At 65.6% G+C, this 57,671-nt stretch carries 49 protein-coding genes (1 of these 49 running past the window's edge); 20 read left to right on the top strand and 29 right to left on the bottom strand.

What is annotated here, in order from left to right; all coding sequences use genetic code 11:
* The 3 genes in view from EG885_RS00245 to EG885_RS00235 are tightly spaced (each overlapping or abutting the next) and all read left to right on the top strand, a layout consistent with a single transcriptional unit that may run on beyond the window.
* Nucleotides 1-233, top strand: the 3' portion of a protein-coding gene (locus EG885_RS00245; RefSeq protein WP_131572459.1) for an ABC transporter ATP-binding protein. It extends 751 nt beyond the left edge of the window; only the last 233 of its 984 coding nucleotides appear in the window; its start codon lies off the left edge, out of view; it ends in the stop codon at nucleotides 231-233.
* Nucleotides 226-1,398: an amidase gene (locus tag EG885_RS00240; protein WP_131572458.1), complete on the top strand. Its 1,173-nt coding sequence runs from the start codon at nucleotides 226-228 to the stop codon at nucleotides 1,396-1,398. Before EG885_RS00245 ends, EG885_RS00240 begins: the two co-directional genes overlap by 8 nt.
* Nucleotides 1,395-1,862, top strand: coding sequence for a RidA family protein (locus tag EG885_RS00235; protein WP_131572457.1), 468 nt, complete (start codon nucleotides 1,395-1,397; stop codon nucleotides 1,860-1,862). Before EG885_RS00240 ends, EG885_RS00235 begins: the two co-directional genes overlap by 4 nt.
* Nucleotides 1,863-1,901: 39 nt before the next feature.
* Here EG885_RS00235 and EG885_RS00230 read toward each other — a convergent pair whose 3' ends face one another.
* The 7 genes from EG885_RS00230 to EG885_RS00200 are packed head-to-tail and all read right to left on the bottom strand — an operon-like array spanning nucleotide 1,902 to nucleotide 7,556.
* The gene (locus tag EG885_RS00230; RefSeq protein WP_131572456.1) at nucleotides 1,902-3,146 is read right to left on the bottom strand and encodes an MSMEG_0569 family flavin-dependent oxidoreductase; all 1,245 of its coding nucleotides are present in this window, start codon (nucleotides 3,144-3,146) and stop codon (nucleotides 1,902-1,904) included.
* A 12-nt stretch (nucleotides 3,147-3,158) separates the two neighbouring features.
* Nucleotides 3,159-3,437 (bottom strand): MSMEG_0570 family nitrogen starvation response protein, encoded by a 279-nt coding sequence (locus EG885_RS00225; protein ID WP_131572455.1) that lies wholly within the window; start codon nucleotides 3,435-3,437, stop codon nucleotides 3,159-3,161.
* Complete coding sequence (locus tag EG885_RS00220) at nucleotides 3,430-4,401, bottom strand: sll0787 family AIR synthase-like protein (protein ID WP_131572454.1); 972 nt, start codon at nucleotides 4,399-4,401, stop codon at nucleotides 3,430-3,432. Before EG885_RS00220 ends, EG885_RS00225 begins: the two co-directional genes overlap by 8 nt.
* Entirely contained in the window at nucleotides 4,401-4,940 is a 540-nt protein-coding gene (locus EG885_RS00215) for an MSMEG_0567/Sll0786 family nitrogen starvation N-acetyltransferase (protein ID WP_131572453.1), read from the bottom strand. Before EG885_RS00215 ends, EG885_RS00220 begins: the two co-directional genes overlap by 1 nt.
* On the bottom strand, nucleotides 4,937-6,061 hold the full coding sequence (locus tag EG885_RS00210) for an MSMEG_0568 family radical SAM protein (protein ID WP_131572452.1): 1,125 nt from the start codon (nucleotides 6,059-6,061) through the stop codon (nucleotides 4,937-4,939). The genes EG885_RS00215 and EG885_RS00210 overlap by 4 nt, the downstream gene beginning before the upstream one ends.
* Complete coding sequence (locus EG885_RS00205) at nucleotides 6,054-7,040, bottom strand: Nit6803 family nitrilase (RefSeq protein WP_131572451.1); 987 nt, start codon at nucleotides 7,038-7,040, stop codon at nucleotides 6,054-6,056. The genes EG885_RS00210 and EG885_RS00205 overlap by 8 nt, the downstream gene beginning before the upstream one ends.
* Before the next feature lie 33 nt (nucleotides 7,041-7,073).
* Nucleotides 7,074-7,556, bottom strand: coding sequence for an MSMEG_0572/Sll0783 family nitrogen starvation response protein (locus EG885_RS00200; RefSeq protein WP_131572450.1), 483 nt, complete (start codon nucleotides 7,554-7,556; stop codon nucleotides 7,074-7,076).
* Nucleotides 7,557-7,809: 253 nt separating this feature from the next.
* Between EG885_RS00200 and EG885_RS00195 the strand changes: the two genes are divergently transcribed.
* From EG885_RS00195 to EG885_RS00185, 3 genes are all read left to right on the top strand, one after another.
* A complete protein-coding gene (locus tag EG885_RS00195) occupies nucleotides 7,810-9,180 on the top strand; it encodes an aminotransferase-like domain-containing protein (RefSeq protein ID WP_131572449.1) in 1,371 nt (456 codons plus the stop codon).
* Between the two features lie 208 nt (nucleotides 9,181-9,388).
* Entirely contained in the window at nucleotides 9,389-11,539 is a 2,151-nt protein-coding gene (locus EG885_RS00190) for an FAD-dependent oxidoreductase (protein WP_131572448.1), read from the top strand.
* On the top strand, nucleotides 11,536-12,141 hold the full coding sequence (locus EG885_RS00185; protein ID WP_131572447.1) for a CDP-alcohol phosphatidyltransferase family protein: 606 nt from the start codon (nucleotides 11,536-11,538) through the stop codon (nucleotides 12,139-12,141). The genes EG885_RS00190 and EG885_RS00185 overlap by 4 nt, the downstream gene beginning before the upstream one ends.
* 54 nt (nucleotides 12,142-12,195) lie before the next feature.
* Here EG885_RS00185 and EG885_RS00180 read toward each other — a convergent pair whose 3' ends face one another.
* The gene (locus EG885_RS00180; RefSeq protein WP_131572446.1) at nucleotides 12,196-13,314 is read right to left on the bottom strand and encodes an FAD-dependent oxidoreductase; all 1,119 of its coding nucleotides are present in this window, start codon (nucleotides 13,312-13,314) and stop codon (nucleotides 12,196-12,198) included.
* Nucleotides 13,315-13,447: 133 nt separating this feature from the next.
* On the opposite strand from EG885_RS00180, the gene EG885_RS00175 reads away from it, so the two are divergent.
* Nucleotides 13,448-13,897, top strand: a complete 450-nt coding sequence (locus EG885_RS00175) for a DUF302 domain-containing protein (protein ID WP_165570990.1) — start codon at nucleotides 13,448-13,450, stop codon at nucleotides 13,895-13,897.
* A gap of 70 nt (nucleotides 13,898-13,967) precedes the next feature.
* Here EG885_RS00175 and EG885_RS00170 read toward each other — a convergent pair whose 3' ends face one another.
* Both EG885_RS00170 and EG885_RS00165 read right to left on the bottom strand, forming a co-directional pair.
* Nucleotides 13,968-14,675 (bottom strand): fumarylacetoacetate hydrolase family protein, encoded by a 708-nt coding sequence (locus tag EG885_RS00170; protein WP_131572444.1) that lies wholly within the window; start codon nucleotides 14,673-14,675, stop codon nucleotides 13,968-13,970.
* Nucleotides 14,676-14,997: 322 nt separating this feature from the next.
* Entirely contained in the window at nucleotides 14,998-19,122 is a 4,125-nt protein-coding gene (locus tag EG885_RS00165) for a polysaccharide pyruvyl transferase family protein (RefSeq protein ID WP_131572443.1), read from the bottom strand.
* A 395-nt stretch (nucleotides 19,123-19,517) separates the two neighbouring features.
* Between EG885_RS00165 and EG885_RS00160 the strand changes: the two genes are divergently transcribed.
* Nucleotides 19,518-20,603 carry a hypothetical protein gene (locus EG885_RS00160; protein WP_131572442.1) on the top strand — a complete coding sequence of 362 codons (1,086 nt, stop codon included), beginning with the start codon at nucleotides 19,518-19,520 and terminating at the stop codon, nucleotides 20,601-20,603.
* Nucleotides 20,604-20,691: 88 nt separating this feature from the next.
* Here the strand turns inward: EG885_RS00160 and iolB are convergent, their stop codons facing one another.
* From iolB to iolG, 10 genes are all read right to left on the bottom strand, one after another.
* Entirely contained in the window at nucleotides 20,692-21,486 is a 795-nt protein-coding gene (gene iolB, locus EG885_RS00155) for a 5-deoxy-glucuronate isomerase (protein WP_131572441.1), read from the bottom strand.
* A gap of 111 nt (nucleotides 21,487-21,597) precedes the next feature.
* Complete coding sequence (gene iolE / locus EG885_RS00150) at nucleotides 21,598-22,509, bottom strand: myo-inosose-2 dehydratase (protein ID WP_131572440.1); 912 nt, start codon at nucleotides 22,507-22,509, stop codon at nucleotides 21,598-21,600.
* Nucleotides 22,510-22,517: 8 nt separating this feature from the next.
* Nucleotides 22,518-24,338 carry a 3D-(3,5/4)-trihydroxycyclohexane-1,2-dione acylhydrolase (decyclizing) gene (gene iolD, locus EG885_RS00145; protein ID WP_131572439.1) on the bottom strand — a complete coding sequence of 607 codons (1,821 nt, stop codon included), beginning with the start codon at nucleotides 24,336-24,338 and terminating at the stop codon, nucleotides 22,518-22,520.
* A gap of 127 nt (nucleotides 24,339-24,465) precedes the next feature.
* Nucleotides 24,466-26,385 carry a bifunctional 5-dehydro-2-deoxygluconokinase/5-dehydro-2-deoxyphosphogluconate aldolase gene (locus tag EG885_RS00140; protein ID WP_131572438.1) on the bottom strand — a complete coding sequence of 640 codons (1,920 nt, stop codon included), beginning with the start codon at nucleotides 26,383-26,385 and terminating at the stop codon, nucleotides 24,466-24,468.
* Nucleotides 26,372-27,481, bottom strand: coding sequence for a Gfo/Idh/MocA family protein (locus EG885_RS00135; RefSeq protein ID WP_131572437.1), 1,110 nt, complete (start codon nucleotides 27,479-27,481; stop codon nucleotides 26,372-26,374). The genes EG885_RS00140 and EG885_RS00135 overlap by 14 nt, the downstream gene beginning before the upstream one ends.
* Nucleotides 27,481-28,260: an ATP-binding cassette domain-containing protein gene (locus tag EG885_RS00130; RefSeq protein WP_131572436.1), complete on the bottom strand. Its 780-nt coding sequence runs from the start codon at nucleotides 28,258-28,260 to the stop codon at nucleotides 27,481-27,483. Before EG885_RS00130 ends, EG885_RS00135 begins: the two co-directional genes overlap by 1 nt.
* Before the next feature lies 1 nt (nucleotide 28,261).
* Entirely contained in the window at nucleotides 28,262-29,368 is a 1,107-nt protein-coding gene (locus EG885_RS00125) for an ABC transporter permease (protein WP_131572435.1), read from the bottom strand.
* A gap of 63 nt (nucleotides 29,369-29,431) precedes the next feature.
* Nucleotides 29,432-30,355, bottom strand: coding sequence for a sugar ABC transporter substrate-binding protein (locus EG885_RS00120; RefSeq protein ID WP_131572434.1), 924 nt, complete (start codon nucleotides 30,353-30,355; stop codon nucleotides 29,432-29,434).
* A gap of 92 nt (nucleotides 30,356-30,447) precedes the next feature.
* Complete coding sequence (locus EG885_RS00115; protein ID WP_131572433.1) at nucleotides 30,448-31,254, bottom strand: sugar phosphate isomerase/epimerase family protein; 807 nt, start codon at nucleotides 31,252-31,254, stop codon at nucleotides 30,448-30,450.
* A 4-nt stretch (nucleotides 31,255-31,258) separates the two neighbouring features.
* Nucleotides 31,259-32,263 carry an inositol 2-dehydrogenase gene (gene iolG, locus EG885_RS00110; RefSeq protein ID WP_131572432.1) on the bottom strand — a complete coding sequence of 335 codons (1,005 nt, stop codon included), beginning with the start codon at nucleotides 32,261-32,263 and terminating at the stop codon, nucleotides 31,259-31,261.
* Nucleotides 32,264-32,397: 134 nt separating this feature from the next.
* Here iolG and EG885_RS00105 point away from each other — a divergent pair, with 134 nt between their 5' ends.
* Nucleotides 32,398-33,399 (top strand): LacI family DNA-binding transcriptional regulator, encoded by a 1,002-nt coding sequence (locus tag EG885_RS00105; protein WP_242679441.1) that lies wholly within the window; start codon nucleotides 32,398-32,400, stop codon nucleotides 33,397-33,399.
* Nucleotides 33,400-33,426: 27 nt separating this feature from the next.
* Here the strand turns inward: EG885_RS00105 and EG885_RS00100 are convergent, their stop codons facing one another.
* The 6 genes from EG885_RS00100 to EG885_RS00075 form a co-directional block, all read right to left on the bottom strand.
* Entirely contained in the window at nucleotides 33,427-34,050 is a 624-nt protein-coding gene (locus EG885_RS00100; protein WP_131572593.1) for an isochorismatase family protein, read from the bottom strand.
* A 65-nt stretch (nucleotides 34,051-34,115) separates the two neighbouring features.
* Nucleotides 34,116-35,144 carry a 2,5-dihydroxypyridine 5,6-dioxygenase NicX family protein gene (locus EG885_RS00095; RefSeq protein WP_131572430.1) on the bottom strand — a complete coding sequence of 343 codons (1,029 nt, stop codon included), beginning with the start codon at nucleotides 35,142-35,144 and terminating at the stop codon, nucleotides 34,116-34,118.
* Between the two features lie 18 nt (nucleotides 35,145-35,162).
* Entirely contained in the window at nucleotides 35,163-35,951 is a 789-nt protein-coding gene (locus EG885_RS00090) for an alpha/beta fold hydrolase (RefSeq protein ID WP_131572429.1), read from the bottom strand.
* Nucleotides 35,951-36,700 carry a maleate cis-trans isomerase family protein gene (locus EG885_RS00085; protein ID WP_455430434.1) on the bottom strand — a complete coding sequence of 250 codons (750 nt, stop codon included), beginning with the start codon at nucleotides 36,698-36,700 and terminating at the stop codon, nucleotides 35,951-35,953. Before EG885_RS00085 ends, EG885_RS00090 begins: the two co-directional genes overlap by 1 nt.
* Nucleotides 36,701-36,831: 131 nt before the next feature.
* On the bottom strand, nucleotides 36,832-37,464 hold the full coding sequence (locus EG885_RS00080; protein ID WP_131572428.1) for a TetR/AcrR family transcriptional regulator: 633 nt from the start codon (nucleotides 37,462-37,464) through the stop codon (nucleotides 36,832-36,834).
* A gap of 3 nt (nucleotides 37,465-37,467) precedes the next feature.
* Entirely contained in the window at nucleotides 37,468-37,899 is a 432-nt protein-coding gene (locus tag EG885_RS00075; protein ID WP_131572427.1) for a MarR family winged helix-turn-helix transcriptional regulator, read from the bottom strand.
* 228 nt (nucleotides 37,900-38,127) lie between these two features.
* Here EG885_RS00075 and EG885_RS00070 point away from each other — a divergent pair, with 228 nt between their 5' ends.
* The 8 genes from EG885_RS00070 (at nucleotide 38,128) to EG885_RS00035 (ending at nucleotide 48,769) form a co-directional block, all read left to right on the top strand.
* Complete coding sequence (locus EG885_RS00070; protein WP_207392151.1) at nucleotides 38,128-38,595, top strand: (2Fe-2S)-binding protein; 468 nt, start codon at nucleotides 38,128-38,130, stop codon at nucleotides 38,593-38,595.
* The gene (locus tag EG885_RS00065) at nucleotides 38,592-42,008 is read left to right on the top strand and encodes a molybdopterin cofactor-binding domain-containing protein (protein WP_131572425.1); all 3,417 of its coding nucleotides are present in this window, start codon (nucleotides 38,592-38,594) and stop codon (nucleotides 42,006-42,008) included. The genes EG885_RS00070 and EG885_RS00065 overlap by 4 nt, the downstream gene beginning before the upstream one ends.
* A gap of 131 nt (nucleotides 42,009-42,139) precedes the next feature.
* A complete protein-coding gene (locus tag EG885_RS00060; protein ID WP_131572424.1) occupies nucleotides 42,140-43,285 on the top strand; it encodes an FAD-dependent monooxygenase in 1,146 nt (381 codons plus the stop codon).
* Nucleotides 43,286-43,385: 100 nt separating this feature from the next.
* A complete protein-coding gene (locus EG885_RS00055) occupies nucleotides 43,386-43,571 on the top strand; it encodes a hypothetical protein (RefSeq protein ID WP_131572423.1) in 186 nt (61 codons plus the stop codon).
* Nucleotides 43,568-45,049: a sodium:solute symporter family protein gene (locus EG885_RS00050; RefSeq protein WP_131572422.1), complete on the top strand. Its 1,482-nt coding sequence runs from the start codon at nucleotides 43,568-43,570 to the stop codon at nucleotides 45,047-45,049. The genes EG885_RS00055 and EG885_RS00050 overlap by 4 nt, the downstream gene beginning before the upstream one ends.
* Entirely contained in the window at nucleotides 45,027-45,569 is a 543-nt protein-coding gene (locus tag EG885_RS00045; RefSeq protein ID WP_131572421.1) for a hypothetical protein, read from the top strand. The genes EG885_RS00050 and EG885_RS00045 overlap by 23 nt, the downstream gene beginning before the upstream one ends.
* A gap of 338 nt (nucleotides 45,570-45,907) precedes the next feature.
* Nucleotides 45,908-47,107: an aminopeptidase P family protein gene (locus EG885_RS00040; protein WP_131572420.1), complete on the top strand. Its 1,200-nt coding sequence runs from the start codon at nucleotides 45,908-45,910 to the stop codon at nucleotides 47,105-47,107.
* A 117-nt stretch (nucleotides 47,108-47,224) separates the two neighbouring features.
* Entirely contained in the window at nucleotides 47,225-48,769 is a 1,545-nt protein-coding gene (locus EG885_RS00035; protein WP_131572419.1) for a phospholipase D-like domain-containing protein, read from the top strand.
* Between the two features lie 79 nt (nucleotides 48,770-48,848).
* Here EG885_RS00035 and EG885_RS00030 read toward each other — a convergent pair whose 3' ends face one another.
* Nucleotides 48,849-49,943: a helix-turn-helix transcriptional regulator gene (locus EG885_RS00030; RefSeq protein ID WP_131572418.1), complete on the bottom strand. Its 1,095-nt coding sequence runs from the start codon at nucleotides 49,941-49,943 to the stop codon at nucleotides 48,849-48,851.
* Nucleotides 49,944-50,196: 253 nt separating this feature from the next.
* On the opposite strand from EG885_RS00030, the gene EG885_RS00025 reads away from it, so the two are divergent.
* Nucleotides 50,197-53,433, top strand: coding sequence for a Hint domain-containing protein (locus EG885_RS00025; RefSeq protein WP_131572417.1), 3,237 nt, complete (start codon nucleotides 50,197-50,199; stop codon nucleotides 53,431-53,433).
* 24 nt (nucleotides 53,434-53,457) lie between these two features.
* Here EG885_RS00025 and EG885_RS00020 read toward each other — a convergent pair whose 3' ends face one another.
* Nucleotides 53,458-54,099, bottom strand: a complete 642-nt coding sequence (locus EG885_RS00020) for a flavin reductase family protein (RefSeq protein ID WP_131572416.1) — start codon at nucleotides 54,097-54,099, stop codon at nucleotides 53,458-53,460.
* Between the two features lie 22 nt (nucleotides 54,100-54,121).
* A complete protein-coding gene (locus EG885_RS00015) occupies nucleotides 54,122-54,811 on the bottom strand; it encodes a GntR family transcriptional regulator (RefSeq protein ID WP_131572415.1) in 690 nt (229 codons plus the stop codon).
* A gap of 249 nt (nucleotides 54,812-55,060) precedes the next feature.
* Between EG885_RS00015 and EG885_RS00010 the strand changes: the two genes are divergently transcribed.
* The gene (locus EG885_RS00010) at nucleotides 55,061-56,611 is read left to right on the top strand and encodes an ABC transporter substrate-binding protein (protein ID WP_131572414.1); all 1,551 of its coding nucleotides are present in this window, start codon (nucleotides 55,061-55,063) and stop codon (nucleotides 56,609-56,611) included.
* 66 nt (nucleotides 56,612-56,677) lie between these two features.
* Nucleotides 56,678-57,643: an ABC transporter permease gene (locus EG885_RS00005; RefSeq protein WP_131572413.1), complete on the top strand. Its 966-nt coding sequence runs from the start codon at nucleotides 56,678-56,680 to the stop codon at nucleotides 57,641-57,643.
* The last annotated feature ends 28 nt before the right edge of the window (nucleotides 57,644-57,671 follow it).

The raw sequence follows: 57,671 nt of genomic DNA, 5'->3' as shown, positions 1-57,671 counted from the left end.
GGGGCCTGCTGGCTGCGAACCTGCACGAGGTCGCCCGCGGCGCCCGGCTGGACGCCATCCCCGGCGCGCCCCCCTCGTTGGAGGAACGGCCCGACAGCTGCCCCTTTGCGCCGCGCTGCGCCTTCGCCTTGCCCGCCTGCCGCGCGGCCCTGCCGCCCGTCGTCACCCCCGGACCGCGCCGCCGTGTCGCCTGCCTGCGCGCCGACGAGACGCTGGAGATCGCCCATGCATGATGACCCCTTTCACGCCTTCCTGCCCTATCCGCCCGCCCCGGTGGCCCATGCGCCCGACGGCCCGCTGTCGGGGCTGAGCCTTGCGGTCAAGGATATCTACCACGTCGCGGGATACCGCACCGGGGCGGGTTGTCCGACTTGGTTGGCCGAAAGCCCGCTGCATCAGGTGACCGCGCCCTGCGTGCAGATGCTGCTGGATGCGGGCGCGCGCTTTGTCGGCAAGACCCACACGGATGAGCTGGCCTGGTCCATGTATGGCATGAACGCCCATTTCGGCACGCCGGTGAACCCGGCGGCGCCCGACCGGATTCCGGGCGGGTCGTCATCGGGGTCAGCCGTGGCCGTGGCCGGGGGGCTGGCGGATATCGCGATCGGGTCCGACACGGGCGGTTCCGTGCGCGCACCGGCCAGCTTTTGCGGCACATGGGGCTGGCGGCCCACGCATGGGATCATTCCGATGGCGGGCGCGATGGCGCTGGCGCCCAGCCTTGATGCCTGCGGGATCTTTGCCCGCGACGGGGCGGTGCTGGCGCGGACCGCCGCCGTGATGGTGGCGGACAGCGCGCCCATGACGGCGCCCGACCTGCTGATGCCCGCCGACATGCTGGCGCTGCTGCAACCAGAGGCACGGGCCGTCTGGCAGGCGGGCTTCGGGGATCTGCCTGCCCGGCAGGTCGCGGTCTATCCCGAGGGGGTCGATGCCGCCTATGCCACCTTCCTGACCGCCGTCATGGCCGACGCGAAAGAGACGATCCTGCCCTTTATCCGCCGGTCCCGGATGCCGCTGGTGCGCGGCATCGACGCGCGTGCGGACATGGCCGAGGCGCTGACCCCCGATCAGATCACGCAAGGCCGCGCCGCCCGCGAGGCGTTCGCCCGCCATATGGACGGATTGCTGGGCGCGCAGGGCGTGTTGCTGGCCCCCGTCGTCCATGACGCGCCCTTCCGGCTGAATGCGCCGGTCGCGGTCTTTGACAGCTTTCGCCATGACTCGCAGCGGCTGCTGTGTGTTGCGGGGATGGCGCGGCTGCCGCAGGTGGTCTTTCCTGCCGGAACCGTCGATGGCGCGCCTTTCGGGCTGTCGCTGATCGGGCCGCGCGGGTCCGATCTGTCGCTGATCGCGCTGGCCCGACAGATGGCGCGCCAGCTGCAGGTGGCGGCATGACCGCCTGTCCGATCGAGGCGCGTCTGGCCGAACTGGGCCTGGCATTGCCACCCTCGGCCCCGTCGCGGGCGCTGTTTCTGCCGGGAAAGATCACCGGCAACCTGTTGTTCCTGTCCGGCCAGATCTGCGAATGGGAAGGCAAGCCGCAATATTTCGGCCCCATCGGTCCCGGCTTTGACATGAACGACGGGCAGGCCGCCGCGCGGATGTGCGCGCTGAACCTTTTGTTTTCGATCCGCGCGGTGGCGGGATCGCTGTCGCGGGTGGCGCAGGTGATCCGTCTTGGCGGCTTCGTGGCGGCCCCGCCGACCTATGCCGAGGGGCCGTTTGTGGTGAATGGCGCCTCGCAGCTGTTCATCGATCTGTGGGGCGATGCCGGGCGGCATGCGCGCACCGTGGTTAATGTCGCCTCGCTGCCCGCCAATGCGCTGGTCGAGATCGACGCCGTGATCGAGCTGGCCTGACCGCCCGGGGGGGCAGCGGGGCAGGTGGGCGGGCGGTGGTCAAGCCGCCCGCAGCTGGCGGTCGCGGGCGATGATCTGGTCGGCCAGATGGCGGCTGTCCTCGTCGATGCCCAGAAAGCGCCCCGAGCCCCAGGTGTTCAGCCAGCCCAGACCGATGAAATAGGCCCCCGGCACGCGGGTGACGCCGCGCTGATACTGGGGGCGCCCGTGGCTGTCGAAACAATCCAGTTCCAGCCAGCCGTAATCGGGCCTGAACCCGATCGCCCAGAGGATCGAGGTGATGCCAGCCCCGGCCAGGTCGATCGCGGTGATTTCCTGTTCCGGGCGCCAGACCTTGACGAAGGGCGGCTCGGTCGGGGCATCGATGCGTTGCGCGGCGATCCATGCGTCAATCTGGGTGCGGATGCCCAGATAGCTGCGGTCGGCATCATCCAGGTTCTGTTCCAGATCCGGCAGGAACCGCACCTGTGTCCCTTTGGCTCCGGCCATCGAGCCGTAAAGCCGCACGCCGTCGCGCGCGAACTGGCGCAGGTCGATTTCCTTGCCGCCATCGCGGCCCGACATATAGTGGTTCGTCTGCGACAGCGCCTTGGCCGGGTCGGGGTGACGGTCGATGGTCATCCGGTAATGGCCTGCGTCATGCAGCCAGTCGGTCGCATCGCGGCCACGATATTTGCGTGGGCTGCGGGGCGCGGGGCCGACGGCCAGATGAACGGGGCGCCCGTCGCGGTGCAGATCCTCCATCACCTGCACGCCCGACTGGCCGGTGCCGACGATCAGCGTGCCACCCTTGGGCAGTTGCGCGGGCCTGCGGTAATCGCGCGAATGCATCTGGATGATGGCCGGGTCGATATCCGCGGCATAGGGCGGCACGATCGGGCTGTCATAGCCGCCGGTCGCCACCACCACCTGATCGGCGGTAAAGGGGCCAAGGCTGGTGGTCAGGTGATAGACGCCCGCATCGATCCGGACGCGGGACACGGCGACGCCCTCGTGCAGCGGCGGATCAAAGCTGGCAGCAAAGCCGTCCACATAATCGACGATCTCGTCCTTTTGCATGAAGCCGTCGGGATCGGGGCCCCGGTATGGCCAACCGGGCAGGCGGCATTGCCAGTTCGGGGTGACCAGACAGAAGCTGTCCCACCGGTTGCTGCGCCAGCTTTCGAAGCGGCGGTGTCGTTCGAACACCAGATGCTCGATCCCTTGGGCGCACAGATACCAGCTGACCGACAGGCCGGCCTGCCCGGCCCCGATGATGATGACGGGAAGATGCGGCGTGGTCATGGTGCCCCCCTTTCAGGTCAGCGACAGGCAGATGACCTGCCCGTCTGGCGGTTGGGTGGCGGCGCGGGCCTCGATCCGGGCCAGCTGGTCCAGCGCCGACGAGCAGGCATATCCGAACTTGGCCGCCACCCGGTCCGAGGCGGCGTTCAGCCCGGCGCGGGCGCGATCCAGGAATTCGGGCAGCGGATAGGCGGTCCCTGCCGAGACATGCTGACGGATCGCGGTCGAGGGGGAATAGCAGCTTTCCTCTGTCCCGTCGGGCCAGCGGATCGTGAAACGGACTTCAGGCATGGGCGTGATCCTTGGTCAGGCCCAGATAGGGCTGGTCGCGGTAATCCCAGAACGTCACCGTCTGCGTGGCGTCGAACAGATCGATCCGGGGGATGTCGATGGCGGTGCCGATGACGGCGGCACAGATGTCGCGGGCCTTGAAGCGCGCTTGAATCGCGGCGGCCTGTGCGGGTCGCGCCGATAGCAGAAAGCCGAAACTGGGAAAGCTGCGCAGCCAGCGTTCAAGGTCGGCGCCGGGGGGCAGGGGGATGGCGTCGATGTCGATTTGGAACCCGCAGCCCGAACATTCGGCCAGCATCAGCGCGGTGCCGACGATGCCGCCCTGACTGATATCCTTGCCCGCATCGACCAGCCCGGCCTCGGCCAGTTCGGGCAGCAGCGCCAGATCGCCCTGCAGGCGGTCGTGGGGCGCGTCCAGCGCCGCGCACCAATTGTCAAAGCGGGGGCGATAGGCGCCCCGATGGTCGATGACCGCGATCAGCGCATCGCCGGGCCGCGCCGCAAAGCTGCTGATCAGGCGATCCGCCCGCCCGGTCACCGAGACGGCAATGTTCAGCGCGGGCGCGCCCAGATTGCTGTGCCCGCCGACGATGGGCACGCCATAAGCGCGGGCCGCATCGCGCAGACCGGCCAGCAAAGGCGCGGCCTGTTCCGCATCCGGTGCCCAGACCGCATTCAGCAGCGCCGTGGCCCGGCCCCCCATGGCGGCGATGTCGGACAGGTTGACCATCACCCCGCACCAGCCCGCAAACCACGGATCGTCACTGACGAATTGGGGCATGAAGCCCTCGCCCGCCAGCAGATCCCAGCCTCGGTCTGCGCGGGGCAGGGCGGCGGCATCGTCGCCGGGCGCACCGGGCGAGGCCGCGTCCAGCCCCAGCCCGCGCGTGGCATCGGCGATCTGCAGCTTGCCCCGGATCGAGGGATGCGCGGCAAGGCGCGCCGCAAGGGCCGAAAGATCCATCACGACCGCCGCGCGCGGGCCGTAAACCCCCGGCCGGGATCGGGGATCGCGGGATAATGGGGCAGGCATGCCGTCATATGGGCATGCGGGGCGCCGTGCAGGGTGACATGGTCACGCAGCGTCCAGTGCAGTTTTTCGAACAGGGCCACGTTCTGGATCTGCACATGGGCGTGAAATTCGGTGCAGCCGCGTCCGTTGGCGGTGCTGACGGCCAGCCGGATCAGCTCGGCGCCAAGGCGGCCCACGCGGCGATGATCCGCGGCCACCGCCAGCCGGGTGCCCCACCACAGACCGGGGGAGGCCTGATGGATGCGCACGCAGCCCACCACCTCGGCAGGCTCGCCGGCCAGCGTGGACAGGGCCACCAGCGGCGTGGCGATCTGATCGACCGCGTCGCGGTCATGGCCGGTGAACAAGCCTTGTTCGGCGACAAAGACCTGCTGGCGCAGCCGGGCGGCGCCAGCCATTTCCCACATCTCGCGGGCCTCGCGGATCAGGAATTCGGGGCTGATGAAGGCGTGGGGGTGCAGGCTGCTCATGCCGTGGCCCGCCGTTCATAGGTGGACAGCGCCGAACAGGCCCCGCATTTGCCGCAGCCCGCCTTGATGTCGGTGGCCCGCAGCCCGCCCTTCAGCACCATCCCGGACAAGGGCCGCAGCACCGATGCCATGAACGCGGCCGAGGGCGCCGGGTGGCTTTCCAGCGGCGTCCCCGAGATCGGCACGAAGGGCACGACAAAGGGATAGACACCCAGATCGACCAGGCGCTGCGACATTTGCAGGATCGCATCGGCCGTGTCGCCCAGACCGGCCAGAATATAGGTCGAGACCTGACCGCGCCCAAAGACCTGCACGGCGGCCTCGAAGCTGCTGAAATATTTCTCCAGCGGGACCGAGGCCTTGCCGGGCATGATCCGCGCCCGCACCGCAGGCGTCACGGCCTCCAGATGCATGCCAAGCGCGTCGACGCCCGCATCCTTCATGCGCTGGTGCCAGATGTCATCCTCGGGCGGCTCGCATTGCGCCTGAATGGGCAGATCGACCGCCGCCTTGATGGCCCGCGCACTGTCGGCAAGGATCGCGGCGCCGCGATCGGAGCCGGCAGGCGTGCCTGTGGTCATGACCATGTGTTTCACGCCGTCCAGATCGACCGCCGCGCGGGCGACCTCGGCCAGCTGGGCGGGGGTCTTGCGGGCGATGGTGCGGCCTGCGGCAAGGCTTTGGCCGATGGCGCAGAACTGGCAGGTCTTCTTGCGGCTGGCGTAGCGGATGCAGGTCTGCAACACGGTCGTCGCCAGCACGTCGCGCGAATGCAGCACCGCGATCTGGTTATAGGCGATACCGTCTGCGGTTTTCAGATCATAGAACCGGGGGCGGTTGGGAAAGCGGATGCGCGCCAGCTCCACCCCCTCGCGGGTGATGCGCGACCGGCCTGCGGCATCGGGCGCCTCGACCAGATAGGGACTGTCGAAGCTGGGCGCGGTATGGACGGGGATCATCACCGTCTGATCGCCAAAACTGACTGCCTTGTGGTCGGACGGACCCGCACCGCCGCGGCGGCTTTCATGACCGGCGCGGGGATCGACCAGCCGCATGCCGCGGGTCTGCAGGTCATTGATCAGGTCCGGTTCGGCGGCTGAGAGCCCGGTAAGGTCACGCATCTTGCACCTCGTCTGGCTGCGGCGCCGCATCGACGGGCGCAGGGTCTGGATTGGCGGTTTCGCGGGGATGGGCCGGGCGGGCGTCATGGATCAGCCGCAAGAGTTCGGGGCGGGCGTAATGGCCGACGCTGTCCATCATCCGCTTGCGCTTGGTGATCAGGCGCATGTCCAGATCGCCGATCAGGATGCCTTCGCCCGATGTCAGGGGCGGGACGACATGGCGGCCTTCCGGTGTGATGATGCAGGTCATGCAGCCGTCGCGCAGGCCGCGTTGCAGGGCCGGGTCCGGATGGATCTGCGCAATCTGATCCTCGGTCAGCCAGCCGGTGGCGTTGACGACGAAACAACCCGCCTCCAGCGCGTGATGGCGCATGGTGACCTCGATCTGCTCGCCAAAGATCGGGCCGACAAGGCTGCCGGGAAAATGGCTGGCGTGGATCTCCTCGTGCTGGGCCATCAGCGCATAGCGGGCCAGCGGATTGTAATGTTCCCAGCAGGCCAGCGCGCCCATCCGGCCCACGGCAGTGTCCACCACCCTGAGACCCGCACCATCGCCCTGACCCCAGATCATCCGTTCATGATAGGTGGGCGTGATCTTGCGGCGTTTCAGCGCAAGGCTGCCGTCGGCGTCGAAGATCAGCTGGGTGTTGTACAACGATCCGTGGTCGCGCTCGGTCACGCCCAGCACGATCACCGCGCCCCGCTTGCGCGCCGCATCGGCCACCGCCCGCGTCTCGGCCGAGGGAACGGTCACCGCTTCGTCATACAGGCGCAGATGTTCGGCACCCTGCTGCATCGGCGGCAGCACAAAGCTGAAATAGGGGTAATACGGCACGAATGTTTCGGGGAATACGATCAGTTCGGCCCCCTTGTCGCAGGCCTCGGAAATGGCGTTCAGCACCCGTTCGACGGTGCCCGCGCGCGAGGTCAGATCGGGCGCGATCTGGACGGCGGCGGCGCGGACGGTGGATTTGCTCATGTCAGGGGAACCTTTCGACAAGGGGGACGCGCCTCAGACGGTCCAGGTGTCCAGGATGACGGCGTTTGCTTTCTTGTGCAGCAGGATGCAGTCCAGCACGTCCTGCGGCTGGATCGGGATGATGCCGGGGATCAGCGACGGCTCTCCGTGGCCATACAGCGCCTGCAGGGCAAAGCGGCAGGCATAGACCTTGCCGCCTTCGGTCATGAACCGTTCAAGGTTCTTGTTGAAGTTCAGGTGACCCGGAAACGCCTCGTCGCCAAGCGTCGGAAAGCCGCGCTGCAACCCAAGCGTCACGCCGGGGCCGTAAAGCAGGATCGAGGTCTCGTATCCCTTGCGCTGCAGGCGGACGGCATTGAGGATGTTGACCAGCCCGATCGAGCCTTCGAACGCGACCGTGTGGAAGGTGACAAGAGCCTTTTCACCCTCGTCGGCCTTCACATCCTCGAACACCTTGGATTCGTAGTCGACGAAATGGTCGCCGTCCTTGTGCGGGGCATGGGTGACTGCGGGCATCGGACACTCCTGTTTGTTGGGCTGAACCCATCAGCCCAACAGATTGTCATCCAATCAATTTGCAGTTTTTTATCCATACAATGAATCACGCTTGCTTTGGCAGGGATGGGCCAAAACTGCACTGATCAGGTGCCTTTGGGGCAATTCTTGTGCATTTGATAAAGATGAGTGCGAAAATCCGAGCCACTTTCCCTTGCGCGCCAAAACAATATCCATACAATCGGCTCAGTATCGTACCAGACCGGAACCCCTCATGATCCTGTGGACCCCCAGCCTGACCGAGGACGGTCCGCCGCGATATCAGCAGATCGCCGACCAGATCGAGGCCGCGATCCGCACGGGCACGCTGAAACCCGGCGACAGGCTGCCGCCGCAACGCCGGCTGGCCGCGCGCTTGGGCATCGATTTCACCACCGTCAGCCGCGCCTATGCCGATGCGGCCGCGCGCCGGCTGACCGACAGCCATGTCGGACGCGGGACATTCGTGCGCAAATCCGTCCGCGCCACCGAAACCGCCGACCCCCGCCGCCTGCGCGACGAGGATCTGTCGATGAACATGCCGCCCGAAGTCACCGATCCCGAACTGCTGAGCTTTATGCGCGAGGGGCTGGATGTCGTGTCGGCCAATCTTGTGTCGCTGCTGCGGTATCAGGCGACACTTGGCGGCGATCAGGACCGGATGGCCGCATCCAGCTGGCTGTCCAAGCGCGGTATGGTGCCCAGTCTTGAACGCATCGCCGTCACGCCCGGCGCGCATGCGACGATGACGGCGATCCTGTCGATCATCGCGCAGGCGGGCGACACGGTGCTGTGCGAGCGGATCACCTATCCCGGCCTGCGGGCGATCGCCGCGCGGCTGAACCTGCGGCTGATCGGGCTGCAGATGGATGCCGATGGCGTCACCCCCGACGCGCTGGAAACCGCGATCGCCCGCCACGCCCCCAAGGCGCTGTATCTGAACCCGACGCTGCACAACCCGACCACCCTGACCATCCCCGAGGACCGCCGCATCCTGCTGGCCGAGATCATCACCCGCCACCGCCTGCCGCTGATCGAGGATGACGCCTATGGTTTCATCCCGCCCTCGGCCCCGCCACCTTTCGCGGTGCTGGCGCCGGCGCAGACATGGCATATCGGCGGTCTTGCGAAATGCATCGGCGCGGGTCTGCGGCTGGCCTATACGGTCGCGCCGGATGCGCGGGCGGCTTTTGCGCTGGCGCAGGCGTTGCGCGCGATCTCGGTCATGCCCTCGCCGCTGACCACGGCGCTGATGACCCGCTGGATCGAGGATGGCACCGCCGACCGCATCCGTCATTTCATCCGCGCCGAGATTGCCGCCCGTCAGCAGATCGCCGCCAGCGTGCTGAGCGGGCTGTCCTTCAAGGCCGAGCCGAACGCCTTCAACATCTGGCTGAAACTGCCCGAGGGCGCAGGCCGGGCCGAGCTGATGGGCCGCATGGCGGGGCGTCATATCGGCCTGATGCCCTCGGATGCCTTTACCGTCGATGGCGACCCGGCCGAGCATCTGCGCATCTGCCTTGGCGGTGCCATCGGCCGCGATGAGCTGCGCGCGGGCCTCAGCTTCATGCATGGCACGCTGTCGGGTGGGGGCTGGATGGGATAGCCGCCCGTCCTAAACCCGACCCGGCGGCGCGCCGATCCGGCAGCTTTACGATGGGGGGCCATAGTCCGGCGGGCCCGCGCCGTCGGACACGCAGGTGTGACCGGCTTTGCTGCCGGGGTCTGTAACAAGGCGGGGCTTGTTGCGATCTGTTGCCCGATGGGCCCCGCACGCTGGAAGGCCCGTCCGGAACGAGGATGAAGGGAATGTCGTGAAGAAACCGGTCCTGATGATCGTTGTTGCGGGGCTTGTGCTTGCGGCCTTGTGGCTGCTGGCTGGCCGGGACATGGACCTGCAATCGCTGCGGTCCGTGCTGGTCAGGATCGACGCGGTCCAGCAACAAAACCCGTTGACGGTGGCGGCCTTGTTCGCCCTCGCCTATGTCGTGGTGGCGGCGCTGTCACTGCCCATAGCAGTCTGGCTGACGCTGGCGGGGGGGGCGCTGTTCGGATTCTGGGCGGGGCTGCTGATCGTGTCCTTTGCCTCGGCCATCGGTGCGACGCTGGCCTGTCTCGCGGCGCGGTATCTGCTGCGGGACTGGGTGCGGGGTCGTTTGGGCGCGCGGGCACAAGGGATCGAGGCCGGGCTGGCGCGGGACGGGGCCTTCTTTCTGTTCTCGTTGCGGCTGATCCCGGTGGTGCCGTTCTTTGCGGTGAACCTGCTGATGGGGCTGACGGGCATCCGGGCATGGACCTTTTATTGGGTCAGTCAGATCGGGATGCTGGCGGGAACGGCGGTTTATGTGAATGCGGGCACGCAATTGGCGGGGCTGGACAGCCTGTCGGGGATCGTCTCGCCGCCGTTGCTGGCATCCTTTGCGGCGTTGGCGGTGTTTCCATGGCTTGCCCGGGCGGCTCTGGGCCTGTGGCAACGGCGCCGCGTCTATGCCGGCTGGACGCGGCCCCGGCGGTACGACCGCAATCTGGTGGTGATCGGCGCGGGCTCTGCCGGGTTGGTCTCGGCCTATATCGCGGCGGCGACCAAGGCGCGGGTGACGCTGGTCGAAGCGGGCGAGATGGGCGGCGATTGCCTGAATTATGGCTGCGTGCCGTCCAAGGCGCTGATCCGCAGCGCGACACTGGCCCATCAGATGCGCCATGCCGGGCAATGGGGTCTGACCGACTCTTCGCCGCAGATCCCGTTCCGCGCCGTGATGGACCGCATCCAGCGCATTATCGCCGATATCGCGCCCCATGACAGCGTCGCACGCTATACCGCCCTGGGGGTCGAGGTGCTGCGCGGCCATGCCCGGCTGATCGATCCGTGGACGGTCGCAATCACCGCAGCGGATGGCCGCGTGCAGCGCCTGACCACCCGCGCCATCATCATCGCGACCGGCGCGCGGCCCTTACTGCCGCCGCTGCCGGGGCTGGATCTGGTCGATCCGCTGACCTCGGACACGCTGTGGACGCGGCTGCAGGGTCAGGATCACGCGCCGCGCCGTCTGGTCGTGCTGGGCGGCGGTCCGGTCGGCTGCGAGCTGGCGCAGGCCTTTGCGCGGCTTGGATCAGGGGTCACCCAGATCGAGGCCGCGCCGCGCCTGATGATGCGCGAGGATCCCGACGCCTCTGATCTGGTCACGGCATCGATCCGCGCCGATGGGGTGACGGTGCTGACCGGCCACAGGGCCGCCCGCTGCGGTATCGACGAGCATGGCAAATGGATCGAGGTGGACCAGGACGGCGCCACGCATCGCATCCCCTTCGACCAGATCATCGTGGCTGTGGGCCGCAGCGCCCGGCTGACCGGCTTTGGGCTGCAGGAACTGGGCATCGCCAGCGACCGCACGATCGGGACGAACGACTATCTGCAGACCCGCTTTCCCAATATTCTGGCGGCGGGTGATGTGGCGGGGCCGTTCCAGTTCACGCATGTCGCCTCGCATCAGGCGTGGTTCGCATCGGTCAACGCGCTGTTCGGCCCCCTCAAGACCTTCAAGGCCGATTATCGCGTGATCCCCCGCGCCACCTTCACAGCCCCCGAGGTTGCGCGCGTCGGACTGTCCGAGGCCGAGGCGCGCGATCAGGGCATCGCAGTCGAAGTCACCCGCTTTGATCTGGCCGGACTGGACCGCGCGATCACCGACGGCGCGGCGCGGGGCTTCGTCAAGGTGCTGACCGCTCCGGCGCGCGACCGCATTCTGGGAGTCACCATCGTCGGCGATCATGCGGGCGATCTGATCGCGGAATTCGTGCTGGCGATGAAACACGGGCTGGGGCTGAACAAGCTGCTGGCCACGATCCACATCTATCCGACATGGGCCGAGGCGAACAAAGCCGTCGCCGGCCAATGGCGCCGCGCCCATTTGAACCCCCGCCTGCTGGCCATCGTCCGGCGGTTCCACGACTGGAGGCGCGGATGATCGACGCCCGTCTGCAACCCATTCAACGCGCCGCCCTGCGCCCCCCGGCGCAGATGCTGGCGGCGCGCGGCATCAGCGCCGACACGATCAGCATCGCGGGCTTTGCCATGGGCCTGCTGGCGGTGGGTGCGCTGGCTTTGGGCTGGTTCGGCGTCGCGCTGCTGCTGATCGCCGCGAACCGGATCATGGACGGGTTGGACGGGGCGGTGGCGCGCATCCACGGTCCCACGGACCGGGGCGCGTTTCTGGATATCGCGCTGGATTTCGTCTTCTATGCGCTGGTGCCTTTGGGCTTTGCGATCCACGACCCGGCGGCCAATGCCCTGCCCGCCGCCGTGCTGATCGCGGCCTTTGTGGGGACCGGGTCGTCGTTTCTGGCCTTTGCCGCCATCGCCGCCAAGCGCGGGCGGACCGCGGCGGATTTCCCCGCCAAGGGTCTTTATTATCTGGGCGGTCTGACCGAGGGATTCGAGACGATCGTGCTGTTTCTGGCCATGTGCCTGTTTCCCGCATCCTTTCCGACGCTGGCCTGGATCTTTGCCGCCGCCTGCGGCGTGACCACGATCCTGCGCTGGCACAGCGGATGGACGGCGTTCCGATGACACCCGTTCGGATCGACGCGGCCCGGCTGCGCATCGGCGACAACCCATGCCTGTTCAGGGAACGGTCCCGCCGGGGGGGACAGACCGCGCGCCGTGCCCAAGGCTGGCCATGAAGCGCCGGTCGATCCGGTCCTTCAGCCGCCACAGCCACATCCCGCGCAGGGTCAGCCCGCGCCATTCCGCCAGCGCGCAGCGCCCGCCAAGCGAGATGAGCTTGAGGTAATCCTCCTGCGGGTCATGGCGGCGCAAGGGCCGGCCGGCTGACGAGGCGATCAGATTGGCCGCCAGAACCGGGGCCTGACGGACGGCAAAGACCCCGGCCTTGGGGCGCGGCGCATGCATCATCGCGGCGCAATCGCCTGCGGCGAACAGGGTGGGCCACCCCTCGACCTGCAGCGTCGGGGTGACGCGGACAAAGCCCGCGCCGTCGACCGGCAGGGTCAGGGCCATCCAGGCATGCGCCCGCGCCCCCGCGATCCCGACCGTCAGGGCGCTGGCGATCCGCCTGCCATCCCGCAGGATGACGGCGGAACCCTCGACCGCCGCGATCTGCGCATGGGTGACGATGCGGATCGCGGCGCGATCCAGCGCCACCGACAGATGCCTGCGGGCGCGCGGTCCCAATGCCGGGGCGATGACCGGGCCAGCCTCCAGCACGGTGACCTGCCGCGCGCCGCGATGATGCAGCGCCAGCGCGATTTCCGCGCCCGCCACGCCGCCGCCGATGATGAGTGCGGGGCTGGCGGGATCGGTCTGGCGAAGCCGCGCGGCAAAACCGTCCAGCGGCTTGATCGGGATGGCATGGGAGGCAAAGCCCGGGATGTCCGGCATCGCGCTGTGACTGCCCACATCAAGCGCCGCCAGATCATAGGGCAGCGTGGGGCCGTCCTGCAGGGCAACCTGTCGGGTGGCCGGGTCCACACCGACGATCCGCGCCCTGAGGAACGCAATGGCATGGCGTGCGGCAAAATCCTGCAAATCGACCCGTATGTCGGCGGCGTGGTAATGTCCTGCGACATGGCCGGGAACCATGCCCGAATAGGTGGCCTGATCCGCCGCGTCGATCAGGGTGATGGCGGCCCCCGGCAAAGCGGCCCGAAGGCCCCGCGCGGCCAGCAGGTTGGCATGCCCCGCCCCCAAAAGCAGGATTCGGGGGTTGTCATCGGCTGTCATCGGTCACTCCTTTCAGACTGGCGCGCGGCCCAGGGCGCACGCATGCGTGTTCACGGGGCAAACTGCGATGGATGGAGACCGGGCCGGAATTGCCGCAGGATGGTCCGGAACCGTCGTCGAAAGGACCATGCCCATGCGCCGCCTTCTTGCCAGCCTTGCCCTTGCCCTCGGCCTTGCCACCACCGCCCATGCCGAGGATTGGGTGATCAAGTCCAGTCCCCATGATGTCGCCACCACCGCCGACCGGCTGGAGGCGATCATCGATGACAGCCCCGCCACGCTGATCGCCCGCGTCGATCATCAGGCCGCAGCCGAGGGGGCCGGGCTGCAGATGGACCCGGCGACCGTCCTGATCTTTGGCAACCCGCAGATCGGCACGCCGCTGATGCAGGCCGATCCGCGCGCGGCGCTGGACCTGCCGCTGCGCGTTCTTGTCTGGCAGCAGGGCGGCGCCACCAGCGTCGGCTATCTGTCGGTCGAGGCGCTTGCGGCCCGTCACGATCTGGCCGGGGCTGCCGAGGCTTTGGACGCCATGGGACAGGCGCTGGACCGCATGACGGAGGGGGCCGTTTCCGCCGAATAGCGCAGCGGAATCCGGAAGGGCCACCCGCGCCACCCCTCCCGGGCCATCAGGGCCGCCGCAGGGTGGCCGGTCAGATGACCTTTACCACAAGCGCGCCGACGCCTTCGATCCGCGCCTCCATGCGGTCGCCCCTGACCACGGGACCGACGCCCGAGGGCGTGCCGGTCATGATCACGTCGCCCGGCTGCAGGTCGAAGAATGTCGACAGTTCGGCGATCATTTCGGGAACTTTCCAGATCATCTGGTTCAGATCGCCGGTCTGGCGCCGTTCGCCATTCACGTCCAGCGTCACCGCACCCGCCTGCGGATGCCCGATGCGAGAGGCCGGGACCAGCGGGCCGCAGGGGCCCGATTTCTCAAAGCTCTTGCCGACCTCCCACGGGCGGCCCATGGCCTTGGCCTCGCCCTGCAGGTCGCGCCGGGTCATGTCCAGCCCGACGCCATAGCCCCAGACATGGTCCAGCGCGGTGTCGGAGGAAATATCGGTGCCGCCCTTCGACAAAGCCACGACAAGTTCGATCTCGTGATGCACGTCGCTGCTGCGGGGCGGATAGGGGAACGTTCCGTCCGAGGTCAGGTTCGCCGGGCTTTTGAAGAAAAAGAACGGCGGTTCGCGGTCGGGATCATGGCCCATCTCGACCGCATGGGCGGCATAGTTGCGCCCGATGCAGAACACCCGGTTCACCGGGAACAGCTGATCGCTGCCATCGATGGGCAGGGCGGCGGGGGCTGCGGGCGCGATGACGTAGTCGGCGGGCCGGGATTGGTCATGGGGCATCGGTTTGTGGCTCCTGCGTTGTGGTAAGACGCTTTTCACGGCGCGCGAGCCCTTCGGCAAGGGTCGGCGCGCAGGGTGACGGACTGACGACCAGCGCACGGCGACGGCCCACCGGAACAGCCGGGTGATCCGGCGCCACCCGATGACCACGCCCTTGACGCCGCATAGCATGCAAAAACGTATCCCGGCCAGAGGCCGGTTTCGCGCAACGCTGCTGTGATGCCCAGACCCACGATCGGTTCGGCCGGAAACGTGTGGTTGATGACGACGCTGTTGCCCCATGCCGTCGTGCTTTTATTCCGGCAGCATGGAATTGCTTCGCTCAGGCTGTCTGCTCGACAGCTTGATCATGAACGGAAAGGATCGAACTCGTCGGATATCGAAACGATCTCGCCACAAGGACGCCAGGATCGAAATTGCCAATCGCAATAAACGATATAAGGATTTCACTTGCCGAAATCCCGGCTATGCGTCTTATTTTTCCTTCTTTTCCCGCATTCATTGCAGCGTTAAGCGGACAGCTTCCCAATCCGACCTCTTCCAGCGCGAGAAGCAAAGACATCATGAATAGCCCACCGTCGATAAACCCTTGGTTGCGCTCACTTGGCGCAACAAAACAAGTCAGGTCACAGGTGACCAAAAGCAATCCGGGTGGTTTGGCATAGCCTTTGAAACCAGATTGAAGGTCGACTATTTTTTCGATCTGACCATGGTCGGTAAAATAATGAACTCGCGGACCTTGCCGATTGCAAACCGAAGGTGCCTGAGAGGCAATCTGAACGGCGGTTTTTATTTTTGAAAGTGGAACAGGTGTTTGGACAAACTCCCGAACACTCCGGCGAGAATACACAACATTCAGGAAGGATCTATTGCTGTCCACTTCAGGCACAGGCTCGCGCTGCAATCTGGCTTCCAGCGCGCCCGAAAACCGTCCATCTGCGGCCTCGATGAGGACCTGAACAGGAGGCGCGAAAAGTTTCCAATGCCCCGATACGTCAAACCCAAGATCCTTATGGCGTGCGAAATAGACATGTGCTGACGAAATCGCGGCTTTGAAGAATGGATCCTCTGCATCAAAACCCGATTCAAGCCAAACCCGAGCGTATCCCGCAAGGTTTGACATGGCTGCCTTTCCAAACCCGGCACGGAATTCCATATGACTCAACCCTTTTTCAAGAGCATGAGCGTAGAACATCAGCTTGGCGCGAAGTTTTCCGGCTGCATCACCATTCAAAAAAGCGCCGGAAAATCGATTGCTGTCGTGCAGGGCCAAACTGCGTGCATCAGCGGCGAAGGGATGGATATCTTCCTGCGCCTGCATCGGCAGGCTCTCCGTCTCTGCAGCGACCGGGGCGTCTGCCCCGGCATGCGCAACCGGCTTGCCGATGTCTTTTGCACTGCTCTCGTTTTGGTCCGAATACTGCACGCTTGGGACATGGCGATCTGAGGCCATCTCTGGCTTGTGTTCCGAAGTCCCGTCACCGCCACCTGGCATGAAGGACAGCGCGTCGGTCAGGAATTTCAGCGATTGCGTGCGCAGGCCTTGCAGGCGTCCGTTGACGGCGGGCCAGTCGATAGGGCGCAGCAGGTGGTCCAGATCCACCTCATCCGAACTGATAACGATCCGATCCACCAGGCCGACCGCCTTTAGCAGCGACTTGAACCGCGCCAGCCCCCTTTCGGCATTTCCATAGGCCACGAAGGGCTTGTTGAAGATGATCGAAAAGGCGACTCCGTGGAACGAATCCGTGACCACGAAGGCCGCGTTGCGGAACGAGGCCAGCCATCCTTCCACCGTCTTGTCACCGCCCTTGCCTTTCAGCGGATCGACCGACTCGAAAGGCAGGCCGTTGGCCGTGCGGGGCTCGATGGACAGGGCGGTCGAGATACGGGTGATGACGTCTTGCTTGTCGGGCGTCGCATCCAGAACATAAGTCAGCAAATGCCCGCCGGTAGCCGCGCGCTGTTCCTCTGACAGCAGACCCGAATAATCATCGCGCGACAAAAGCAGGGTCGGGTCCAGAACGTGATGGGCCTCGACCCCGAACATGTCGCGACACAGGGTGACGGCGCTGTCCTCGCGGACCGAGACGGCGTTGAAGGATTTCAGCAGTGGTTCCACAACGGCTTTTTCCGCCGAACTGTATTCGTCTTTCTCGCTACCGAATGAGGCGGCGTAGGAAATCCGCTTTGTAGGTCGTTCACTCTGGTTCAAAAACTCGAGAAAGAAATCGTTGAGGATGTTTCGGGCGTATTTGGGTCGCCAGACCTGATCACTGCCCACGACTACAGCATCAAATTCGTAGCTGTCGATCTGATGCCTCAGATCCTCGCTGGAATAAAATCCGCGCGAAATCGGAGTAGTGTGCTTTTCTAGAAATAAACGGTTTGGAACATTGGCCCCCAACCCGACATCTTCGACATAAAGGGGGATATCAGAACTCTGCGCGAGATCTTCGGGAGATGAAGGCAGCGTTTTTGAATTATGACGCCGGTTCAGAAGAACGGGACGGTGACCCAAATTGCGCAAGGTTTGCATTAAAGCAAAAGCCTGAAGGTTTCCGCCATAATTGCGGTTCATGGGCAATGTCAAAACGCCAATTTTAAGGGCTGCTCCGTCCGGCTCGGCTGTGCGACCGTTGGATTCTGCTACCTGATTGTTCAGCGGTCTTCTTGACGGTGCATCGCCCCGCGACGAGGTTTCGCTTTGCTCAGGAGCCGGCGCTTGCGAAGATGAGGGACCAGAACCATTCCCTTCCGGATCGGGCAGATCCATCATCAGCGAGCCGCGCAGCAGTTTGGCCGCCACCGGCCCTGATGGTCCGCGCCCCTCTATCTCGTGCAGAGCGGCAGAAACGGACTCGGGATGATCCAGATTTAGAACGATCGCCTTGGGATGATCCTCAAGATAGCGCCTCGCGCGCAGCCGCGGGTCGGTCATCCGGCCTGCGGCGATCAGATCTTCGACATCCTGCGCCGATTCCGCGCCGGTCAAAACATCGTGCAGCGGGGGCATGCCGCGCTGTGATTTCTGGACATGCTTATCTTTGGTTTGGGCAATATACGTCGGATACCCGGCCAGGATACTGTCGTCGTCACGGGTCAGGACGACAAGAATTTCCTCGTCCAGAGGCCAGCCTTCCTTGGGCTCGGTCCGCAGATAGTTGTGAAACCAGCGCGCCCCCAGACTGGCCTCGCGGTTGTTCTTCTGCGCCCGCTTGAGGCCTTCGACCAGATTGGTGATCGGGCGGGGGGCGAATTTCTTTTCCGGCCAGAACATCGTACTGTGTTCGCGAGCCTGTTTGAACATCCGCCACGCAATGCCTGTCGCATCGGCAAGGCCCACATCCGTGACGCTCAGCAGGGTGGAATGCGGAATATCCCCCTCAATCAGGTTATCCGTGCGGATCTTGGGCGACATCTGCGTCACGAGCGCGCGCGAGATCTGGATATCCTCCGCCTCAAGGGTGCCGCTGGTGCTTTTCTTGAGGATGCCGCGCAGTGTCTGAACGTCCGGGTTCGCCAGAATGGTTCTCAGACGCTCGAACCGCGCGGCGACGGATGTCCGGTGCAGTTCTGCCAGCACCGGGTCGGCAAACAGGCGGTCGCGTTCCTGTTCGAACCCCAGGACATTGTCGGCCACGACCAGATCCGAAACCTGATTGTGATCCGCTCCGCGCCAGTAATCGATCCCGTGGCGGCTAGAATTCATCAGCCCGTCGCCGCGAAAGATCTTCAGCAGATATTCGTCCAGACTCTTGATCATGAAATGCGCGACTTCGGCCAGATCGCGGTGGATGGTCTGGCGGCCGCCATTCCATGTCAGCACCTCGCGCGTCAGCGTCTGACCGCCTGCGTCGATCCAGACCTGTTCCACCGGGGTGCCGACCGGCTCGCCGCCCTTCATCACGTTCTTGGGGAAGTGGATCGCCAGCCGCAGCTTGTCCGCCTGACGGAACAGGGACTTGACCCCGACCTTGGGCAGGGTCGAGGCATCCATCGACTGCGTGAACCGCTCGATGACGGGTCGGTCCTCGAACTCCATGTTGTGGGACGACCCGAACATCCGCCAGGGGATCACCATCATGTCGGCAGACCGCTCGTCCATGACATCCAGCAGCACGTCCAGCGTATGCGGGGCCTGCTTCACGACCAGAAATTCGTCGGCATCCAGAACCATCACGAAATCCGCCGTTTTGACCTCGGGCGTCGTATTGGCGATCTTCAGGGCCCGGGAATGCGGCTTGGCGCCCACCGGCACCTCGTTTTCATAATAGCTGATCGCCCCGATCTCGTGCAGGCGCAACAGCATCTCATGGGTGCCGTCGGTGCAGTCGTTTGCCAGCACGACGACCCGATCGAACCCGAGGGCCCGGTGATAGGCGACCCATTCGATGATATAGGGCGCTTCGTCTTTCATGGAGGTGACGACGGTCGATATCGGCATGGAGCTCCTGCTCTTGCAGTTGCATGGCGGCACGGGGGAAAGGATGCGCCCATCCGGTGCCAGTCATGGGCCATGGGCCATAGGTTTCAAAAAGCGACGACAGAGACGGTCACAGGATAGATCGGAAGGCGAGCATGTTCAGATTATACACGCACCTCGTCCTTCGCAAGAAGACTGACTGGTAACGGTTGCAGATGCATAACGTCTTATTCATCAGATTATAAACGAAAAAGTTTAGATTAAACCAAACTTACGGAAGGACGCACAAGGGCCCAGCAGAAATACTTGCACCCCGACACTGGACTATGCAACACAGGATCGACTCGGCTAAAAGCATATGTGAACATGCTTTTATTCTTGTCCGAGTTGCAAATTTTACAAGCTGATCGTGTCCCATGCCCCAAGATTTTTCCATCATCTTTGTCGTCGATCCGCCCGGACTGGTTCTTGACAGCATCCTGTTGCTGGCCTCGATCCGCAAGCATATGCCGGATGTTCCCGTCGTCCCCTATTGTCCCGCCGCCAAGGCCGAGGCGCTGCCGCCGCAACTGACCGAGTTCTTTGCCCATCACGACGCCCCGATCCGGCTGATGCAGACCGAGGGGGTCTTTGCCACGCCCTACAAGCAAGGCAACAAGCTGCTTGCTGCGGCCGCCCCGCGCGACACCGCCGCGACGCTGTTTCTGGACACCGATGTCATGGTCATGCGGGCATTCGGGGGCCATGAAGTCCTTCAGGAGGACCAGCTGTCTGCCGCCCCCGAGGGACGGATGACGTGGGGCAAGATGCCTGAAATGTGGCCATCGGCCTATGACACGTTCGGACTGCCGGTCCCGCAGGACCAGATCCGCCTTGCCAGGTCCAACGCCCTGTCGTCGCCCTATTTCAATGCCGGGGTGGTGGGCTTTCCCGATCAAACCCCCTCGGGGCATCATTTCGGGCAGCTTTGGCTGGAAACCTCGCAACGGATCGACGCGAATGACAATGTCCCGGGGCGGCGCCCGTGGCTGGACCAGATCGCCCTGCCCATTGCGATGATCCGGGCCGGGCTGTCGATGAACCTGCTGCCCTCGAAGTGGAACCTGTCTCTCAGTCATAATCCGGTCGCCGATGGAAAGCCCCCCCATGTCAACCGCCTCGCTCAGGCCGAGATCGACAAACTGAATGCGGCCGATCCGGTGATTGCGCATTATCACAATCATCCGGCGCTGGCGCGGCTGCGCTATGGGCCGATCGCGGATGCGCTGATTGCGGAATTCACGCCCTATGCCAGCATTCAGGATTTGCGTCTTGGTATGGTGGGACAGACCCCAAGCAAGGCCGCCATCCTGAAAGAGTTTCACACCCTGAAGGCCATGACCGACAGGACGCCGGAACAGTCCGCGCGGTTCCGCGAGGTCGATGCGCTGAAACGCGCCGCACAATCGGGCAAGCTGGCCAAGGGCTATTACGCCGACTGGCCCGACACTCTGGTCACCTGATCCCCACGGCTGTCGGCAGACCCCATCCCCGCCGAGCCGAGGCCATTCCGAAGGGGAACAGCCGACAGGTTTGCCCCCCACCCGGTGATCACATCAGATGCGCGACCTCGGGTGCGGCAACGAACCGCCAGTGTCGTCGTGGCCCCGCCATGACATTCAGATAATACAGCCCGAACCCATGAGGCGCGGCGCAGGGGTGATGCCCGCGCGGGACCAGCACGACATCGCCGTCGCGCAGCGCCATCACCTCGTCCAGGGCACCGTCATCGGTATAGACCCGCTGCACCGCCCATCCGTCGGCGGGGTCCAGCCGGTGGTAATAGGTCTCCTCCAGATAGGTGATGCGGGGGAAATCATCTTCGTCATGGCGGTGGCTGGGATAGGATGACCAGTTTCCCGCCGGGGTGAACACCTCGGTCACCAGCAGGCTGTCGCAATAATCTTCGGCCTCCATCGCGATATTGTTGATCCAGCGCGTGTTGGTGCCCGTGCCGCGCTGCGTCAGGGTGATCCCGTCGGGCCCGATGCGCCGCGCGGGATGCCCGCCATGGCAGGGGGCCGAGCAGACGGCGATGGTGCAACCGGTCTCGGCCACGGCCTGCCAGTTCTGCCCGCCCGGCACATACAGACAATGCGGCGGCGTCTTCTCAAAAACACTCATGCGGTCGCCCAGCACCCCCCATTCCTGCCCTGCTGCGGTGATCGCGGCCTTGCCCTCGACCATGACCAGCATGACCTCGCGGTCCCCGGTGGCACCTGCCACCTCATCCCCCGGCTGCAGCCGGTGCAGGGCAAATCCGACATAGCGCCATCCCGCATCGGCCGGGGTGATCCGGTGCACCTCGCCCCGGGTGCCAAAGGGTCGTCTCAACAGCTGCGTCATGATCTCATCCTCCTGCCTGCAAGGCCCGCATCAGGTGCCCGCCCCTGCATTGGTCCAAAAATATCCCGGGGGGCATCCGGCCCCGGGCCGGATGGGGGGCTGGCCCCCTTCTTATGCCTCGCCACCCGGGTCCAGCCCCGCCTCGCGCGCCGCGGCCTTCAGCGCCCGCAACCCCATCGTCTGATACTCCAGAGGGCTGCGGACCAGCGGATCCTGTTCCGCCTCGATCACCAGCCATCCCTGATAGCCCGCCCCCGCCAGCACCCGCAGCAGCGGCACGAAATCGATGGCGCCTTCAGGATCGCCCGGCACGGTAAAGGCACCCGCCATGACCCCCTGCAGAAAGGACAGATTTTCGGCGCGCACCCGGTCGCAGACCGCGCGGCGGATGTTCTTGGCATGAACATGCGCCACGCGACCGACATGGCGCGTCAGCACCGCCAGGGGATCGCCGCCGCCAAAGGTGCAATGCCCGGCATCGAACAGCAGATGCGTCGCAGGCCCGGTCGCCGCCATGAAGGCGTCGATCTCATCGGGGCTCTCGACGATGGTGCCCATGTGATGGTGATAGGCCAGTGTCACGCCTTCGGATGCCAGATAGGCGGCAAAGGCCTCGATCCTGGCCCCGAACGCCGTCATCTCATCAGCCGTCAGCCGGGGCCGGTCGTTCACCGCCACATCCGGACGGCCATGCACCGTGTTCGAACATTCGCAGACGATGCAGACCTTGCAGCCGTTGGCCTTCAGCTTGGCCAGATGCGGCTGGACGGCGGCAATCTCGTCCTCGACCGAGCGCACCAGAAGGTCCGTGGAATACCAGCCCGAGATGAACCGCAGCCCATAGGATGCCAGCAGCGCCTTCAGCGCCTGCGGATCGTCGGGCCAGCGATGGCCGTTCTCGATGCCGTCGAAACCGATGATGCGGCCCGCCTCGTGCAGGATCTGTTCGGTCGGGATCTGGGCGCCGATGGACTGGTCGTCATCATTGGCCCAGGCAATGGGATTGGTGCCGTAAAGGATCATCGCTTTCCTCAATTCATCACGTTCTGCCGGGCGGCCATCGTCAGATAGCGCGCATGGGCCTCTTTCATCCGCTCGGTGCCGCCGGTCTCGGGCACGGCGACATCCCACCAATGCCCGGCCTCGCCAAAGCCCGGACCATCGGCGGCACTCGTCTCGATCACGATGACGGTGGGGATGTCGCGGCCCCGCGCGGCGGCGATCTCGGCCTCCAGCGCGGGGATGTCGGCGGCCTTGACCGCATGCGCCCCCATGCTGGCCGCATGAGCGACAAAGTCGATCTGCGGCTGCGCCTCGATCCTGCAATCCACATACATGTTGTTGAATGCCGCCCCACCGCAGCCCTGCTGCAGACGGTTGATGCAGCCATAGCCGCGATTGTCGGTCAGGATCACGGTAAAGGGCACGCGCCGCATCACGGCGGTGGCCAGCTCGCTATTGGCCATCATATAGCTGCCATCGCCCACGAAACACAGCACCTCGCGCCCGGGTTGCGCCAGCTTCAGCCCCATCGCGCCCGCGATCTCGTATCCCATGCAGGAATAACCGTATTCCATGTGGTACCCGTCGACAGAGGCCTGCCACAGCAGCTTCAGCGCGCCGGGCATGGTGCCTGCCGCACACATGGCAATCCCCTCGGGCGCGGCGCGCTGCACCGCCCCGATCACCTGCGCATCATTGGGCAGCCCGTCACCCTCAGGCGCCGCGCAATGCGCATCGACCGCCGCCAGCCAGACGGCCCGCGGCGCGGTATCGGCCCCGAACCGCAGATCGCCCAAGGCCGCGCTCAGCGCCACCAGCGCCACCCGCGCGTCCGCGACCAAAGACAGCGCCCCATGCTTGACCGCGTCATAGGGCTGCACGTTGATCGCCAGAAGGGGCGCGTCGAACAGCGTCCGCGACCCGGTGGTGAAATCCTGCAGCCGGGTGCCCACCGCAATCACCAGATCCGCCGCCGCCGCCGCCGCATTGGCAGCCGCCGATCCATCGACCCCCGCCGCGCCGAAATTCATCGGATGAGCCTGCGCCAACGCCGATTTCCCGGCCTGAGTCTCGATCACCGGGATCGCATGACGGCGCGCAAAGGCGTCCAGCACCGCCCCGGCATCCGAATGGATCACCCCACCCCCGCAGACCAGCACCGGAGCCTTGGCCCCGCGGATCAGATCCACCGCCCGGGCCAGCTCATCCGCATCGGGCGCCGGACGCCGGATCGTCCAGACACGGGGCGCAAAGAACGCCTCGGGCCAGTCATAGCCCTCGGCCTGCACATCCTGACAAAACGCCAGACAGACCGGTCCGCATTCCGCCGGATCGGTCATCACCCGCATGGCGCGAGGCAGGGCGGTCAACAGATGCTCGGGCCGGGTGATGCGGTCGAAATAGCGTACCACCGGGCGAAAGCAGTCATTGGCCGACACCGTGCCATCGCCGAAATCCTCGACCTGCTGCAACACCGGATCGGGGCGGCGGTTGGCAAACACATCGCCCGGGATCAGCAGCAAGGGCAGCCGGTTTACATGCGCCAGCGCGGCGGCGGTCACCATATTCGTGGCCCCCGGTCCGATCGAACCCGTCACCGCCTGCGCCCGCCTGCGCCCGTGGCCCTTGGCAAAGGCGATGGCGGCATGACACATGGTCTGTTCGTTCTGGCCCCGCCAGGTCGGCAGCGCATCGCCGATCCCGTGCAGCGCCTCGCCCAGGCCCGCCACATTGCCATGCCCGAAGATCGCCCAGACCCCGTCGATAAAGCGTTCACCCTCAGGCGTCATCTGCACCGACAACCAGCGCACCATGGCCTGCGCCGCCGTTAACCGTATCGTCCCGCTCATCGCCTGATCTCCTGACGGGCTCTGCGCCCTTTCATCTTGGCATCAATATCCCGGGGGGAATCGCGGAACGCGATGGGGGGCAGCGCCCCCCTGCCTGCGCCCCCGGCAAGGACCGACGCCCTCCCCCTCATGCCGCACCCTGCCGCGCCGCAGCCCGGGCGTCATCCCAGATCCCGCACAGCCGGGCATAGCGACCGGCCATCGCGGCCACAGCCCCGGCATCGCTCAGAGCCCCCGTCATCCAGTCCCGCGCTGTGGCGCCAAAGATCGTGCGCCCGACCGCAAAGCCGCGCACCAGCGGGAACTGCGCGGCCACCGCAAAGCTGGCGGCCAGCGCGTCCTCGGGCGCGTCCAGCCCCAGCACGACGATGCCCCGCGTATGGCGGTCGTGATCCTCGATCGCGGCGATGGCTTTGGTCCAGGCCGCAGCGCTGGTCAGAGGCTCCAGCTTCCACCAGTCGGGAAAGATCCCCGCCGCATAGAATTGCCGGATCAGGGTGGCGGTGGTGTCGTCATCCACCGGCCCGACCTTGGAGGGAATGATCTCCAGCAGAAAATCCAGCCCGTTGCGTCGGGCGGCGGTGAACAGGCGCGCCACCGTCGCCTCCTGCGCCGCGCGCGTGTCCGCATCATCATCCGGATGACAGAAACACAAGACCTTCACGACAGTCTCGCGCGCCCATTCCGACAGTCCGCCGCAATCGGCGCCCAGCTCCGGTTCCAGCGTCAAAGGCCGCGATCCGGGCCATTCGGCAGGCCGCCCGATCCACAGCCCGGTGCCGCTGGCGGCATGCAGCGCCGCGCGTCCGATCCGGTTGTCGCACAGAATGCCGTATCCTGTCCGCCCGTCCTGCACCTGCAGGGCAGCGTCCAGACACAGCCGTTTAAAGGCGCCGCCCTTGGCCGGGGTGTATCCCGCCATCTGCTCCAGCTGCATCCGGTGATCAAAGGCAAAGACCCGCATCGCCGACCAGTCGCCGCCCATCCGGCCTTGCCGGTTGGTGGCCCAGTGGATCTGTTCCAGCGCCGCGTCATTCCTCAGATCGGGTTGCACCACGCCGCGATCCAGAAAGAACCGCAGTTCCTCAAGGCTGGGATAGGCGGGGGTGCAGCCGTGGCGGCTGACCGCGAAGGCGCCGCAGGCATTGGCATATTCCAGCGCGCGCGGCCAATCCTCACCGTCCAGCCAGCCTTTCAGCAGGCCGGAAAAGAACCCGTCCCCCGCGCCCAGCACGTTGAAGACCTCGATCGGGAAACCCGGCCCCTGCTGGCCGCTGTCCCAACCCTCGACGGCGCCGGTAAAGGCCACCGCCCCTGCCGCACCCCGCTTGCAGACCAACACCGCTTCCGACACCGCCCGCACGGCGCGCAGCGCGGCCAGCGTGTCGGTGGTGCCGCCGGCGATGTGGAATTCCTCTTCGGTGCCGACGATCAGGTCGAACAGATGCAGGGTCTTTTGCAGTCTGGCAGTGACGGCGGCGCTTTCCACGAAGCGGCTTTCGCCCGCGTCATGGCCCGCCACGCCCCACAGGTTGGGGCGGTAATCGATGTCCAGCGCCGTCTGCGCGCCATGGGCACGCGCCAGTTCCAGCGCGCGCATGACCGCAGCCTCGGTCCGGGGATGCGACAAATGGGTGCCGGTGGCCAGCACGCAGCGCGCATCCGCGATCAGCCTTTCGTCGATGTCACCCGGCGACAGCGCCATGTCGGCACAATTCTCGCGATAGAAGATCAGCGGAAAGCTGTCCTCATCGCGGATGCCCAGAATGACCAGCGCCGTCAGCCGGTCGGGATCGGTCGAGACGCCGCGCACATCGACCCCCTCGCGGACCAGCTGTTCGCGGATGAAGCGGCCCATATGTTCGTCGCCGACGCGCGTGATCACGGCGGATCGCAGGCCCAAGCGGGCCGTCCCGCAGGCGATATTGGTGGGCGAGCCGCCGATATATTTGGCAAAGGATCCCATTTCCTCCAGCCGACCGCCGATCTGGCTGCCATACAGATCGACCGAGGACCGGCCGATGGTGACGACGTCAAGCGTCTTCATGCGCAAGCTCCTCAAGGCGGATCGCACGGCCGTCCGAGGCCGCCATCGCGTGAATGATCGTTTCGATGGCCAGCCCTTCGGCGAAACCGGGGCCGCAGGGCGTGCCGCCGCCGATGGCACGGATCAGGTCGCGGCATTCCACGACCTTCTGTTCGTTGAAGCCGAAATTATGGCCCGGCGCCGGGCAGAAGGCGGCGAAATCGGGCTGGTCGGGGCCGGTCAGATGGCGGGTGAACCCGGCCTCGCCTGCCCGGTGGACCCACAGCGCGTTCATGTGCTCCTGATCGAAGACCAGCGAGCCCTCGCTGCCGTGAACCTCCCATTGCAGGCGGCATTTGCGGCCATGCGCCACGCGTGAGGTCGCGAAAGACCCCTGGGCGCCGCTGGCAAAGCGGATCAGCGCCAGCGCGCTGTCCTCGTTCTCGACCTGGCGGGGGCCGTCGGGTGAGGGGCGTTGCGGCACGGCGATATCGGTCAGGGCCGTGACTTCGGCCACCGGGCCCATCAGCGCGATCATCACGCTGACCAGATGGCAGCCCAGATCACCAAGCGCGCCCAGACCCCCGCCCGCATGGGTCATCCGCCAGGACCATGGCAGGTCGGGGTCGGCGGAATAATCCTCGTCATAAACACCCCGGAAGGCGCGGGGGCGCCCGATCGCGCCGGATGCGATCAGGTCGCGGGCCGCCTGAAAGGCCGGGCTGCGCAGATAGTTGTATCCCAGCAGGGTCACCTGACCGGGATGGGCTGTGGCCAGATCGGCCATCGCCTGCGCATCGGCCAGTGTCAGCGACATCGGCTTTTCCAGCCAGACATGCTTGCCCGCCCGCAGCGCCGCATCCGCCATCGGGCGGTGCAGGGCGTTGGGCGTGGTGATGCTGACCACATCGACCGCAGGGTCGTCCACCGCCGCCTGCCAGTCATCCGTGCCGCTCTGAAAGCCGAATTGCGCCGCCATCGCCCCGGCATCCGCGGCATCGGCCAGAACCTGCAGCCGCGGGGGCGTGCCACCAAAGACGGTGGCCACGTTGCGCCACGCCATGGCATGGCACTTGCCCATGAAACCCGTGCCGATCAGGGCGACCCCAAGCGCCATCAGACCGTCCCCCCAAGGCTGCCTTCCAGCGAGGCCATTTCCTGCCCGCCCGCCATCAGATCCTGCAGCTCGGCCGCCTCGATCTCGCCGCGTTTGGCGGTGCCAAGCGTCTGGCCCCGGTTCAGCACGGTAAAGCGGTCGCCCACGGCCAGCGCGTGGCGGACATTGTGGCTGATAAAGACCACCCCCACGCCCTGTTCGCGGACCCGCGCGATGGTCGCCAGCACGTTCGAGGTCTGGCGCACCCCAAGCGCGCTGGTCGGTTCGTCCAGGATCAGCACCTTGGCGCCGAAATGAACCGCCCGGGCGATGGCGACCGTCTGGCGTTCGCCGCCCGACAGCGTGCCCACCGCCTGATCGGGCGCGCGCAGGTTGATCCCCATCTGACGCATCTTTTCCATGCAGATGCGGTTCGCGCTGTCCAGATCGAAGCGCTTGAAGATGCCGCGCCCGACCGTGGGTTCGCGACCCATGAAGAAATTGCGCGTCACGCTCATCAGCGGGATCATCGCCAGATCCTGAAAGACGGTGGCGATGCCCGCCTCCATCGCGTCGCGGGGGCTGCCCAGCTGCATGGGCTTGCCTTCAAAGGTGATGGTGCCTGCGGTCGGCTTGTGGACGCCCGACATCGTCTTGATGAAGGTCGATTTGCCCGCGCCGTTGTCGCCCAGCAGGCAATGGCATTCGCCCGGCCGCACATCGAAGGTCACCCCGTTCAGCGCGATGACATTGCCGAAATGCTTCTTGATGCCGTCCATATGAATGATCGGTTCGGACATGTCAGCGTTCCCCCGTCACACGCTTGCGGATCGCGTTGTTGAAGACCACGGCCAGCAGCAGCATCGCGCCCAGAAAGACCTGGAACCAGTCCTGATCAAAGCCCGTATAGCTGAGCCCGATGGTCACCATGCCGAAGATGATCGCGCCGAAAAAGGCGCCGATGGCGGATCCATAGCCCCCGGTCAGCAGGCACCCCCCGATGACGGCGGCGATGATCGCCTCGAATTCCTTCATGAAGCCGCGCCGGGCGTCGGTCGATCCGGTGTCGATGACGGTGATCACCGCGACAAGGGCGGCGGCCAGCGCCGTCAGCATGAAGAGAGAGATCTTGACCCGCCGCACCGGTACGCCGGAATTGGACGCGGCCTGCTTGTCGCCGCCGGTGGCAAAGATCCAGTTCCCCGCAGGCGTGCGCAGCAGCACGAAGGTCGCCAGCGCCGCGATGGCCACGAACCACAGGATCTCGACCGGGATGCCGGGCACCGAGGGGGCACCGGAGTTCAGCTGCGCGATCCAGCCCTGCTGGGCCATCCAGCGGAAGGCTCCGCCAAAGGCATCGCCCGAAAAGATCGGCGTCAGCCAGTCGTCCGCCACCGCCTCGCGCACGCCGCGCAACTGGGTCGAGCCGCCCGTGAACAGCTTGAGCCCGACCAGCGAGGCGCCGCGCAGGATGAACAGAAACGCCAGCGTGACGATAAAGCTGGGCAGGCCGGTGCGCAGCACGATCGCGCCGTTGACCGCGCCGGTCGCCGCCGCAAAGGCCATGGTCAGCGGGATCGCGAAGATCAGCGGCAGGCCCATGTTCACGACCAGCACGCCAAAGATCATGCCTGCAAAGGCCACCATGGATCCGATGGACAGGTCGAACTCTCCGCCGATCATCAGCATGGCGGCGGCGATGCCCAGAATGCCCAGTTGGGCGGCGGGCGTCAGAAAGTTCATGATGCCCGCCAGCGTGAACATCGTCGGGCTGGCAGTGATCAGAAAGAAGATGGTGACCAGAATCACGCCGCCGATGGCGCCCAGTTCGGGCCGCTTCATCAGGCGCGTGGTCAGGGTTTCGGTCTTGATCCGCTCGTCCGCGGACAGGCTGGCGTTCTGGGCCATGTGGGTTTTCCCCCTCCCTTGCGGTTCATGGGGCGGGCGCGGGAAGGGCGCCCGCCCCGCAGTTCAGCGGATGCCCTGCGCGGACAGCTCGATCACCTGAGCGGCGCTGTCCTGCATGATCAGGTTCGGACCCGAGGGCACGTCGCCGCCGGGGATCAGCCCATAGGTTGCGTTCAGCGCCAGAAAGCTGACCGGCAGATAGCCCTGCAGGAACTGCTGCTGGTCGATGGCAAAGGCTGCCTGACCATCAGCCACCGATTGCAGGAAGCCCGCCGACAGATCAAAGCTGGCGATCAGCACGTCATCGCGGCCAAGCGCCTGCACGGCGGCGACGGCAGGCTCGCCCACCAAGGCGGCACCAAGGCCCAGAACGGTGTCGACCTCGGCATCGGCCTCCAAGGCGGCGCGGACCTTGGACTGCACCTCGGTCGGATCATTGGCGGTCGGCACGATGCTGACCGGATTGCCGAAGCCTTCGGCAAAGCCCGCGCAGCGCTGATCCAGCGAGACGTTGCCGACCTCCTGGTTCACGCAGATGCCCTTGGTGCCGCCCATTTCGGCCAAACGTTCACCCGCCGCCTTGCCGGCGTCGAATTCGGACTGGCCCACATGCAGCAGCGCGCCCAGATCGCGCGCCACATCTGCGCCCGCATTCATCGAGATGACCGGAATGCCCGCATCCACGGCCCGCTGGATCGATGGCCCAAGCGCATCGGCATCGGGGATCGACACGACGATCCCGTCGGGTTGCTGGTTGATGGCGGAATCGATCAGCTGGCTCATCGCGACCATGTCAAAGATTTCGGGCGTGCGGAAATCGACGGTCGCGCCGGTATGTTCGCCCGCCAGCGCCGCGCCGTTCTTGACGACCGACCAGAACGGGTCGTTCGCCTGACCATGGGCCACGACGATGATGTTCTGCGCCAGTGCCGGGGCGGCCAGCGCCATAAGGGCCGCCGTTGCGGCGGCAGTCGTCAATCTGGTCATAGGTTTCCCTCCCAAGGGTTCGTGATGGACCGGCGGCTCCTCCCGTCCGGTGTCGTGCCGCGCGCGGGTGATGCGCGCGGATATCGGTGACCTCAGTGACCCATGGCGCGGATGGCGCGGACCGAACGGGTCAGAATGTCTTCCAGCCGGTCGCGATAGCCCGGTCCCTTGTCGGTGCGAAACGGGTCCGGGCCGGGGGCCGCGGGTTCGACGATCAGCGGCCCGCCATAGGCGATGTCGTCCAGCGCTGTCAGTTGGGCCGCAAAATCGATCTGCCCGTCGCCCACTGCGCCGCGATGGTTGTCGGCCAGATGATACAGGCCGATCCGGTCGGCCCCGGCGCGCAGGGCGGCGGCGGGATCGGCTTCTTCGATGTTCATGTGATAGGCGTCGGGCAGCAGGAACAGATTGGCCGCCCCCACCCGGTCCAGCAGCGCCAGCCCCTCGGCCACCGTGCGGATCTGATGGCTTTCATAGCGGTTCAGGATCTCGAAGCAGACGGGCCGGTCGCCTGCCCAGGCACAGATCTGCGCCACGCTGTCGGCCAGATGCCCGTCCTCGGCATCCTGCGTCGTGGCCGGACGGATGCGCTGCACCAGACCATGACAGCCAAGGCGCGGGTCGTGACCCAAGGCATCGGCCCAATCGATCATCCGGCGATAGTAATCCAGCGCCCCGGCGCGCAGGTCGGCATCGGGATGGCTGATATCGGCATCGCCCGGCGTGATCGAAAAGATCCGCAGCCCGGCATCGCGGAAGATGCGCCCCGCCTGCACCGGGTCCAGCGACAGATCGCCATGGATCTCGACCCCCTGCAGGCCCGCGCGGGTGGCGCGGGCGGCGATGGCGCTCAGATCCTCGTTGCCAAAGATCCAGGTGCAGCATCCGATGTCGCGCATCGCCTCAGCCCAGCATGTCGGGGGTGATGGCGACGGTCGCGCCGGTCTTCAGCGACCGGGTTGCGGCCTCGGCGCAGGCAAGGGCGGCCACGCCTTCGCGCAGGGTGACGGGCATCGCCGCCCCCGTGGTCACCGCATCCAGAAAGGCGGTCCATTCATCCTCGTAAGCGCGCATGTAGCGTTCCAGAAAGAAATGCAGCGGCTTGGCGCTGACCGCGCCGTCGGTGGTGATCTTTTCGACGGTGTTTTCCAGCATGTTGTTGGCCGACAACAGCCCGCCCGAGCCCAGAACCTCGACCCGCTGGTCATAGCCATAGCCCGCCCGACGGGAATTGCGGATCACCGCCATGCGCCCGTCATCCCAGACCAGCGTCACGACGGCGGTGTCCACATCGCCCGCATCGCCGATGGCCGGATCGACCAGTGCGGCGCCCTGTGCGCTGACCGTGGCGGGGGCACCGCCAAAGATCCAGCAGGCCATGTCGAAATCGTGGATCATCATGTCGCGGAACAGCCCGCCCGAGACCTTGATATAGCTGACCGGCGGCGGCGCGGGGTCGAACGAGGTGATGGACAGCAACTCTCCGCGCCCGATCTCGCCGCCGTCGAAAGCCGCCTTCAGCGCCTTGAAGCTGGGATCGAAGCGGCGGTTGAACCCGATCATCACCGGCTGGCCGGTCGCCTCGGCCGCTTTCAGCGTGGCCAGCGCGCGGTCCAGCGACAGATCGACCGGCTTTTCGCACAGCACCGCCTTGCCCGCCGCCGTGGCGCGGGTGATCAGGTCGGAATGCGTGTCCGTCGAGGTCGCGATCAGCACCGCGTCGATGCTGGGATCAGCGATGATCTGATCGACGCTGCACGCCTCGGCGCCGATCCGGGCCGCCAGATCCTGCGCGGCTTCGGCATTCACATCGGCCACCGCGACCAGCCGGCTGGCCGTCGTCGCCGTCATCGATTTCGCATGGACCTGACCAATCCGGCCGGCCCCCAGCAGGGCAACCCTCAGCATCCGCATCCCCCCTCGAATCACGTGCAGAACTTTCCTCTGGGTCAGGATGGATGCTTTTGCACCCGCGAGCAACAAAAATCTGCACCCGCGAGCAAACGCCTTCCGACCGGTCCCCGGACAGGGTAGGATCGGGCATGGATGATCTGAACGACAGCGTGACGGCGGATGATGTGGCGGCGGCAGCAGGCGTGTCGCGCTGGACCGTGGCGCGGGCCTTCAAGAAGGACGCCTCGATCAGCCGCAAGGCGCGCGAACGGGTGCTGGCCGCCGCCGAGACGCTTGGCTATGCGCCGGATCTGCTGGCCTCGTCGCTGGCATCCGACCGCTCCAACCTGGTGGCGATCATCACCAACGACTTTTCCAACCCTCACAAACTGGTCCTGCTGGAACGGCTGACCCGGATGCTGTGGACGGCGGGATGGGGCACGCTGCTGGTGCATATGTCGGACAGCGACGACGCCTCGGCGGCGCTGCTGGCGGCCAGTCAGCGGCGGGTGGATGCGGCGGTCGTGATCGGCACGCGGTTCGACGACACCGTGCTGGCCACGGCGCTTGGCGCCAGGCGGGTGAAAAAGCTGGTCATCTTTGCCCGCTACAGCCAGAATCCCGGCACGCTGACCATCGCCTGTGACGATGTGATCGCGATGCGCGACATCGCGGATCATCTGCTGGACAAGGGCTATCGGCGCCCGGTCTTTCTGGCCGGTCCGGACACGCAATCGGCCAAGCTGCACCGCAAATCGACCTTTACCGAATATTGGCAGGCGCGCACCGGCACCCCGGTCCCGGCCCTGCATGCCGATGCCTATGATTCCGCCGCCGCGATCGAACGCGTGACCCGGCTGCTGGACGGCCAGTCCCCCGATCAGCGCCCCGATGTGCTGGTTTGCGAAAACGACATCATCGCCATCGGCGCCATTGATGCGCTGCGCTGTCATCTGGGTCTGCGCGTGCCGCAGGATATCGCCGTGACCGGGTTCGACGACATTCCGCTGGCGGCCTCTCCGGCTTATCAGCTGACGACCTATCGTCAGCCGATCACCGCAATGACCGAGAAGCTGCTGGAGGTGCTGGCGGGCACGCTGACCCATGACGTGCATCTGCCCGGGCGTCTGATCCCGCGCGGCACGACCTGAGGGGCGCGACCTGCGGGGCAGGGCGGGTCAGCCCAACCCGGCCAGCCATGCCAGAATGTCGTCGCTGTCGGTGACATCGCCGTATTTCTGGCCGATATCGTACAGGCTTGCGTCATGCGGGGCCTGCGCGCGGTCGGCGCAGCAATCGGCAGGCACCAGCACGGTAAAGCCCGACTGCACCGCATCGACCACCGTCGCCCGCACGCAGCCCGAGGTGGTGGCTCCGGTCACCACGACCGTGTCCACCCCCGCCCCGGTCAGCAGCGCCGCCAGCGTCGATCCGAAGAACGCGGATGCGCCCTTTTTCACCACCACCGGATCGCCGGGCTGAATGCCCGTCGCCGCGTCGATCCGGACCAGCCGTGATCCTTCGGTCAGGGCGGCCATGCCGGTGGCCTTTTTCAGCCAGGGCAGGCGGTCCACCTCGCCCGGGTGAAAGGCGATGGTGGTATAGATGACCGGCATTCCCGCCGCCCGCGCCGCATCGGTCAAGCGACGCGTGGCGGCGATCGGCCCCGACATGTCGGCGGCGGTGGGATATTGCGGATCGGTAAAGCCATAGCTGAAATCGACCACCACGATGGCCGGGCGCTGACCGCGCGGGACGGGTCGGCCAAAGCCCGCCTGATCATAGACCTGTTGCTGGGACATCTGGGGCGACATAAGGGGGATACCTTGGCTGGGGCGCCCCCTGTTGCCGGGGGGCGCGGGACAGATCAGCGATCCAGCTGGATCTCTTTCACGACGATGTCGCCGTCGATGACGATCGCCGCATCGTCCAGAAACAGCGAACAGTTGCGCATCGGGATGTCCAGATGGCAGGCGGTGTCGTTCGGCCCGCCCAGTTCGTTGTTGGGCCCGGTCGAGAACATCACGTTGCCGTAAAAGCTGCGCGGCTCCATCCCCATGCCGCCCTCGAAAGTGCCGGGGACAAAGTTGTGCCATTTGGCGTTGGGGTTCATGCCCCAGCCCACATGGCTCATCCCGAAGCCGCGCTTGTCCTTGAAGCTGTCCATATAGGATTTGACGATCTGCGCCTCCAATCCCCCCCGGATGTCGGTGATCCAGCCCTTTTCGATGGTATAGGTGATGGGTTCGCGCACCATCAGGTTCTGCGGCAGCAGGATGTCGCCCGGCGCCACCACGATCTGCCCGTCCACCCCGTCATCGTCGCCGCCGGTGAAGACAAAGCCCGACGGCCAGTGATCCCACCGCCCCGGTGTATCCGTGCAGGCATATTCCGGCACCGTGGGATAGGTGTTCAGCTTGTAGGTCACGTCCGTCCCATGCGGCGAGGTGATGCGCATGACCTTGGCACGGTCCAGCATGTCGGCGGCGATGGTGACCTTTTCGCGCAGTTCAGGGTAGGGCAGCAGGCGGGCCAGCAGCTCGGGCGGTTCGACCGCGGTCAGGATGCGGGTGCCGGCATCCTGGATGGCGAATTGTTCGGGGCTGAACAGCAGAAAGATACAGTCGATCAGCATGTCGCAATTCTTCAGCGCCTCGACCGCATCGGGCATGGCGGCCAGACCGGTGACACCCACCGACCAGCTGTCGGACGGCAGGGGCGCGGGCAGACGCATGTGATACATCCGCGCCCCAAGCCGCTGGCCCGCCGCCATGAAGGCATCGGCGTAATCCAGACGGTCGGACCCCTGGGTCAGCACGATCAGCTTCTCGCCCTCGTGCACGCCCGACATCTTCAGCTGATGCAGGCAGATTTCCGTGAAACTGGTATGGTCCATCTGCGTGTTCCCTGTTGGTTAAGCGTTGAAATCCATGACGGCATCCAGAAATCCGGCCAGATCGTCCCATGGGATCATATGGCCCGCACCCTTGACGATGCGGGTCTGCAGATGCGGGATCAGGGCCTGCATCTCGGCCAGATCATCGGCGCCGATGACCGGCGCGCCGCCTGCCACGACCAGCCGAACGGGCAGGTCCAGATGCGGCATGTCCGCGTGGATGTCGTCGGTGTGAAAGCCGTCATAGGCGGTCCTGATCGCGCCATAATGGCAGGTGTGCAGCCATTCGGCCCGCAGCGCGACCTGCGCATCGGTCCAGGTCGGGCAGAAGGCGCGCATGTCATCGACCGAACAGCCCTTTTGCGCCATGCGGATGGAATCGCCATACCACGGCCATGCGGATGGATAGACCCGCCGCCCCGGCCCGCTGACCGGCGGATCGACCAGCACCAGCCCGCCGAACAGACCCGGCGCGCGGCGCGCGGCCCGGATCGCGATGCGCGCGCCCATCGAATGGCCAAGGATCACCGGCGCGTTCAGCCCGCAGGCCGCGACCAGCGCCGCCGCATCATCGGCCAGCGCATCCAGCGTGTAATCCAGATCGCCGCTTTCGCTGAGACCGCGCCCGCGGACATCCAGCACATGAACGTCAAAGCCCTCGGCCAGACGCTCGGCGACGAACCCCCATGTGATCGCCGGAGAGGTGATGCCGGGGATCAGCAGCATCTGCGGCCCGTCGCCCGCATAATGCAGCAGATGCTGGCGGATGCCGTTGGCATGGACGTGATAGCCTTGGGGCGCGCGCATCAATAGGCCCCCGACAGCAGCGTGCCGCCGCCCGGCACCCGGGTCGGCAGGTTCAGCGCCCGCAGCATCGCCCATGTGGTGGCGATGGCGGCGGTCAGGACGGGTTTGCGGGTCAGCGCCTCGACCAGCGCCACGGCGGCCAGCGAGGGCATCTGCACGCAGGCCGACAGGACGATGGCATCCACGTCATCGGTGACCATCCCCGACACGATGCCCGGCAGGGCCATCGGATCATGCGCCGCGACCGCCAGATTGTCCGGGATTTCCAGCGCCCGGAAATCGCCGACCTCGATCCCCTCGTGGCGGATATAGTCGACGACCATCTGCGTCAGCGGCATCATATAGGGGGTCACGACCGCCACCCGGCGCGCGCCGATGGCCCGGATCCCATCCACCAGCGCCCCTGCCGAGGTGACGACCGGGGCAGATGCCCCGTTCTGCGCGGCCACCCCGCCAAGACGGTCGGCCGAGGCGCGGTGATAGCCGTGGCCCATCGACATGATCGCCACCAGACAGGCATAGCCCATCACATCGACGCGGGCATCCGACAGCTCCAGCGCGCAGCGGTCGCTGTCGGCGTCCATCGCCGCCAGTTCCTCTTTCGTGACATGCTTCATGCGCATCCGCGCGGAATGAAAGGTGAAACGCTCGGGCGCGATCAGTTCGCGCGCGCGCAGCAGGGCGGGGATTTCAGTCTCCATCGTCAGGTTCGAGCTGGGGACGATCTGTCCGATACGGATGGGGGTCATGGGTCTGCCTTTGTCCAAGCGCGTGATCACAGGCTAAATTGCGCACCCGAACAATATCAAGAAAAATCGTATGCACACACCTTATTATTCGACCGGAAGCCGCAGGTGATCGAAATCCGGGCGGTTGCCCGTCAGACGGGCGCCGACAGGCCTGCCGACAGAAAGACGGTCAGATCGGACAGCACCTTGGCCGCGTCAGTCGGCCGGCCCGACACCATGTCCAGCCGCGCCAGATCGTTCAGCACGAACAGATAGCTGCCGACCAGAAAGCCCATCCGGCGGGCGATGAGGGCGCGGGGCAGGGGCAGAACGCGCGCCAGCGCATCGACATAGGCGCCAAGCGGGGCGTCATAGATATCCGCCCGCAACGCCAGCAGATGCGCATCGGTCGAGGCATGGACCCGCGCCTGCAGTGCCAGAAAGGCCGCCTTGTTGCCGCCCGCGATCTTCATGTCCCATTGCGGGCGCAGATAGGCGGCGATGATGCCCTGCACCGGTGCATCCGGTCCCAGATCGGCCAGCAGCGCCAGACGGCGCGAGGCCAGTTGGCGCCCGCGCCTGCGGAACACCGCGTCGAACAGATCCTGCTTGGCGCCGAAATAATACCGCAGCAGCGCCTGACTGACCCCCGCCGCTGCCGCGATCTCTCGCAGCCCGGTGCCGTCGAAACCGCTGCGGGCAAAGGCCAGTTCGGCAGCGTCGAGGATGGGATCCTGCAGGTCATGGGCTTGGGTCGGGCGCCCCCGGCCCCGGCGGGGCGGCACCGCTCAGCCGATCTTGCGCAACAGTGCCAGCAGCATGTCCTGCTCATAGGGCTCCAGCGGGGACAGGGTCTGGCGGGTGATCTGCAGCATCAGGGGCACCGTTTCAGCCAGCAGGGCGCGGCCCTTTTCGGTTGTGGACAGCATGTGGCGGCGCTTGTCGCCCGCATCTGCGCGGCTGTCGATCAGCCCGCGTTCCTTCAGCCGCGAGACGACCCCCTTGGTCGTCGCCGCATCCATCGCCACCATCCGCCCAAGCGCGTTCTGCGACACCGGCCCCGGTTCCGTCGCCAGCCGGTGCAGGGTCGAGAATTGCACCGGGGTCAGAAGACCGCCCAGCTTTTCGGCGCAGATCGCGATATGGGCCTGATGCGCCTTGCGCAGAAGAAAGCCGACCTGATCGTCCAGGCAGTATTCCGGCGGGGACTGTGTTGTCATCGAGGGGCAAGGTCCGTGGTTCTGAATGGGCGGGCTTCTGAAAGGGCAGACGTTTGAAAGGGCAGGGCGCCGGTCTTTTTCAGTCTAACCTGTTCCAGCCGGCACCGCCACGCAAAGACTATAAATTGGGCGAATGAATAATTCAGGGCTGCCGCGGTTAAAAAATGTTTGTGTACATTTGAATATTGTCTCACCATGCCGGAACGGGCCGCTGAACGAGGGATGCGGATGGATTTCACATTGAACGGGCAGGATAGCAGCGTGACGGACGGCGAACGCCTGTCCCTGCTGGATCTTCTGCGTGACCGGATCGGGCTGAACGGGCCGAAATACGGCTGCGGTCTGGGGCAATGCGGGGCCTGCACGGTGCTGGTCGACGGTGCGCCCGCGCGGGCCTGCGTGATGCGCGCCGCCCGTGTCAAAGGCCGCTCCGTGACCACGCTGGAGGGGTTGGCCGACCCGGTGACCGGCGATCTGCATCCGGTCCAGCAGGGGTTCATCGACGGGCAGGGCGCGCAATGCGGCTATTGCCTGAACGGCATGATCATGACCGCCGTGGCGCTGCTGGACCGCAATCCCGACCCTTCGGACGATCAGATCCGTCAGGCGCTGCGCGACAATCTGTGCCGCTGCGGAACCCATCAGGACATCGTCGCCTCGGTCCGTCAGGCAGCAGCCCTGATGGTGGCGCGATGACGGGTTTGGCGACGTCGGGCGGGCTGTCGGTCTTTGACGACCGCCCCGAGGGGCGGATCGTCTTTCTGCACATGGATGCGGACGGTTCGGTGACCGTCCAGAACGGCCATGTCGATCTGGGCACCGGGATCGAGACCGCGCTGGCCCAGATCGTGGCCGAGGAACTGGATTTGCCGCTGGACCGGGTGCGCGTGGTGCTGGGCGACACGGCCAGCACCCCCGATCAGGGGCCGACCATCGCGTCCGAGACGATCCAGATCACCGCGCGGCCCCTGCGGTTTGCGGCGGCGCAGGCGCGGCTGGCGCTGCTGGGGCTGGCGGCACAACGGCTGAACGCGGCCGCCACCGATCTGCGCACCGCGGACGGGCAGGTCATCGGGCCGCATGGCGCGCAGGATTACGCGGCGCTGCTGGCGGGCCGGGATCTGACCATGCGGCTGGACGATCACGTTCCGGTCAAGGATCCGGCCCAATACCGCATCGTCGGCCAGCCCGTCGGGCGGCGCGATCTGCCCGCCAAGGTGACCGGCGCCTTTGCCTATATCCATGATCTGCGGATAAACGGCATGCTGCACGGCCATGTCATCCGCCCTCCCTATGCCGGGCGAGACAGCGGCGATTTCGTGGGCCGCAGTCTGGTCGCCGTGGACGAGGCTTCGGTCGCGGGCATGCCCGGCCTGATCGCCATCGTGCGCGAGGCCGATTTTCTGGGCGTCGTCGCGCAGACGCCGCAGCAGGCGCAGGCCGTCGCGCAGGCGCTGCGGGTCAGCTGGCGGATGCCGCCCGATCTGCCGCCGCTGGATCACCGGCTGGCGCAGACGCTGCGCGATCAGCCCTCGACCGCGCGGCTGCTGGACGGGTCGGGCGATGTCGATCGGGGGTTGGCCGAGTGCGACAGGCGGCTGTCGCGGACCTATCTGTGGCCCTATCACGAACATGGCTCGATCGGGCCGTCCTGCGGGGTGGCGGACTGGAACGATGGCGCGCCGCTGGTCTGGTCTGGCACGCAGAACCCGCATCTGCTGCGCGCCGATCTGGCGCTGCTGACCGGCCTGCCCCCCGAGGCGGTCGAGGTGCGGCGCCTGCAGGCCGCCGGCTGCTATGGCCGCAACTGCGCCGACGATGTCTGCGGCGACGCGCTGCTGCTGTCGCGCGCCGTGGGCGCGCCGGTGCGGGTGCAGCTGACCCGCGAACAGGAACATCTTTGGGAACCGAAAGGCGCCGCCCAACTGATGGAGGTGCAAGGCGGGCTGCGCGACGGTCAGATGCACGCCTATGCGATGGACAGCTGGTATCCGTCGAACCGGGGGCCGAACCTGTGCCTGCTGCTGACGGGCCGCATCCCCGCCGATCCGCATCACGCGATGATGGGCGACCGGACCATCGTGCCGCCCTATCGCATCCCGCACAAGCGGATCACCTGCCATGATCTGGCGCCCATCGTCCGGGCCGCATGGATGCGGGGCGTGTCGGCCCTGCCCAACACCTTTGCGCATGAAAGTTTCGTCGACGAGCTGGCGCATGAGGCCGGGGCCGATCCTGTGGCCTTTCGCCTGCATCATCTGGACGATCCGCGTCAGGCCGATCTGGTGGCCCGCACGGCGGATGCGGCGGGCTGGCAGGACCGGACCGGGCCCCGGTTCCGGCGGCAGGGGCGCATGGCCTATGGTCAGGGCTTTGCCTATGCCACCTATGTGCATGGCGCCTTTCCCGGCACGGCGGCAGCCTCGGCGGCATGGGTCTGCGATGTGGCGGTGGACACGGAAACCGGCGAGGTGACGCTGACCCGCGTCTTTGTCGGACAGGACCAGGGGCTGGTCATCAACCCCGATGGTGTGCGCGCCCAGATCCACGGCAATGTCATCCAGACGGCCAGCCGCGCGCTGACCGAACAGGTGACCTTCGACGCCATCGGGCCGACACCGAAAAGCTGGGCGACCTATCCGATCCAGACCTTCGATCAGGTGCCGCAGGTGCAATCCATGCTGATCGCCCGGCCCGGCGATCCCGCGCTTGGCGTGGGCGAAAGCGCCGCCGTGCCCGCTGCCGCCGCCATCGCCAACGCCATCTTCGACGCGACCGGGGTGCGCCTGCGCGAGGCGCCCTTCACGCCCGAGAAACTGCGCGCCGCCCTGGCGGGGCAGGGGGCCGGTCCCGCCGCCTTGCCCGCGCCCGGGTCCGCGCCCGCACGGCCCAAACGGCGCAGGCTGTGGGCGGCTTTGGCCTCGGTCGGGGGGGCGCTGACTTTTGGTGCGCTGGCGCTGCCGATCCATTCCGCCATTCCCGCCAGCCGCGCGCCCCTGGCCGCGCAATTCACCCCCGAGACGCTGGAACGCGGCGCGCAGGTCTTTGCCACCGGCGATTGCGCCGTCTGCCACACTGCGCCGGACGGGGCGGCCAATGCCGGCGGGCGGGCGATGCAGACGCCCTTCGGCACCGTCTACAGCACCAATCTGACGCCGGATCCCGACACGGGTCTGGGCCTGTGGTCCTTTGCGGCCTTCGAACGCGCGATGCGGCACGGGATCAGCCGGGACGGCAAGAACCTGTATCCGGTGTTTCCCTATACGTCATTCGCGCGGATCGATGATGGCGACATGCAGGCGCTTTATGCCTATCTGCAGACCCTGCCACCGGTCCGGGCCCAGATCCCGCGCGCCACGATGCTGGCGGCGGTCAACCTGCGCCCGGTCAATGCCCTGTGGAACCTGATCTATCACGATCCGGCCCCGCTGACTTCGGACGCGGCGCAATCCGAGGTCTGGAACCGGGGCCGTTATCTGGTCGAAGGGGCGGGCCATTGCAGCGCCTGTCACACGCCCCGCAACGGGCTGGGGGCCGAGGATGCCGCACGACCCTATGCCGGGGCGATGGTGGCCGAGGCATGGGCGCCGCCTTTGACGGGCGCGCAGGCCGGCGCGCGGGGCTGGGACCGGGACAGCCTGTTCGCCTATCTGCTGACCGGTCATGCGCCGGGCATCGCCAGCGCCGGGGCCAAGATGGCGCCGGTGGTGGACAGCCTGCAAGGCGTGCCCGATGCCGATATCGCCGCCATGGCGACCTATCTGGCCTCGCAGATCACCCCTGCCGAGCCGCGCCCGCTGGCCGAGGGTACGCCGCCCCCCGGCCCGGCCTCGCGCATCTTCCGCGCCGCCTGCGCCAGTTGCCACACGCCCGGTCTGCCGGGGGCGGAAACCGCCGCGCAGGTGCCGCTGACCCTGTCCGCAGCCCTGCGCGCGCCGCGTCCGGATGCGGCGCTGGCGGTGATCCGCGACGGGATCGAGGCACCCTTGTCCCTGCCCCTGCGCGACATGCCGGGGTTCGCCGATCAGCTGGACGGGGCGCAGATGGCCGATCTGGCCGCCTATCTGCGCGCCCGCTTTGCCCCCGACCTGCCTGCATGGGACCGCTAGGGACGGGTGGGCGCTTGCCTGATAAAGATGCAGCCGGGCTGGAAATTCGCAGGCGGAGGCATCAAAACTCTTGCAGGGTTAAGTTGTTTGTATACGAATGAAATAACAGCAACCAGCGAAGGGATCACAACGTGACCGCCATCGACCGTATCGACATCGCCGTGATCGGCGCCGGACTGGGCGGGGCCGCCGCTGCCGCCCTGCTGAACGAGGCCGGATTCAGCGTCGATGTCTTTGAACAGGCACCAGAATTCGTGCGTTTGGGGGCGGGCATCCATATCGGCCCCAATGTGATGAAGATCTTTCGGACCCTGGGGCTTGAGGATCGGCTGGCGGCCATCGGATCGCATCCCGATCACTGGTTCTCTCGGGATGGAATGACCGGCGAATATCTGTCGCGGATCAGGCTGGGCGATTTTGCGCTGCGCGAATATGGCGCGCCCTACATCACCATCCACCGGGGCGATCTGCATGCCGAACAGATCGCGATCCTGCCGCAGGACCGGCTGCATTTCAGCCATGGCCTGACCGATCTTGAGGAACGCGACGACCATGTCCTGCTGACATTCTCGAACGGGCGGCAGGTTGCGGCGGGGCTGGTGATCGGCGCTGACGGCATCAATTCGATGATCCGCGAAAAGCTGCTGGGCGTGGAAAAGCCGCGCTTTTCGGGCTGGATCGGGCATCGGGCGCTGGTCGATATGGACAAGCTGCGCGCGACGGGGCTGGAATACGAGGCCTGCGTGAAATGGTGGTGGAGCCAGTCGCGCCACATCATGGCCTATGCGACCAAGGGGGATGCCAGCGAATATTACTATGTCACCGGCGTGCCGGTGGACAGCTGGGACCATGATACGGGCTTCGTTGACAGCTCCCGCGAAGAGATGGAGGCAATCTTTGGCGCGGGCGCCCACCCGATGGTGCGCGGCCTGATCGACGCCACGACCGAGGTCACCAAATGGCCGTTCTGGAACCGCGACCCGATGAGCTTGTGGAGCCGGGGGCGGCTGTGCCTGCTGGGCGATGCCTGCCATCCCATGCGCCCGCATATGGCGCAGGGCGCCTGCATGGCGATCGAGGATGCCGCCGTGCTGACCCGCGCCTTGACCCTGACCGGGACGGCGGATTATCGCAGCGCCTTTACGCTGTACGAGAATACGCGCCGGGATCGTGCCACCAAGGTGCAGACGATCTCGAACGCGAATACCTGGCTGAAGCAGCCCGAAGACCCGGCCTGGGTCTATGCCTATGATCCGATGACGGTGCCCTTGCACTGATCGCGGCCCGGCCCGCGCGTCCGCGCGCGGACCCAATCATGTGAACGAGGCGATCCGGCACCGCCCGAGACCGCCCTCATCCTTCAGGGAGTTTCTCCTCATGTCCCGCAGCTTGTCTCTCAGGCTTGTCAGCCTTGTCATTCTGTCGTGCTATCTGGTGCCCTATGCGCTGATCGGACAGATCGGCGCGTGGTATGGCAGCTTTCTGTTCTGGTGTCTGGCGGGCGTGGCCGTCATCGTGCTGAACATCATCGCCACCGCCGGTTTCACGGAGGATGCGGAATGACCGTCTCACTGGTGATCTGGGGCATCGCGATCTATGTCGTGCTGTCGCTGGCCGTGGCCTGGCTGTCGCGGTCAGGCCCGGCCACGTCGATGTCGGGCTATTTTCTGGGCGACCGGGGCATGGGGGGCGTCGTCTCGGCGCTCAGCTATTCGGCGACGACCTATTCGGCCTTCATGATGGTCGGGCTGGCCGGTCTGACCTATCGCGGCGGTGTCGGTGCCCTGGGGTTCGAGATCGTCTATTTCGCCGGCGTCACGCTGGTTGCGATCTTCGGTCCGCGTTTCTGGCGGGTGGGCAAGAAATACGGTTTCGTCACCCCGTACGAGATGCTGGGCGTGCGCTATGGCAGCAAATGGGTGGCGGTTCTGGCCGGGCTGACCAGTCTGGTTTTCCTGATCCCCTATTCGGCGGTGCAGCTGTCGGGCGTGGGCTATCTGCTGTCGGGGATGACCGAGGGGCAGATCAGCTTTGGCACCGGCATTATTGTGGCCACGGTGCTGGCGATCCTGTTTTCCTATATCGCGGGCATCCGGTCCGTCATGTGGACCGACAGCCTGCAGGCGCTGGTGATGATCGTCGCATCGGTCGCGGTCTGCGTGCTGGTGGTGGCGGAACTGGGCGGGTTCTTCACCATGTTCGACCGCATCGCCGAGGCCTCGCCTGCCATGCTGCAGGTGCCGGGGCCGGGGCTGTTCAGTTTCACGACCTTTCTGGGCATGACCCTGCCGTGGTTCTTCTTTGCCATCTCGAACCCGCAGGTCAGCCAGCGGCTGTTCATGCCATCCTCGCTTGGCGCCCTGCGGCGGATGCTGATCATCTTTCTGTGCTTCGGGCTGGTTTACACCATCGTGTCGGTCATCTGGGGCTTTTCCGCCTTCCTGATCTTCCCCGATCTGGAACGTCCCGATCTGGCGACCTCGATGCTGCTGTCATCCGACTATGTCCCGCCGCTGCTGGGCGTGGTGGTGATGATCGGCATCATGGCGGCGGCGGTGTCGACAATCGATTCGATCCTGCTGACCCTGTCGTCGATCTTTTCGCGCGACGTCTACAGCAACCTGACGGGCGATCATGACGATCAGCGCCAGCTGAAGATCGGCAAATTCGTCATCCCGGTCATCTCGCTGCTGGCGATGGGCTTTGCCGCGATGGAGTTCAGCATGATCGCGATCCTGTCGGTCGCGACCTCGGTCGGGCTGGTGGTGATCGTGCCCGCGACCATCGGCGCCTTTTTCTGGAAACGCGCCACGGCGGCAGGGGCACTGGCCTCGATCGGCGGCGGCGTGGTCTTTGTGACGGCGATGTATCTGACCGGCAATTCGCTGATCGGGCTGAATGCGGGGGTGCTGGGCTTTCCGGTGGCCTGCCTGATCTTCGTCGGCGTCAGCCTGATCACCCGGCCCTCGTCCACGCAGGTGCTGGACGGCTTTATCGACGACCGGCCCGCCGCTGTCCTTGGGGCGGCGCGTCCGGTCTGATCGCCAGCCTGATCGGTCACAACTGCCCGCGCCCCCATCGGGGCGCGGGCTTTTTGATGTCCGGCAGCCGCGCGCCATCGGCGAAATCGCCGACCTGCCGCGACCGGTTGGCGGTTTCCACACCAGCATCGTCTGCGACCGAAAGGCCGGATGCGCGATCTGGGGCAGGTCCACAGGGCGGCCCAGAAAGCCGATCAGGCTTTCGGAACAGATCGTCACCCCCAGCCCCGCCGCGCTGACCTTGGTTAACCCGGCGCCGCGCTTCGCATCCTATCGCTTGGGCGTGGCGCTGGCGGGGATCGTCGGCGCGCTGTCCGTTCCCGGGCAGATCCGGCACACCCTGTTTGTCTTTCCGGACTATTCCGGCACCTTTCCGTCCGCGACCGGCGCAGATCATGGTCGCCGATTGCGATATCCGTCGCCGCCGCGTGACCGTGCCCGCATTGTTCGACCCCGACTGCAACACCGTTATCTGCACGGCCTCAACGTCGAAGGGCGGGCGGCATCGCGGCATGGGTGATCGGCCCATGCCATTGTGATCGGTTTTTCCCCGGCGCTGGACCGGGTGCATCAGGCGCAGGGCCGCTTCAGCGGATCGAACCCGCAGGTTCCTGTTCCCCGGGGACGCCCATGTCGCCCTGTCGCGCCGCGGAGATGCCCCCAAGGCTGCCGGAAGGGCTTGAACGCCGCGCGGGATGGGGTAACCTTGTGTCATGGGCCGGCGATGGCGTCGCCACCGCAACACTGTTGCGCAAGCCCTGTTCCCCATCCTGAACGCCGGGATCTTGCGTTTCCGCCGATGCGGCAAGGAAGGGTGCCTTTCCCTGCACGATCGGCCCGACAAGAAGGCCGTTTGCCATGAACCGTCCCGAATTTTATCATTTTCATCAGGGTGATCGCCAGTTGCCCTTCGACGGGGCCGAATACGACGCCCGCCTTGCCGGCCTGCGCCGCGACATGGCCACGGGGGGCATCGACGCCTGTGTGCTGACATCGATGCATAATATCGCCTATTATTCAGGTTTCCTTTACTGTGCGTTCGGTCGTCCCTATGCTTTGGTGGTGACGCCGTCGGACTGCGTGACGATCAGCGCGGGGATCGACGCGGGCCAGCCGTGGCGGCGCAGCCATGGCGACGCCATCACCTATACCGACTGGCAGCGGAACAATTACTGGCGGGCGGTCCGGTCGGTGACCGGCACGGGCCGCTGCATCGGTTTCGAAAGCGACCACATGACGGTCGGGCTGAAATCGGCTCTGGACGACTATCTTGCGCCCGGCCGGGCCGCCGACATCTCGGCGCTGACGATGCAGCAGCGCATGCACAAATCACCTGCCGAGATTGCGCTGATCCGTCAGGGCGCCGCCATCGCCGATATCGGCGGTCATGCGATCAAAGAGGCCGTCAGGATCGGCACCCGAGAGATCGACGTGGCCATGGCAGGCCGCGACGCGATGGAACAAGAGATCGCTGCCCGCTTTCCGCTGGCCGAATATCGCGACACATGGGTCTGGTTCCAGTCGGGGATCAACACCGACGGCGCGCATAACCCGGTGACCGCGCGTGTTCTGCAGGCCGGGGACATCCTCAGCCTCAACGCCTTTCCGATGGTTTCGGGCTATTATACCGCGTTGGAGCGGACGATGTTCGTGGGCGGAATCGACGACGCGTCACTGGCGATCTGGCAGGCGAATGTGGCCGCGCATGAATACGGGATGAGCCTGCTGAAGCCCGGCGCGACCTGCTCCGGGATCACGCGACAGATCAACGCCTTTCTGGCCGACCGGGATCTGTTGCAGTACCGGACCTTTGGCTATGGCCATTCCTTCGGCCTTCTCAGCCATTATTACGGCCGCGAGGCGGGGCTGGAACTGCGCGAGGATATCGACACCGTGCTGGAACCCGGCATGGTCATCTCGATGGAGCCGATGTTGACCATTCCACAGGGCCAGCCCGGTGCCGGGGGCTATCGCGAACATGATATTCTGGTCATCACCGGCGATGGTCATGACAATATCACCGGCTATCCCTATGGCCCCGGCTTCAACCTGCTCTAGCATCAGGCCCCCGGTCGCGTCACCCCGGGCGCAGCCGTGGCGCGCCTTGCGGGGCCGCAACGGCCATGCGATGCCTGCGTGACAAAGGCTCAACCCGCAGAAGGCAGGCGTCGCAACATGGCACGGGTGATGGCGCTGATCCTGCTTGCGGTTCTGACCGTGATCCTGATCGGGCATGTGACGTTCAGGCCGCCATCGCTGCAGGGTCGGACGACCAGCCACGCCCTTGCGGCCTCGGCGGATACGGTGCTGGGCCGGTTCGCTTTGTCGCCGCCCCGGGATGCGGCGGGCGGCAGCGGCGTCGTTCCCCTGATGTCCGGCCCGGATGCCTTCGCCGCCCGCATGGCGCTGATCCGCGCCGCTCAGGTGTCGCTGGACGTGCAATATTACATCTGGCAGCGCGATGCGGCGGGGCTGATCCTGCTGGACGAACTGCGCAGGGCTGCGGAACGCGGCGTGCGGGTGCGCCTGTTGCTGGACGATAACGGCATTTCGGGGATGGACAGCGATCTGGCCGCGATCGACGCCCTGCCCAATGTCGAGCTGCGGTTGTTCAACCCGTTCATTCTGCGCAACCCGAAGCCAATCGGCTATCTGTTCGATTTCTTCCGGCTGAACCGGCGGATGCACAACAAATCGCTGACCGCGGACGGCGCGATCACCATGCTTGGTGGCCGCAATATCGGCGACCTCTATTTCGGCATGGGCGGCGGGATGCAATATGTCGATACCGACGTCATGGTCGCGGGGCGGGGCGCGGCCGATGTCGGCGCGGATTTCGATCGCTACTGGGCCAGCGGGTCCGCCCATCCCGCAGACCGTATCCTGACCGTGCCCCGGACCGGCGCGCTGGACCGCCTGATGGCCGATGCCCGGCAGCAGGCAGGGTCCGCCAACGGGCAGGCCTATGGCGCGCGCCTGCGTCAGGCCGATATCGTGACGCAGATCGCAGCGGGTCAGCTGGCTTTCGAATGGACCGATGTGGCGCTGGTCAGCGATGATCCAGCCAAGGGGCTGAACAAGGCGCGGCAGAACGATTTCCTGTTCCCTCAGCTGATGCAGCTTGTGTCGCGGCCCGACCGCTCGGTCGATCTTGTCTCGGCCTATTTCGTGCCGGGCACCGGGTTCACCGAGGCCCTGACCCGGATCGCGCGCAGCGGGACGCGCGTGCGCATCCTGACCAATTCGCAGGCGGCTACCGATGTCATTCTGGTCCACAGCGCCTATATCAAATATCGCAAAAGGCTGTTGCAGGCCGGGGTCGGCCTTTATGAACTGAAGCCCGACTTCGCGGTCTCGTCGCGCGACGAAAGGCAGGCCGGGCCGTCGCGGGCCAGCCTGCATTCCAAAGCCCTGTCTCTGGACGGGCAGCAGGTGTTCATCGGGTCATTCAATTTCGATCCGCGTTCCTTTGCGCTGAATACCGAAATGGGCGTGCTGATCGACAGCCCGCAGCTGGCGGGCGGGTTTCAGGCAGCCTTCGATACGGCCTTTCCCACAACCACCTATCGGCCCGCGATGACGCCCGGCGGCGACATGGTCTGGGACGAGCCATTGGCCGACGGCACCGTCGCCCGGCATCTGTCGGAACCCGGCACCAGCCTGGCATCGCGCATGCTGATGCGGTTCCTGGGGTTGCTGCCGATCGAGTGGATGCTTTAGCGGGCGCCCGTGCGGCGTGGTCCGGTTCGGCGCGCCCCAGGATATCGCTGCGATCCGTCCGCAAACCAACGGGCGTCCGTTAGCCCGTCTCGCAGGTCACGATCCGGATCAGATCGCCAAGCCGCCGCGCGCCGGTCTTGGCGATGGCCGCCTTGATCTGGTTGCGCACGGTATGCAGGCTGACCCCGCGTTCGCGCGCAATCTCGGGGGCCGAGGCGCCCCCGGCGACGGCCAGCGCGATGCGGGCCTCGGCGGCGGTCAGGCCGAATTTGCGCCGCAGCCGGTCCCCGGGCGCTTCGCTGCGGGCGACGCGCTGAAAGATCAGCCCCAGACACGGCCCGGCAGGGGCGGGCGTGTGCTGAAAGGGCGGATGCAGCAGGGCATCGCCGGGCACCGCGACGGCCCTGCCCTGCCAGACCCCGTCATTGCAGACAGCAGGGACAGGCCCGCCGCGCGGCGCCCGGACCAGCGACTCCAGCCAGTCCTGCATCCGGGGGGTGGTCATGCGGAACAGGCCTGTCGCATCGATGCGGAACGGCGCCAAGGCCCCGGCATCCGGTTCCACTTGCAGGGCGTGGCGCTGTGGGTTCAGAATGACGAACAGCGCGCCTTCGGTGGCGCCCGCCTCCAGCAGGGCGATACGGGCGGCATAGCCGCGCAGGATCGCATTGACCTGCAGCGCATGACGCAGATGCGGGGTCAGCTGATCCAGCAACCGGACCAACGCATCCTCGACCCGGTCGCGTTCGCGCTGGCGCACATTGGCGGCCAGAAAGACGTGGCGCCCCTGCCCCACCGCAAGGCGCAACCCGACCCCGCCGCGCATATCGTCCTGTGGCCGGATCCAGTCGTGATAGAACTCGGTCCGCATCAGATCCTCGTCCGCGATCAGCCCGGCCGAGCGCAGCGGCCGATCGACGGGCATCATCGCAAAGCGTCGCGCCCAAGGGTTCAAGGCGCCGTAATGCGCGATGAAGCTTTCGCCAAAGGCCGGGTCGAAGCTGCCATGAACGGCAGGCAACTGGATGTTTTGCGACCCGTCGGCATTGACCCCGAAGGCCGCGATCCGCGCCCCGCCCGAGGCGCGTTCCAGTTCCAGAATGACATCCCGCCAGGCCGTGGGGTCCAGCGCGGCGCGATGAACAGCCGACAGAAGGCGCGGATCAGGGATCAACGGCAACTCCTTTGCAGGGCGGCATCTGCATTCAGTTTTCGTCAAGGTCACGCGCCGGTCAACGCCGGTAACGACCGGTTCACAGACCTAGGGCCGCTTTGCCCGAAGACTGAACAGGGATGCCTGAAAAAATCGTTAACGCATGACCGGAAGTGGTCATGCCCGGCTGCGCGATCCCGAGCATTCTGAGCAGTAGTCAGGCCACGATGCGGAGCAGACCCCGCCATCGGCGGATCATCACGCCAGAGTCACAATGGGGACACAGATGCCAATCTATTCAGGAACCGATCGAGGAGACTATATCGTCGGCAGTAGTGGGCCAGACACGATCTACGGACTCGGAGGCGATGACAGAATTGAAGGGTCGTTTGGCAACGATCTGATCTATGGCGGTGTCGGAAACGATACCATCATGGGGGGCGATGGAAGCGATAGCATCTTCGGCGAACAGGGTAATGATTCCATCGATGCCGGGACCGGAAACAATTACATCGATTCCGGTGCCGGCGCCGATACGGTGTCGGCTGGCAGCGGCGCCGATACGATCCTTGGCCACAGCGGCGACAAAACCATCCATGCAGGCGACGGGCAGAACTACATCAGCGTCAGCGGTGGCAAAGCGTATGTGACCACCGGCAGGGGAAATGACCAGGTCACGACTGGCAACAGCAATGACACGGTGTCGACCGGAGCTGGAAATGACACGATCCATTCCGCGATGGGCGATGATTCCATCGCCTCGGGTGGCGGGGACGATCAGATCCAGCTGGGCGGCGGCGCCGATACGATCGAGGCCGGAGACGGGGATGATCTTATCTCGGCCTATGAGGGCGGCGACAAGCTGATCGACGCAGGCGCGGGTGATGACCGAATCTATCTGGGTGCCGGCAACGATACCATTCAGGGCGGTAACGGTGCCGATTACATCGATGCAGGCGAGGGCGACAACCTTGTCGATTCGGGCAGCGACGATGGCGCCGATACCGTCTCGGCCGGGGTTGGCAATGACACGATCACCACGGGCGCGGGCGACGATTATGTTACCGCCGGGGATGGCGCGAACACCATCACCCTGGGTGATGGCGATGATTATGCGTATGCCGGATCGGGCGACGACACGATCTATGGCGGCGACGGCGTCGACTTGATCAACGCAGGCGACGGCGACAACCGGGTTTATGCGGGGACCGATGCCAGCTTCGATGACGTCACCACCGGCTCGGGCAATGATTGGGTCGAACTGGGCGAGGGCTACAATACCGCCTCGACCGGTGCAGGCAATGACACGATCATAGGCGGGTCGAGTGGTGATACGATCTATTCCGATGACGGTGACGATCTGGTCATGGCCGGGGATGGCGACAACTTTATCACCCTTGATGGCGGCAACGATACGGTCACTGCAGGGTCAGGCGATGACACCATATATGGCGGCCGCGGCATCGAGACGATCGACGCGGGCGATGGCAATAACGTTATCGAAACCTCTTCGGCAACCTCGACCCAGATCCTGACCGGTGCCGGGAATGATGATATCACGACAGGGGCGGGCGACGATCAGATCGTATCCGGCGCGGGCGATGACCGCATCACGGATTACGGCGGCAACGATACCATCGATGCCGGTGATGGCGCGGACACCATCACCGTCAATGGCACGGGCGACGACGACGATATCGGCGACAAACTGATCGACGCCGGTTCGGGCGACGATTACGTCACATCGGGGGCGGGCAACGACACCATCACCGGCGGCGACGGTGCCGATTACCTCGACGCAAGCGAGGGCGACAACCTTGTCGATTCGGGCAGCGACGATGGCGCCGATACCGTCTCGGCCGGGGCTGGCAATGACACGATCACCACGGGCGCGGGCGACGATTATGTTACCGCCGGGGATGGCGCGAACACCATCACCCTGGGTGACGGCGATGATTATGCCTATGCCGGATCGGGCGACGACACGATCCTTGGCGGCGACGGCAGTGACATGATCGACGCGGGCGACGGCAACAACCGGGTTTATGCCGGGACAGATGCCAGCGCCGACAGCGTCACGACCGGCGCGGGCAATGATTGGGTCGAACTGGGCGAAGGCGACAATCAGGCCTCGACCGGTGGCGGGAACGACACGATTCTGGCAGGGTCCGGGAATGACACGATCACTGCCGGGGACGGCGACGATCTGGTGACGGCGGGCCAGGGCGACAATGTCGTCACCCTTGATGGCGGCAACGATACCCTCACCGCAGGGTCCGGCAATGACACCATCTATCACGGCGGCAGCGGCACCAAGACGATCGACGCCGGTGACGGCGACAATTATGTGTACAGCTATGATGGCTCGTCGGCCAACGTCCAGACCGGCGGCGGGAATGACACGATCTATGGCGGCACCGGCGACAGTCACGTCTCATCCGGGGCGGGCGATGACACCATCGAAGACTATGGCGGCAATGACACCATCGATGCCGGGGCCGGGGCGGACTATATCCGTGTTTATGGCGACGGGAACAACCGGATCGACGCGGGCGACGGCGACGATCTGGTTCTGTCCGCCGAGGGTCACGACACCATCGACGGCGGCGCGGGCAATGACACGATCTATGGCGGCACCGGTGCAAACCTGTTCATCGCCAGCGACGGCCATGACGTCATTCAGGATTTCGACGCGACCGAGGATCGGATCGACCTGTCGGCCTTTTACAACCGCACGACGCTGGCCGCCCATAACGCCGCCCATGGCACGACCTATGCCCGCCCGATCGACTGGCTGCGCGACGATCTGGCCGAGGATGGGGTTCTGTCTTTGGGCGAAGACCGGTCGCTGCAACTGAACGGCGTCGATCCGCAGGATCTGAACGCCGGAAATGCGCTGTGTTTCGCGGACGGGGTGATGATTGCCACGGGCCAAGGCGACCGCCGCTGCGGCGATCTGCGGGTGGGCGATCTGGTGCGGACCAGGGATGTTGGGCAGCAGCCGATCCGCTGGATCGGGTCGCGCGATCTGACGGTGCGCGACTTGCAGCGTTTCCCCCATCTGCAGCCGATCCGCATCCGTCAGGGCGCCCTGGGACAGGGCCTGCCGCACCGCGATCTGGTCGTCTCGCCCCAGCACCGGTTGGTGGTCCGCTCTCGCATCGTGACGCGGATGTTCGGGACGGGCGATGTGCTGGTCGCGGCCAAGCATCTGCTGCAGACAGAGGGGATCGAGATCGCGCAGGATCTGACCACGGTCACCTATGTCCACATGCTGTTCGATAGCCATCAGATCGTCTTCGCCGACGGTGCCGAGGCGGAAAGCCTGTACACCGGCGATCAGGCGCTGTCGATGATGGGCGCACAAAGCCTGCGCGAGATCCTCGAGCTGTTTCCGGGGCTGGAGGGGCAGGCCCCGCCCCTGCCCGCGCGCCAGCTGATCGGCGGCAGAAAGGGCCGGACCCTGGCCGAACGCCACAAACGCAACGGCGTCGCGCTGGTGGCGACCTGACGGAGTGCAGATGGGCCTGGCCGCTTAAAGCGTCGGCAGATCAAAGGTCTCGTTCGACCGGCAATAGCCATGCCCACCCATCCGGCCCATCGCGTCCAGCCCGGCCGGATCGATATGCAGACGGTCGTTGATGATCGACGACCGGACATGCATCGCCACCACCTGCCCCAGCACGATCTGCCGCGAGGCCGAGATTTCCAGCGTGACATAGCGTCGGCATTCCAGCGCCACGGGGGCTTCGGCGATATAGGGGCAGCCGATCAGATGGCCGGGCATGGCGGTCAGCCCGGCCTCGGCCAGTTCGTCGATCCCGGGGGCAAAGGGAAAGGCGGTGATGTTCATCGCATCCAGATTGGCGTGATCGACGATATTGACGGTGAATTCGCCGGTGGCCCGGATGTTATGGGCGGTGTCCTTGAAGCGGCGATCCTCGTGATTTTCGACCCCAAGCGCCAGAATGGCGGGGTCTGCGGACAGCACGTTGAAGAACGAAAACGGCGCGGCATTCACGCGCCCGGCCTCGTCCACGCTGGTCACCCATGCGATGGGCCGGGGCACGACGGCGCCGATCAGCAATTTGTAGCGCTCGCGTGGCGACAATTCGGCGAAATCAAAGCGTGTGGTGTCAAAGGCTGCGCCATGCGCTGCCGTCAGGTCGTCATGCATCGGGGGCCTCCGTTGGGAAAAACTATTCGGTCGGGCTGAGGTAGCGCATCAGGATCGCGCTGATATCGCTGTCGCGGCCGCTGTCATCGGTATTGGCGCGATCCTCGACCGCATGCAGATGCGCGTCCATCAGGCGCGTCGCGGTGTCCTGATCCTGGGCGGCCAGCGCGTCGATCAGGCTGTGATGTTCGCCGATGCCGCATTCCGCCGAGTGCGGGCGGCCAAAACGGGCAAGGATCAGCGATGACCGCGACACGATCCGGCTGACGAAACCCGTCAGCTCGGTCGATGCGGTCAGTTCCGCCAGCAGGATGTGAAACTCTCCGGCCAGCCGGATCGAACGGGGGCTGGCGCTGCGGATCGCGCGCTCCTCCTCTCGGACATGGCTGCGCAGGGCGTCGATGCCGTCCTTGGGCATCTTGCGGCACAACCGTTCGATCACCTCGCGTTCAAGGCAGCGGCGCAGGGCGAACACATCCTCGGCCTCGGCGAATGACGGAACGGCGACGGCGGCGCCGCGATTGGGCTTCATCTCGACCAGACCGTCCGATTCCAGCCGGACCAGCGCCGCCTTGGCCAGCGTGCGGCTGACACCAAAGGTTTCCCCGATCGAATCCTCGGGCAGCTTGGTGCCGGGCTTCAGCGCCTGTTCCAGAATCGCGCGCCGAAGCGAGGCATAGATCGCATTGCTGCGTGTGGTGCTGGTCGACATGGCGCTTTCACCCAAGGTTCTGTCCCTTTCCTAAAGGACATGCATTCCATCGTCAACTATGCATGCAATTATGTATTGATATTGGATGCGATATGGGGGATCACTGCGATAAGGAATCGGTAGATGATCCCTCAAAAGACAGTTTATCCGCCCAAAAGCCTGCGAAGCAGCGCAAAAGACGCTGCAAGACCGACCGCTTTGTATGCAAGTCTGATCATAAAACGAATGCGACAACAGGGAAAACTGAACATGAGCCTTCGCACTGCACTGCTTTTGGCCACCGCGCTTGTCGCCGCGACCTCTGCTTCGGCCGAGACGTTGCGGTGGGGTGCCTCGCGCGATCTGGGATCGCTGGACCCTTATTCCTATGGCGACAGCTTTACGCTTGGCGTGCTGAACCACGCCTATGAGGGGTTGGTGCGCTATGACGGCGATCTGACGATCGAACCGGCGCTGGCCACCGCATGGGAGATCGTGTCGCCCACCACATGGCGGTTCACCCTGCGCCAGGACGTCACCTTCCATGACGGTGCGGCCTTCACCGCCGAGGATGTGCAGGCGTCGCTGCTGCGCGCCACCCATGAGAAATCCCCGCTCAAGGGCAATATCCCCGCGTATACCGGGTCGCGGGTCATCGACGATCACACGATCGAAATCGACGTGACCGAGAATTATCCGCTGCTGCTGAACGATCTGACCACGATCTATGTCTTTGACGCGGGCTGGCTGGCGACCAATGATGCCGAGGAACCGACCGATGTCGGCGCCGGCACCGAAGGCTTTGCCACCTATAACGCCAATGGCACCGGGCCTTTCCGGGTGGTCAGCCGGACGCCCGATGCCTCGACCGTGTTCGAGGTGTTCGAGGGCTGGTGGGACACGCCGGTCCACAATCTGGACCGGATCGAATTCACCCCCATCGCCAGCCCCGCGACCCGCGTGGCGGCGCTGCTGGCGGGTGATATCGACTTTACCGACGCCGCCCCCGTGCAGGACATCCCCCGGCTGGAGGCATCGCCCGACGTCAAGCTGCTGGAGGGGACGGATCTGCGCACCGTCATGATCGGCTTCAGCCAGCGCGAGACGCTGATCGACGGCAGCCCCAACCCGATGCGCGACCTGCGCGTGCGGCAGGCGCTGCAACTGGCCATCGACATGGATCTGATTCAGTCGCGGGTGATGCGGGGCAAATCGCGCAATGCGGGCGCGCTGGTCGCCCCGCAGATCCCCGGCTATGACGAGGCGCTCGACACGCCGGTCGCCGCCGATCCCGAACGCGCGACGGCCCTGCTGGCCGAGGCCGGGGCCGAGGGATTCTCGTTCGATTTCAACTGTTCCGACACCTTGGTGAACGAGGAGCAGATCTGTCAGGCGCTGGCCTCGATGTGGTCGCGGGTGGGGCTGAAACCCCGCATCGATCAGGGGCCGCGCGCGGTCCAGACGCCCAAGCGGTCGGGCGGCAATGTCGATGTCTATACGCTTGGCTGGGCGACGCTGCCGATGCTGGACGCCTATTCGCTGACCAGTCAGGTGCTGCATACCAAAGAGGGCACCTATGGCATCTTCAACTGGGGCGGCTGGTCTGATGCGGAATTCGACGCGGTGACCGAGGCCTCGGCGACCGAGCTGGACACCGAAAAGCGCCTGGCCCTGTCTGCCGAGGCGCTGAAGATCGCGCAGGACAAGGCGCTGATGATCCCGCTGCATCAGCAACCCCTGACATGGGCGACCAGTGCCGGGGTCGACGATCTGCCGCTGTTCGCCGACAACCTGCCGCGCCTGTGGCTGACGGTGAAATAAGACCGGCCCGGCGGGGCCCTTGACCGGCCCCGCCCCCTTTTCCCCCACCCGACAAGGCAGGATGCAATGCTGGTCTTTCTTGTGAAACGTGTCGGCAATGCGGCGCTGGTGATGTTGGCCGTGGCGCTGTTCGCCTTCATGATCTTTCGATTTCTGGGCGACCCGGTCGAGATGATGATGAACGAAAGCGCCACCCAGGTCGAACGCGACGAGCTGCGCGACCGGCTTGGCCTGAATGCCAGCTTTCCCGAACAATATGCCCGTTTCGTCACCCGCGCGGTGCAGGGTGATTTCGGCATCTCGTGGCGCAATCAGCAAGAGGTGATCGGCCTGATCGCCGACCGCTTTCCCGCCACGTTCGAGCTGGTGCTGATCGCCACGATCATCTCGCTGGTGGTGGGCATTCCGCTCGGGGTGCTGACCGCGATCGGGCGGGGCCGCTGGTGGGCCGAGGGGATGCAGACCGTGTCGATCGTGGGCGTCTCGCTGCCGTCCTTTATCGTGGGCATCCTGCTGATCCTGGTGTTCTCGGTCAGTCTGGGCTGGCTGCCGGGATATGGGCGGGGCGAGACGGTGCAACTGGGCTGGTGGTCCACCGGCTTTCTGACCCAATCGGGGCGCGCGGCGCTTATCCTGCCCGCCATTTCGTTGTCGCTGTTCCAGATCACGCTGGTCATGCGGCTGGTCCGCGCCGAGATGCTGGAGGTGCTGCGCGCCGATTTCATCAAATTCGCCCGCGCCCGGGGCGTGCCCGCCCGCACGCTGTATTTCCGCCATGCGCTGAAGAACTGCCTGATGCCGGTGATCACCATGACCGCGATGCAGGTGGGCAATCTGATCGCCTTCGCGCTGGTGACGGAAACCGTCTTTCAATGGCCGGGCATGGGCATGCTGTTCATGCAGGCGATCACCTTCGTCGATATCCCGGTGATGGCGGCCTATCTGTGCATCGTGTCGTTCATCTTCGTCGCGCTGAACACCGTCGTGGACATCGCCTATGCCGTCATCGACCCGCGCCTGCGCGCGTCCTGAGGAACCCGCCCCATGACCCTTGCCGACA

It is taken from the genome of Paracoccus nototheniae (genome assembly GCF_004335005.1).
GTDB classification, from domain to species: Bacteria; Pseudomonadota; Alphaproteobacteria; order Rhodobacterales; family Rhodobacteraceae; genus Paracoccus; species Paracoccus nototheniae.
Note: the sequence above shows the minus strand (reverse complement) of the source record. Positions and strands in the feature narration are given on the sequence as shown.

Excerpts from the sequence above, each read along its gene's own strand:
- EG885_RS00100 (WP_131572593.1), bottom strand. The coding sequence starts at position 34,050 with ATGTCCCAGCAACAGGTCTATGATCAGGCGGGCTTTGGCCGACCCGTC.
- EG885_RS00095 (WP_131572430.1), bottom strand. The coding sequence starts at position 35,144 with ATGGACCATACCAGTTTCACGGAAATCTGCCTGCATCAGCTGAAGATG.
- EG885_RS00225 (WP_131572455.1), bottom strand. The coding sequence starts at position 3,437 with ATGCCTGAAGTCCGTTTCACGATCCGCTGGCCCGACGGGACAGAGGAA.
- EG885_RS00215 (WP_131572453.1), bottom strand. The coding sequence starts at position 4,940 with ATGAGCAGCCTGCACCCCCACGCCTTCATCAGCCCCGAATTCCTGATC.
- EG885_RS00025 (WP_131572417.1), top strand. The coding sequence starts at position 50,197 with ATGGGGACACAGATGCCAATCTATTCAGGAACCGATCGAGGAGACTAT.
- EG885_RS00035 (WP_131572419.1), top strand. The coding sequence starts at position 47,225 with ATGGCACGGGTGATGGCGCTGATCCTGCTTGCGGTTCTGACCGTGATC.
- EG885_RS00140 (WP_131572438.1), bottom strand. The coding sequence starts at position 26,385 with ATGAAGACGCTTGACGTCGTCACCATCGGCCGGTCCTCGGTCGATCTG.
- EG885_RS00105 (WP_242679441.1), top strand. The coding sequence starts at position 32,398 with ATGGATGATCTGAACGACAGCGTGACGGCGGATGATGTGGCGGCGGCA.
- EG885_RS00205 (WP_131572451.1), bottom strand. The coding sequence starts at position 7,040 with ATGAGCAAATCCACCGTCCGCGCCGCCGCCGTCCAGATCGCGCCCGAT.
- EG885_RS00085 (WP_455430434.1), bottom strand. The coding sequence starts at position 36,700 with ATGACCCCCATCCGTATCGGACAGATCGTCCCCAGCTCGAACCTGACG.
- EG885_RS00210 (WP_131572452.1), bottom strand. The coding sequence starts at position 6,061 with ATGCGTGACCTTACCGGGCTCTCAGCCGCCGAACCGGACCTGATCAAT.
- EG885_RS00240 (WP_131572458.1), top strand. The coding sequence starts at position 226 with ATGCATGATGACCCCTTTCACGCCTTCCTGCCCTATCCGCCCGCCCCG.
- iolB (WP_131572441.1), bottom strand. The coding sequence starts at position 21,486 with ATGACGCAGCTGTTGAGACGACCCTTTGGCACCCGGGGCGAGGTGCAC.
- EG885_RS00170 (WP_131572444.1), bottom strand. The coding sequence starts at position 14,675 with ATGCCCCATGACCAATCCCGGCCCGCCGACTACGTCATCGCGCCCGCA.
- EG885_RS00005 (WP_131572413.1), top strand. The coding sequence starts at position 56,678 with ATGCTGGTCTTTCTTGTGAAACGTGTCGGCAATGCGGCGCTGGTGATG.
- EG885_RS00065 (WP_131572425.1), top strand. The coding sequence starts at position 38,592 with ATGACGGGTTTGGCGACGTCGGGCGGGCTGTCGGTCTTTGACGACCGC.
- EG885_RS00130 (WP_131572436.1), bottom strand. The coding sequence starts at position 28,260 with ATGTCCGAACCGATCATTCATATGGACGGCATCAAGAAGCATTTCGGC.
- EG885_RS00075 (WP_131572427.1), bottom strand. The coding sequence starts at position 37,899 with ATGACAACACAGTCCCCGCCGGAATACTGCCTGGACGATCAGGTCGGC.
- EG885_RS00125 (WP_131572435.1), bottom strand. The coding sequence starts at position 29,368 with ATGGCCCAGAACGCCAGCCTGTCCGCGGACGAGCGGATCAAGACCGAA.
- iolD (WP_131572439.1), bottom strand. The coding sequence starts at position 24,338 with ATGAGCGGGACGATACGGTTAACGGCGGCGCAGGCCATGGTGCGCTGG.
- EG885_RS00220 (WP_131572454.1), bottom strand. The coding sequence starts at position 4,401 with ATGGATCTTTCGGCCCTTGCGGCGCGCCTTGCCGCGCATCCCTCGATC.
- EG885_RS00055 (WP_131572423.1), top strand. The coding sequence starts at position 43,386 with ATGTCCCGCAGCTTGTCTCTCAGGCTTGTCAGCCTTGTCATTCTGTCG.
- EG885_RS00200 (WP_131572450.1), bottom strand. The coding sequence starts at position 7,556 with ATGCCCGCAGTCACCCATGCCCCGCACAAGGACGGCGACCATTTCGTC.
- EG885_RS00115 (WP_131572433.1), bottom strand. The coding sequence starts at position 31,254 with ATGCGCGACATCGGATGCTGCACCTGGATCTTTGGCAACGAGGATCTG.
- EG885_RS00090 (WP_131572429.1), bottom strand. The coding sequence starts at position 35,951 with ATGCGCGCGCCCCAAGGCTATCACGTCCATGCCAACGGCATCCGCCAG.
- EG885_RS00040 (WP_131572420.1), top strand. The coding sequence starts at position 45,908 with ATGAACCGTCCCGAATTTTATCATTTTCATCAGGGTGATCGCCAGTTG.
- EG885_RS00015 (WP_131572415.1), bottom strand. The coding sequence starts at position 54,811 with ATGTCGACCAGCACCACACGCAGCAATGCGATCTATGCCTCGCTTCGG.
- EG885_RS00235 (WP_131572457.1), top strand. The coding sequence starts at position 1,395 with ATGACCGCCTGTCCGATCGAGGCGCGTCTGGCCGAACTGGGCCTGGCA.
- EG885_RS00185 (WP_131572447.1), top strand. The coding sequence starts at position 11,536 with ATGATCGACGCCCGTCTGCAACCCATTCAACGCGCCGCCCTGCGCCCC.
- iolE (WP_131572440.1), bottom strand. The coding sequence starts at position 22,509 with ATGATCCTTTACGGCACCAATCCCATTGCCTGGGCCAATGATGACGAC.
- EG885_RS00135 (WP_131572437.1), bottom strand. The coding sequence starts at position 27,481 with ATGGCGCTTGGGGTCGCCCTGATCGGCACGGGTTTCATGGGCAAGTGC.
- EG885_RS00195 (WP_131572449.1), top strand. The coding sequence starts at position 7,810 with ATGATCCTGTGGACCCCCAGCCTGACCGAGGACGGTCCGCCGCGATAT.
- EG885_RS00175 (WP_165570990.1), top strand. The coding sequence starts at position 13,448 with ATGCGCCGCCTTCTTGCCAGCCTTGCCCTTGCCCTCGGCCTTGCCACC.
- EG885_RS00180 (WP_131572446.1), bottom strand. The coding sequence starts at position 13,314 with ATGACAGCCGATGACAACCCCCGAATCCTGCTTTTGGGGGCGGGGCAT.
- EG885_RS00165 (WP_131572443.1), bottom strand. The coding sequence starts at position 19,122 with ATGCCGATATCGACCGTCGTCACCTCCATGAAAGACGAAGCGCCCTAT.
- EG885_RS00120 (WP_131572434.1), bottom strand. The coding sequence starts at position 30,355 with ATGACCAGATTGACGACTGCCGCCGCAACGGCGGCCCTTATGGCGCTG.
- iolG (WP_131572432.1), bottom strand. The coding sequence starts at position 32,263 with ATGCTGAGGGTTGCCCTGCTGGGGGCCGGCCGGATTGGTCAGGTCCAT.
- EG885_RS00050 (WP_131572422.1), top strand. The coding sequence starts at position 43,568 with ATGACCGTCTCACTGGTGATCTGGGGCATCGCGATCTATGTCGTGCTG.
- EG885_RS00010 (WP_131572414.1), top strand. The coding sequence starts at position 55,061 with ATGAGCCTTCGCACTGCACTGCTTTTGGCCACCGCGCTTGTCGCCGCG.
- EG885_RS00160 (WP_131572442.1), top strand. The coding sequence starts at position 19,518 with ATGCCCCAAGATTTTTCCATCATCTTTGTCGTCGATCCGCCCGGACTG.
- EG885_RS00230 (WP_131572456.1), bottom strand. The coding sequence starts at position 3,146 with ATGACCACGCCGCATCTTCCCGTCATCATCATCGGGGCCGGGCAGGCC.
- EG885_RS00070 (WP_207392151.1), top strand. The coding sequence starts at position 38,128 with ATGGATTTCACATTGAACGGGCAGGATAGCAGCGTGACGGACGGCGAA.
- EG885_RS00020 (WP_131572416.1), bottom strand. The coding sequence starts at position 54,099 with ATGCATGACGACCTGACGGCAGCGCATGGCGCAGCCTTTGACACCACA.